The organism is Paraburkholderia edwinii (assembly GCF_019428685.1).
Classification (GTDB): Bacteria; Pseudomonadota; Gammaproteobacteria; order Burkholderiales; family Burkholderiaceae; genus Paraburkholderia; species Paraburkholderia edwinii.
In genome coordinates, this window is sequence record NZ_CP080095.1 from 2,472,428 (window position 1) to 2,530,098 (window position 57,671).

General features: G+C 63.7%; 45 protein-coding genes (2 of these 45 running past the window's edge). 28 read left to right on the forward strand and 17 right to left on the reverse strand.

The features are described 5' to 3' along the window. Nucleotides 1-2,166 carry the end of a trifunctional serine/threonine-protein kinase/ATP-binding protein/sensor histidine kinase gene (locus tag KZJ38_RS10915; protein ID WP_219795930.1) on the forward strand. 3,417 nt of this gene lie to the left of the window's left edge, so only the last 2,166 of its 5,583 coding nucleotides appear in the window; its start codon lies off the left edge, out of view; its stop codon occupies nucleotides 2,164-2,166. Here KZJ38_RS10915 and KZJ38_RS10920 read toward each other — a convergent pair. From KZJ38_RS10920 to KZJ38_RS10930, 3 genes are all read right to left on the reverse strand, one after another. After that, entirely contained in the window at nucleotides 2,148-3,680 is a 1,533-nt protein-coding gene (locus KZJ38_RS10920; protein ID WP_219795931.1) for an ATP-binding protein, read from the reverse strand. The two genes, KZJ38_RS10915 and KZJ38_RS10920, sit on opposite strands and share 19 nt — an antisense overlap. A 272-nt stretch (nucleotides 3,681-3,952) precedes the next feature. Beyond that, nucleotides 3,953-5,686, reverse strand: a complete 1,734-nt coding sequence (poxB, locus tag KZJ38_RS10925; RefSeq protein WP_219795932.1) for a ubiquinone-dependent pyruvate dehydrogenase — start codon at nucleotides 5,684-5,686, stop codon at nucleotides 3,953-3,955. A gap of 357 nt (nucleotides 5,687-6,043) precedes the next feature. Continuing rightward, nucleotides 6,044-8,050, reverse strand: a complete 2,007-nt coding sequence (locus KZJ38_RS10930; protein WP_219795933.1) for a sensor histidine kinase — start codon at nucleotides 8,048-8,050, stop codon at nucleotides 6,044-6,046. A 250-nt stretch (nucleotides 8,051-8,300) separates the two neighbouring features. On the opposite strand from KZJ38_RS10930, the gene KZJ38_RS10935 reads away from it, so the two are divergent. Next, entirely contained in the window at nucleotides 8,301-9,347 is a 1,047-nt protein-coding gene (locus KZJ38_RS10935; protein ID WP_219795934.1) for a substrate-binding domain-containing protein, read from the forward strand. 49 nt (nucleotides 9,348-9,396) lie between these two features. On the opposite strand, the gene KZJ38_RS10940 is transcribed toward KZJ38_RS10935, so the two are convergent. Beyond that, nucleotides 9,397-10,335, reverse strand: a complete 939-nt coding sequence (locus KZJ38_RS10940) for an SMP-30/gluconolactonase/LRE family protein (protein ID WP_219795935.1) — start codon at nucleotides 10,333-10,335, stop codon at nucleotides 9,397-9,399. 274 nt (nucleotides 10,336-10,609) lie between these two features. On the opposite strand from KZJ38_RS10940, the gene KZJ38_RS10945 reads away from it, so the two are divergent. The 4 genes from KZJ38_RS10945 to KZJ38_RS10960 all read left to right on the forward strand — a co-directional run bounded on the left by KZJ38_RS10945 (nucleotide 10,610) and on the right by KZJ38_RS10960 (nucleotide 16,110). Continuing rightward, nucleotides 10,610-12,157, forward strand: a complete 1,548-nt coding sequence (locus KZJ38_RS10945) for a UxaA family hydrolase (protein WP_219795936.1) — start codon at nucleotides 10,610-10,612, stop codon at nucleotides 12,155-12,157. Nucleotides 12,158-12,287: 130 nt separating this feature from the next. After that, nucleotides 12,288-13,598 (forward strand): MFS transporter, encoded by a 1,311-nt coding sequence (locus tag KZJ38_RS10950; RefSeq protein WP_246641425.1) that lies wholly within the window; start codon nucleotides 12,288-12,290, stop codon nucleotides 13,596-13,598. A 16-nt stretch (nucleotides 13,599-13,614) separates the two neighbouring features. Beyond that, nucleotides 13,615-14,895 carry an MFS transporter gene (locus tag KZJ38_RS10955; protein WP_219795937.1) on the forward strand — a complete coding sequence of 427 codons (1,281 nt, stop codon included), beginning with the start codon at nucleotides 13,615-13,617 and terminating at the stop codon, nucleotides 14,893-14,895. Between the two features lie 48 nt (nucleotides 14,896-14,943). After that, on the forward strand, nucleotides 14,944-16,110 hold the full coding sequence (locus tag KZJ38_RS10960) for a mandelate racemase/muconate lactonizing enzyme family protein (protein WP_219795938.1): 1,167 nt from the start codon (nucleotides 14,944-14,946) through the stop codon (nucleotides 16,108-16,110). On the opposite strand, the gene KZJ38_RS10965 is transcribed toward KZJ38_RS10960, so the two are convergent. Beyond that, nucleotides 16,111-17,127, reverse strand: coding sequence for a 2-hydroxyacid dehydrogenase (locus KZJ38_RS10965; RefSeq protein WP_219795939.1), 1,017 nt, complete (start codon nucleotides 17,125-17,127; stop codon nucleotides 16,111-16,113). It lies immediately after the preceding gene. A 189-nt stretch (nucleotides 17,128-17,316) separates the two neighbouring features. Between KZJ38_RS10965 and KZJ38_RS10970 the strand changes: the two genes are divergently transcribed. The 5 genes from KZJ38_RS10970 to KZJ38_RS10990 all read left to right on the forward strand — a co-directional run bounded on the left by KZJ38_RS10970 (nucleotide 17,317) and on the right by KZJ38_RS10990 (nucleotide 23,761). Further along, nucleotides 17,317-19,095, forward strand: coding sequence for an IlvD/Edd family dehydratase (locus tag KZJ38_RS10970; protein WP_219795940.1), 1,779 nt, complete (start codon nucleotides 17,317-17,319; stop codon nucleotides 19,093-19,095). Between the two features lie 152 nt (nucleotides 19,096-19,247). Next, complete coding sequence (locus KZJ38_RS10975) at nucleotides 19,248-20,057, forward strand: NAD-dependent epimerase/dehydratase family protein (protein WP_219795941.1); 810 nt, start codon at nucleotides 19,248-19,250, stop codon at nucleotides 20,055-20,057. Between the two features lie 247 nt (nucleotides 20,058-20,304). Then, nucleotides 20,305-21,297: a LacI family DNA-binding transcriptional regulator gene (locus KZJ38_RS10980; RefSeq protein ID WP_219795942.1), complete on the forward strand. Its 993-nt coding sequence runs from the start codon at nucleotides 20,305-20,307 to the stop codon at nucleotides 21,295-21,297. 170 nt (nucleotides 21,298-21,467) lie between these two features. Further along, complete coding sequence (locus tag KZJ38_RS10985) at nucleotides 21,468-21,917, forward strand: VOC family protein (protein WP_219795943.1); 450 nt, start codon at nucleotides 21,468-21,470, stop codon at nucleotides 21,915-21,917. Between the two features lie 284 nt (nucleotides 21,918-22,201). Further along, nucleotides 22,202-23,761, forward strand: a complete 1,560-nt coding sequence (locus KZJ38_RS10990) for a GMC family oxidoreductase (protein WP_219795944.1) — start codon at nucleotides 22,202-22,204, stop codon at nucleotides 23,759-23,761. A 288-nt stretch (nucleotides 23,762-24,049) separates the two neighbouring features. On the opposite strand, the gene KZJ38_RS10995 is transcribed toward KZJ38_RS10990, so the two are convergent. After that, on the reverse strand, nucleotides 24,050-25,678 hold the full coding sequence (locus KZJ38_RS10995) for a class I adenylate-forming enzyme family protein (RefSeq protein WP_219795945.1): 1,629 nt from the start codon (nucleotides 25,676-25,678) through the stop codon (nucleotides 24,050-24,052). A gap of 345 nt (nucleotides 25,679-26,023) precedes the next feature. On the opposite strand from KZJ38_RS10995, the gene KZJ38_RS11000 reads away from it, so the two are divergent. After that, a complete protein-coding gene (locus KZJ38_RS11000; protein ID WP_219795946.1) occupies nucleotides 26,024-26,440 on the forward strand; it encodes a hypothetical protein in 417 nt (138 codons plus the stop codon). A gap of 109 nt (nucleotides 26,441-26,549) precedes the next feature. Here the strand turns inward: KZJ38_RS11000 and KZJ38_RS11005 are convergent, their stop codons facing one another. Further along, nucleotides 26,550-27,440 carry an alpha/beta fold hydrolase gene (locus KZJ38_RS11005; RefSeq protein ID WP_219795947.1) on the reverse strand — a complete coding sequence of 297 codons (891 nt, stop codon included), beginning with the start codon at nucleotides 27,438-27,440 and terminating at the stop codon, nucleotides 26,550-26,552. A 379-nt stretch (nucleotides 27,441-27,819) separates the two neighbouring features. On the opposite strand from KZJ38_RS11005, the gene KZJ38_RS11010 reads away from it, so the two are divergent. Next, nucleotides 27,820-28,272, forward strand: coding sequence for a DUF2000 domain-containing protein (locus tag KZJ38_RS11010; protein ID WP_246641426.1), 453 nt, complete (start codon nucleotides 27,820-27,822; stop codon nucleotides 28,270-28,272). Between the two features lie 114 nt (nucleotides 28,273-28,386). After that, nucleotides 28,387-29,268 (forward strand): AraC family transcriptional regulator, encoded by an 882-nt coding sequence (locus tag KZJ38_RS11015; protein ID WP_219795949.1) that lies wholly within the window; start codon nucleotides 28,387-28,389, stop codon nucleotides 29,266-29,268. 7 nt (nucleotides 29,269-29,275) lie between these two features. On the opposite strand, the gene KZJ38_RS11020 is transcribed toward KZJ38_RS11015, so the two are convergent. Continuing rightward, nucleotides 29,276-30,169, reverse strand: a complete 894-nt coding sequence (locus KZJ38_RS11020) for an alpha/beta fold hydrolase (RefSeq protein WP_219795950.1) — start codon at nucleotides 30,167-30,169, stop codon at nucleotides 29,276-29,278. After that, on the reverse strand, nucleotides 30,162-31,106 hold the full coding sequence (locus tag KZJ38_RS11025; protein ID WP_219795951.1) for a cytochrome c oxidase assembly protein: 945 nt from the start codon (nucleotides 31,104-31,106) through the stop codon (nucleotides 30,162-30,164). Before KZJ38_RS11025 ends, KZJ38_RS11020 begins: the two co-directional genes overlap by 8 nt. A 298-nt stretch (nucleotides 31,107-31,404) precedes the next feature. Here KZJ38_RS11025 and KZJ38_RS11030 point away from each other — a divergent pair, with 298 nt between their 5' ends. The 8 genes from KZJ38_RS11030 to KZJ38_RS11065 all read left to right on the forward strand — a co-directional run bounded on the left by KZJ38_RS11030 (nucleotide 31,405) and on the right by KZJ38_RS11065 (nucleotide 37,936). After that, a complete protein-coding gene (locus KZJ38_RS11030; RefSeq protein WP_219800245.1) occupies nucleotides 31,405-32,265 on the forward strand; it encodes a DUF3348 family protein in 861 nt (286 codons plus the stop codon). Nucleotides 32,266-32,309: 44 nt separating this feature from the next. After that, nucleotides 32,310-34,769: a DUF802 domain-containing protein gene (locus KZJ38_RS11035; RefSeq protein WP_219795952.1), complete on the forward strand. Its 2,460-nt coding sequence runs from the start codon at nucleotides 32,310-32,312 to the stop codon at nucleotides 34,767-34,769. Next, on the forward strand, nucleotides 34,766-35,410 hold the full coding sequence (locus tag KZJ38_RS11040) for an OmpA family protein (RefSeq protein ID WP_219795953.1): 645 nt from the start codon (nucleotides 34,766-34,768) through the stop codon (nucleotides 35,408-35,410). Before KZJ38_RS11035 ends, KZJ38_RS11040 begins: the two co-directional genes overlap by 4 nt. Nucleotides 35,411-35,477: 67 nt before the next feature. Beyond that, nucleotides 35,478-36,227: a DUF2894 domain-containing protein gene (locus KZJ38_RS11045; RefSeq protein ID WP_219795954.1), complete on the forward strand. Its 750-nt coding sequence runs from the start codon at nucleotides 35,478-35,480 to the stop codon at nucleotides 36,225-36,227. Nucleotides 36,228-36,361: 134 nt separating this feature from the next. Further along, nucleotides 36,362-36,649: a DUF4148 domain-containing protein gene (locus tag KZJ38_RS11050; RefSeq protein ID WP_219795955.1), complete on the forward strand. Its 288-nt coding sequence runs from the start codon at nucleotides 36,362-36,364 to the stop codon at nucleotides 36,647-36,649. A gap of 271 nt (nucleotides 36,650-36,920) precedes the next feature. Further along, entirely contained in the window at nucleotides 36,921-37,190 is a 270-nt protein-coding gene (locus KZJ38_RS11055) for a CsbD family protein (RefSeq protein WP_219795956.1), read from the forward strand. Between the two features lie 78 nt (nucleotides 37,191-37,268). Then, nucleotides 37,269-37,643 (forward strand): phage holin family protein, encoded by a 375-nt coding sequence (locus tag KZJ38_RS11060; RefSeq protein ID WP_219795957.1) that lies wholly within the window; start codon nucleotides 37,269-37,271, stop codon nucleotides 37,641-37,643. Beyond that, entirely contained in the window at nucleotides 37,640-37,936 is a 297-nt protein-coding gene (locus KZJ38_RS11065) for a hypothetical protein (protein ID WP_219795958.1), read from the forward strand. The genes KZJ38_RS11060 and KZJ38_RS11065 overlap by 4 nt, the downstream gene beginning before the upstream one ends. Nucleotides 37,937-38,207: 271 nt before the next feature. Here the strand turns inward: KZJ38_RS11065 and KZJ38_RS11070 are convergent, their stop codons facing one another. Beyond that, nucleotides 38,208-38,804, reverse strand: a complete 597-nt coding sequence (locus KZJ38_RS11070; RefSeq protein WP_219795959.1) for a GNAT family N-acetyltransferase — start codon at nucleotides 38,802-38,804, stop codon at nucleotides 38,208-38,210. Nucleotides 38,805-39,187: 383 nt separating this feature from the next. Here KZJ38_RS11070 and KZJ38_RS11075 point away from each other — a divergent pair, with 383 nt between their 5' ends. Then, nucleotides 39,188-44,734: a trifunctional serine/threonine-protein kinase/ATP-binding protein/sensor histidine kinase gene (locus tag KZJ38_RS11075; RefSeq protein ID WP_246641427.1), complete on the forward strand. Its 5,547-nt coding sequence runs from the start codon at nucleotides 39,188-39,190 to the stop codon at nucleotides 44,732-44,734. On the opposite strand, the gene KZJ38_RS11080 is transcribed toward KZJ38_RS11075, so the two are convergent. From KZJ38_RS11080 to tauA, 4 genes are read right to left on the reverse strand one after another with little or no spacing between them, the layout of a single operon-like run. Beyond that, entirely contained in the window at nucleotides 44,735-45,079 is a 345-nt protein-coding gene (locus KZJ38_RS11080; protein WP_219795960.1) for a GNAT family N-acetyltransferase, read from the reverse strand. It abuts the gene before it with no gap. 23 nt (nucleotides 45,080-45,102) lie between these two features. After that, on the reverse strand, nucleotides 45,103-46,023 hold the full coding sequence (locus KZJ38_RS11085; protein ID WP_219795961.1) for an ABC transporter permease subunit: 921 nt from the start codon (nucleotides 46,021-46,023) through the stop codon (nucleotides 45,103-45,105). Next, entirely contained in the window at nucleotides 46,016-46,831 is an 816-nt protein-coding gene (locus tag KZJ38_RS11090; protein WP_219795962.1) for a taurine ABC transporter ATP-binding protein, read from the reverse strand. Before KZJ38_RS11090 ends, KZJ38_RS11085 begins: the two co-directional genes overlap by 8 nt. Before the next feature lie 46 nt (nucleotides 46,832-46,877). Next, nucleotides 46,878-47,957, reverse strand: coding sequence for a taurine ABC transporter substrate-binding protein (tauA, locus tag KZJ38_RS11095; protein ID WP_219795963.1), 1,080 nt, complete (start codon nucleotides 47,955-47,957; stop codon nucleotides 46,878-46,880). 220 nt (nucleotides 47,958-48,177) lie between these two features. Between tauA and pdxR the strand changes: the two genes are divergently transcribed. From pdxR to KZJ38_RS11110, 3 genes are all read left to right on the forward strand, one after another. Further along, nucleotides 48,178-49,740, forward strand: coding sequence for a MocR-like pyridoxine biosynthesis transcription factor PdxR (gene pdxR, locus KZJ38_RS11100; RefSeq protein WP_219795964.1), 1,563 nt, complete (start codon nucleotides 48,178-48,180; stop codon nucleotides 49,738-49,740). Nucleotides 49,741-49,910: 170 nt separating this feature from the next. Further along, entirely contained in the window at nucleotides 49,911-50,315 is a 405-nt protein-coding gene (locus KZJ38_RS11105) for a nuclear transport factor 2 family protein (protein WP_219795965.1), read from the forward strand. 61 nt (nucleotides 50,316-50,376) lie between these two features. Next, the gene (locus KZJ38_RS11110) at nucleotides 50,377-51,780 is read left to right on the forward strand and encodes an NAD(P)/FAD-dependent oxidoreductase (RefSeq protein WP_219800249.1); all 1,404 of its coding nucleotides are present in this window, start codon (nucleotides 50,377-50,379) and stop codon (nucleotides 51,778-51,780) included. An 83-nt stretch (nucleotides 51,781-51,863) separates the two neighbouring features. Here the strand turns inward: KZJ38_RS11110 and KZJ38_RS11115 are convergent, their stop codons facing one another. From KZJ38_RS11115 to KZJ38_RS11125, 3 genes are all read right to left on the reverse strand, one after another. After that, a complete protein-coding gene (locus KZJ38_RS11115; RefSeq protein ID WP_246641428.1) occupies nucleotides 51,864-54,302 on the reverse strand; it encodes a beta-galactosidase in 2,439 nt (812 codons plus the stop codon). 294 nt (nucleotides 54,303-54,596) lie between these two features. Continuing rightward, nucleotides 54,597-54,947: a c-type cytochrome gene (locus KZJ38_RS11120; protein WP_219795966.1), complete on the reverse strand. Its 351-nt coding sequence runs from the start codon at nucleotides 54,945-54,947 to the stop codon at nucleotides 54,597-54,599. Between the two features lie 171 nt (nucleotides 54,948-55,118). Further along, nucleotides 55,119-56,063, reverse strand: coding sequence for a metallophosphoesterase family protein (locus KZJ38_RS11125; protein WP_219795967.1), 945 nt, complete (start codon nucleotides 56,061-56,063; stop codon nucleotides 55,119-55,121). A gap of 279 nt (nucleotides 56,064-56,342) precedes the next feature. Between KZJ38_RS11125 and KZJ38_RS11130 the strand changes: the two genes are divergently transcribed. Continuing rightward, complete coding sequence (locus KZJ38_RS11130) at nucleotides 56,343-57,251, forward strand: alpha/beta fold hydrolase (protein WP_219795968.1); 909 nt, start codon at nucleotides 56,343-56,345, stop codon at nucleotides 57,249-57,251. 137 nt (nucleotides 57,252-57,388) lie between these two features. Further along, nucleotides 57,389-57,671: the 5' portion of a DUF5990 family protein gene (locus KZJ38_RS11135; RefSeq protein WP_219795969.1), read on the forward strand. Its footprint extends 143 nt past the window's final position; the window shows 283 of its 426 coding nt (coding positions 1-283); the start codon lies at nucleotides 57,389-57,391; its stop codon lies beyond the right edge, outside the window.

The window sequence follows — 57,671 nt, forward strand, 5'->3', positions numbered from 1 at the left end:
ACGGCCGAATATCATTTCTATAGCGCGCTTTCCCGCGCGGCGCTATGCGACGCGGCATCGCCCGACGTGAAGGAGGATCATCTCGCCGCGATTACCGCCCACCACCGGCAGCTCGAAATCTGGGCGGCAAACTGTCCGCAGAATTTCGGCAACCGCGCGGCGCTGGTCGGCGCGGAACTGGCGCGCCTTCGAGGCCAGATGGCGGACGCCGAACAGTTCTATGAAATCGCGATTCGCTCATCGCGCGAGAACGCGTTTATTCATAACGAGGCTGTCGCTTACGAAACGGCGGCGCGTTTTTACGCGGCGCGCGGGCTCGCGGAATTCGCGCATCTGTACCTGAAGAACGCGCGCTACGCCTATCTTCGCTGGGGCGCCAACGGCAAGGTGCGGCAACTCGACGATTTCCATCCTCAGCTCGCCACACCGGATTCGCGCCCGCGCGCCACCGGCACAATCGAGACGCCGGTCGAGCATCTCGATCTCGCCACCGTGATCAAGGTTTCGCAGGCCGTATCGAGTGAGATCGTGCCCGACAATCTGATCCATACGATCATGCGCAGCGCAATCGCGCATGCGGGCGCGGAGCGCGGTCTGCTGATCGTGCCGACCGATAGCGCACCCTGCATCGTGGCGCAGGCGTCGACCAACGGCGACGCGGTGAGCGTCAACCTCGGCAAGACGGCATTGAGGCCGGACCTGCTGCCGGAATCGGTCGTCCACTATGCAATGCGCGCCGGGGAGTGCGTGATACTCGACGACGCCTCGACGCAGCACGACTTTTCCGGCGATCCGTATATCGCGCGCGCAGGGGTGGACACGCCCGCTCGCGCACTCGTCCGCTCGATGGCCTGCATGCCGCTCGTCAATCAGGGCAAGCTGATCGCGGTGCTGTATCTGGAGAACAATCTCGCGCCCGATGTGTTTACGGCGAGCCGCATCGCGGTGCTGAAGCTGCTCGCGTCGCAGGCCGCCATCTCGCTCGAGAACGCGCGGCTCTATCGCGAACTGGCCGAACGCGAAGCGCGCATCCGGCGCCTTGTCGATGCGAATATCGTCGGCGTGTTTATCTGGGATTTCGAAGGGCGCATTCTCGAAGCGAATGATGCGTTCCTGCGTCTCGTCGGCTACGATCGCACGGATCTCGCGCTGGGGCGCCTGCGCTGGACCGAGCTCACGCCCGCGAGCGGCCGCGAGCGCGATGCGCGTGCGCTTGCCGACATCAAGGCGCACGGTTCGGTGCCGCCGTACGAAAAAGAATATCTGCGCGCGGACGGCAGCCGCGTCGCCGTGCTGTTGGGCGCCGCGACGTTTGGCGATGCGCGCGATCAAGGCGTCGCCTTTATCGTCGATCTGACCGATCGCAAGCGCGCCGAATCGGACGCGCGCCAAAACGAACGGCGTTACCGCGAAATGGAAGTCGAGCTGGCGCACGCGAACCGCGTCGCCACGATGGGGCAGCTGACCGCGTCGATCACGCATGAAATCAGGCAACCGATCGCGGCGGCCATGACGAATGCCCATGCGGCGCTGCGCTGGCTCGGCGCGCGCACGCCCGATCTGAACGAGGTTCGCGAGGCGCTCGAGCGGATCGTCAACGACGGCGCGCGCGCCAACGATGTGATCGGCCGCATTCGCGCGCTCGTGAAGAAAGCGCCGGCGCGCACCGAGCGCATCGAGATCAACGAGGCGATTCGCGAAGTGATTGCGCTGACGCGCGGCGAAGCGGTGAAACATCAGGTCACGGTCGAGGCGCTTTTCTCCGATGCATTGCCGTTTATTCATGGCGACCGCGTGCAGTTGCAGCAGGTCATGCTGAACCTGATGATCAACGCGATCGAAGCGATGAGCGGCGCCGGCGACGGTCCGCGCGAGCTGTTGATCGCGACGTCGGCCGATCGCACGCAGGCCACGCGCGTGGCGGTGTCCGATACGGGCCCCGGTGTCGAGGAAGAGGCCATCGAACAGCTGTTCGAACCGTTCTATACGACCAAGGCGGGCGGAATGGGCATGGGGCTGTCGATTTGCCGTTCGATCGTCGAAGCGCATGGCGGGACGCTAAGCGTGCAGGCCAATGCGCCGCGCGGTGCGACGTTCGTGTTCGTGCTGCCCGGCGCCGACGAAAACGCTTTGCCCGAAAACGACAACTATCTGGCCGAGCCGTAAATCTGCGCGACGGGGATTGGCGTGAGCGGTCCGATCGGTGCGATCGGTGCAATCAATGTCATGTCGCTCAGCGCGTGGGCAAACGGCAGCCGGATATGCAGCGTCGCGCCGGTTCCTGCATGATTCGAGGCCCACAGGCGGCCGCCGTGCGCGTCGACAATCGACTGGCAGATCGCGAGGCCAATGCCCATGCCGTCCTGCTTGGTCGTGAAAAACGGCTGGAAAATGCGGTCCGCGTCGTGAAGGCCCGGACCGTGATCGCGCACCTCGATCAGCAGATGGTCGCCGTCGTTTTGTGCGTCGCGCGCTTCGCGTCGGGTGCGGATCGAGAGCCGCCTGCGCTCGGGGGCAACCTGCAGCAGCGCATCGATCGCGTTGTCGACAAGATTGAACAGCGTCTGCTGGATCTGCAGCCGGTCCGCATTGAGCATCGGCAATGTTGCATCGAGATCGAGTTCGAGCGCGACGTCGTGTTGCCGCAATTCGCCTCGCTTCAATTCGATCACTTCGCCGACGGTCGCATTGATATCGAAGGCGGCGATGACAGGTGGTGCTTGCCGGAATAGCGCGCGAATCCGGCGGATCACTTCGGCGGCGGTCGTGCCGTCGCGCACGATCCGCTCGGCGGCGCTCATCGCGTGCTCGAGATTCGGCTCCTTTGCGCGCAGCCAGTTCAGACACGCGTGGCCGTTGGTCACCATCGCGGCGATCGGCTGGTTGACCTCGTGCGCGATCGATGCGGACAGCTCGGCGACGGTGGCCACCTGAGAGGCGCGCGACAACTGCGCCTGCGTGTCGCGCAAGGCATTGGCCGTCGTCATGCTGTCGTGCACGTCGACGTGCACGCCGTACCAGCGCACGATATGGTCGCGGGCGTCGCGCAGCGGCTGCATGCGCGTCTCGATCCAGCGGTATTCGCCGTCGTGCCGGCGCAGCCGGTACGTGGTGGTGAGCGCCACGCCGGCCGCTTCGCAGCGGCGCCGCTCGGCAATCACGCGCGGCGCGTCGTCCGGATGCAGCAACTGCATGCAGCCGCCGTCGGCCAGTTCGCTCGCGGGCTTGCCGACAAAGTTCAGCAATTGCCGGTTCGCGTATTGCATGCAACCCTCTGCATCGCTAACGACGACCATGCATGGAATGCCGTCGATCGCATTGCGCAGCGCCTGCTCGCGCACCGTGGTTTGCGTATGACGTTTGGACGTGATCAGGTCGTTGACGATCAACGATACGATCGCGAAAACAATCAGCCGCGGAATGTCGTGAATCGATAGTCCGTGAGCGGGCGGCGGCCCGATCAGCAGCGTGAACGCAACGAGCGACGAGGCGAGCGTGACGAACCCGGCGGCGCGGCCGCCATAAACCGAGCTCATGATTAGCGCGAGCAGAAAGCACGATACATGCGCTTTCGTGATCCACGCGAGCACCGCCGCGCAGGCGGTCAGAAGCAGCGCGATGGCGTAGCGGCGAAGTCCGGTGATCGCAGTCGAATACGAATACGCGGATTGAGAAACCATGTTTTACCTCGCGAGATCGCACTGCCGACAACGAACCCACATGCAAACTCAAGCAAAGATCCGCGGCCTTGCGTACGCGAGGCGTGCGCAAGGCTTTTGTCGGAATGGCCGCGTTGCGTGCGTTGCCGGACCAGGGGAAGGGGCGCCGCTATTATGCGGCATCTTGTTGTGCGCCGGAGCCGACCGATTTGCATGCACCTGCGGTGGTGGGCCTGCGTTCCACGCGACGTCACGCGCGTCGAGCCACTTGTCCACCCGAGGAAACGTTTGCGCTATCTCCAGAGGTTGGTTTGCGCGAGATCGATCACCTCGTCGGTCTTGCCGTTCAGAATGGCCCGCAGCATATAAAGCGAGAACCCCTTCGCCATTTCGAGGTTGATCGCGGGCGGAATCGCCAGCTCCTGGCGATTCACCACGGCATCGATCAGCACCGGGCCATTGTGCTTGAGCGCCGCTGCGATGCCCGCTTCGACCTCGGACGGCTTCTCGAGCCGGACCCCCTTGATACCGATCGATTCGGCCATCGCGGCAAAGTTCGGATTCTTGAGGCCGGTGCCGTACGGAATAAACGAGGTGGACTTCTGCTCGAGTTCGATAAAGCCGAGTGCGCTGTTGTTGAACACGCAGACCTTCACCGGCAGGCCCAGTTGCGCGAGGCTCAGGAAGTCGCCCATCAGCATCGCGAAGCCGCCGTCGCCCGACATCGAGATCACCTGGCGGCCCGGATAGGCGTGTTGCGCGCCGATCGCCTGCGCCATCGCATTGGCCATCGAGCCGTGCCAGAACGAGCCGAGCAGGCGCCGCTTGCCCGTCATCGCGATATAGCGCGCGCCCCAGACGGTCGGCAGGCCGACATCGCAGGTAAAGATCGCGTCGTCGCTCGCCTGGTCGCTCAAGGCTTTCGCGATCTGCTGCGGGTGAATCAGCGATGCGCGTGTGCTTTCCTGCGCGAGCGCGTCGAGTTCGGCGCGTGCCTTTTTGTAGTGCTGCTGCGCTTTCTCGAGATGCGCGGTCTTCGTTTTCTTCGTGAGCTTCGGCGTGAGGGCGGTGAGCGTCGCTTTCACGTCGCCGACAATGCCGAGATCGAGCGTCGCGCGGCGCCCGAGATTGCCGGGCTCGTGATCGATCTGCACGATCTTCGCCTCGTATTTCGACGGGTAGAACTGCATATACGGGAAGTCGGTGCCGACCATCAGCAGCAGGTCGCAATCGCGCATCGCGTAGTAGCCCGACGAAAAGCCGATCAGCCCGGTCATGCCGACGTCGAACGGGTTGTCCGCCTCGACATGCTCCTTGCCGCGCAGCGAATGGACGATCGGCGACTTTAGCGCGTCGGCGAGTGCGATTACTTCGTCGTGCGCGCCCGCGCAGCCCGAACCGCACAGCATCGTGACACGCTCGTTCGCATTGAGCAGATCGGCCAGCGCATCGATATCGTCCTGCGCGGGCGTCAGCACCGCGCGCGGCGGGATCAGCCCGGCCGACGATACCGCCGGCGCCTCGACCGCTTCCTGCAGCGCGACGTCGCCCGGAATCACGATCACCGAGACGCCGCGCTTGCCGAGCGCTTCACGAACCGCGATCTCGACCGTGCGCGGCATCTGGCTCGGCACCGAGACGAGCTCGCAATAGTGGCTGCATTCCTTGAATAGCGTCTGCGGATGGGTTTCCTGAAAGTAGCCGCTGCCGATTTCGCGCGACGGAATATGCGCCGCGATCGCGAGCACCGGTACACGATTGCGATGGCAATCGAAGAGCCCATTGATCAGATGCAGGTTGCCCGGCCCGCAGCTGCCCGCGCAGACCGCGAGGCTGCCGGTCAGATGCGCTTCCGCACCGGCCGCGAAAGCGGCGACTTCCTCGTGGCGCACGTGAATCCATTCGATGCCTTCGGTCTTGCGGATCACGTCGGTCAGCCCGTTCAGGCTGTCGCCGACGATGCCATAGACACGCTTCACGCCTGCGGCCAGTAACACATCGACGAATTGATCGGCTACGATCGTCATTCTTTTCTCCGGTTGAACTAATCAGATTTCACAGATGGGCTTGCGTAACAGGCGATGCAGGCGTTCTTTAAGCACTGAGCAAGGTACATGAGCAAAAAGCGAAAGCCCCGCCGCAATGGTGCGAAAGCAGTGGTGCAAAGAATCGCGTACATCGTCGCGTTGTAGACGATGGCCGATGCGTTTGCAAGGCGAGCGGCGCTTCGGAAGATAGCGCGAGGCGGTGCCGCTCCGATGCTGCCTCGTGCGGAATTATCGAAATCGCATGCCCGTCTATCGCGTTCAATCCTGAAAGAGAATTGAGGTTGACGGCAGGCGTACGCGAATCTTTCTGACGCGTTGCGCGCATAGGCCAACTGACTACTCGCCGGCCGGCAGCGCAAACGTAAAGCGCGCACCGCCGAGCGTCGATTCGTTGTCGGCCTCGATACGCCCGCCGTGCGCTTCGATAATCGTCCTGCAGATCGCGAGGCCGAGTCCCATGCCGCCCTCGCTGGTGGTGAAAAAGCGGTTGAAAAGCAGCGTGAGATTGTCCTCGCGGATACCCGGCCCGTTGTCTTCGATGGTGCAGCTGACCTGACCCGCCGCGGTCACCGCGATCGTCAGCACGACCTTGCCGTGGCGCACGCCGTGCGACGCCAGCGCCTGCATCGCGTTGACCGTCAGGTTCACGACAACCTGCTGTAATTGCGTGCGGTCCGCCATGATGCGCGGCGCGAAGATCGCGGGGCGATGCCACACTTCTACCCCTCGAGCCTGGATTTCGTGGCTTAAGAGCAGCAGCGCTTCGTCGACCACTTCATCGAGGCGAATCAGCTCGCGCCGCGGCTTGCTCTTTGCGGCCATCGCGCGCGTGCGCACGATGATGTCGCTCGCGCGGCGCGCCGAGGCGAGCGTGAGCGCCGTCAGCTCGCGCACTTCGTCGAGCGGCGGCTCGGGCCGGTTCAGCCAGTTCTGCATGGCCTGCGCGCTGGCCGCGACCGCGCCGAGCGGCTGGTTGATCTCGTGCGCGATCGACGCCATCAGTTCGCCGAGCAGGGAAATGCGCCCGGCGTGCGCGAGGTCGGTTTCGAGCTGCTGCAGCTTGTCGCGCACACGCACGCGGTCGGTGATGTCGATCATGCCGAGCAGCGTCGGCGTATGGCTGCCGATCGGCTGCGGCCGCGACAGCGTGCACAGCACGTCGATCACGCGGCCGTCGAGCGCGACCACCTTCATCTCTTCGTCGAAACGCGCTTCGCCGTGATAGCGGCTTTCGAACGCGCGGCGCAGTGTGCCGGGGCTTTCGGTCCATAGGCGTCCGGCGGGGCCGACCAGTTGCGCGGCGTCGCGCGCGCGGAACAGTTCGACCGAGCGCGCGTTGACTTCATCGACGGTAATCGCGCTCATCAGCCGCCGCAGCACGTCCGGATGCGCGTCGAAATACGCGTTCAGATCGGTGACGCCCGCTTTGTGCAAAGCCGGAAAAATATCGAAGTTGCCGCGCATCAGCATCAGCGCCATCGGCATGTTGTGAAACAGCTCGCGATAGCGCTGTTCGGCTTCGCGCAGCGCGTCTTCATTGCGGATGCGCATCGCGACGTCCAGCTTTAACGCTTCGTTGGCCGTTTGCTGGTTGTGATACGCGACCCGCAGATTCGTACACAGGTCGTTGAACGACATCACCACCTGATCGAGTTCGTCGGGCGTCGCGGGCGGACGGCGCTTCAATGCGAGCGCGCCGGCCGGGTGATGGAAATCGTAGCGGCGCATGAATTGCGCGATCGTCGCGAGATGGCGCGTGACGAGCCGCGAAAAGATCAGCAGGATAAAGAGCGAGACGAGAAAAGTCTTCGCGCCCTGGCTTACCAGAATGACGAGCGCTTCGCCCATCAGCCGCCGGTACACATCGGTTAGCGCCGCTTCGATATAAAGCGTGCCGATCTGCTTGAGCTTGCCTTCCACCACGCGGTTGATCGGCAGCTCGCGCGTGATGACGGGCGTGCTTTGCCGGCGCCGCGCCATGATCTGCAGGGGGTGGCCGGTGCCGGTTTCACGCACCGTCACGGCTTGCACGTCGGGCAGCTTGAGAATGCTCTCCACGACGATGCGCAGCTGTTCGCGGTCCAGATGCCAGAGGCTTTCGCCGATGATGTCGGGATAGCCCTCGCCGATCTCGTCGAGGCGCCGCTCGATCTGATCGAGGTCGTAGCGGTAGTCCATATACAGCTGGACGGCGGTCATGATCAGTGTGATCACGGAGCTGAAGATCAGGACGCCGATCAGAAGGCGCACGCCGATACCGCGCCGCAGGCCCGCCACGGTGCGCCACGATGCGGCGCTGCCGGCGTCGTCGCCGGCGCTGGCGTCGGTATTACGCCGGGCCATGCGCAATCGGCCCGTGTGCTCCGTGCTTGCGGGGGACGCGCTTTCGGGTTCCGTCGCGTCGGGCCGAAGCGTTGCTTTCGCTCGCCGTGGCAAGTCAGCCCCCCGTTCGGATTTGGCTTACTAGTATAGTAAGTACGGCTCTCGGCAACAGTTCGCGCTTGCACGGAATCCTCTGATGCAAGCGGGTTTGCGCTGCGGGTTTGCCCGCGAATTTGCCTTGATGCGATAGCCGCACGCGGGAGGTGACGCGATGAGCTCCGGACGGGTGCTGCACAGGTGGCTTCGGGTGGCGGGCTTTCTGATTGGCGCGCCTGTGCTGTCGGGCATGTCGGGCATGGTGGGCGTGTTAGGCATGGCCGGCATGGTCGGCATGGTCGGCATGGCCGGCATGGTCGGCGCGATCAGCACCACCGGCATCGCGCGCGCGGCCGACTACGGCGCGGTGCTCGCGGGCGCACAAAGCGAATTCTGGAAGGCGATGGAAGAGGGCATTCATCAGGCCGCCGAGGAACGCCGCGTCAAAGTGATTGTGCGCAGTCCTGTCGACGACGACCCGCAAACCACCGCGCAGAATCTGCAGCTCAAAATAGTGCAATGGATGATCGACTCGGGCGTGAAGTCGATTATTCTCGCGCCGATTCCCGTCAAGGATGTCAAAACGCCGGTGCAACTGCCGGTGCCCGTCGTGTTCGTCGACCGGCCGAGCAAGGACTTCCGCGCGCTCTCGACCGTCTCCACAGACAATTACGCCGCCGGCCGCGTCGCCGCGCGCACGCTCGAACGTGTGCTGCCGCGCGGCGCGAAAGTGGCCGTGCTGCGGCTCGCGCCCGACGTCGTATCGACGAGCGCGCGCGAGCAGGGCTTTATCGACGCGGCGAAGGCACTGGGCTACGAGATCGTGGTCGACGCGTATATCGGACACGGCATCCACGAACCGGAACTGGCCGCCGTCGATGCAATCAAGTCGTACGGTCGTCCGCTCGACGCGATCTTCGCGCCGACCGACTTTACGACGCTCGCCGCGGTGCGCGCGCTCGAACAGCTGGCGCCGAAGCAGCGGCCGAAGATCGTCGGCTTCGACTATCGTCCGGCCTTCCGGCAGTATCTGCAGACAGGCGTGCTCTATGCAGTGATCGCGCAGGACGCGTATCAGATGGGCTATATCGCGATGCAGACGCTGCTCAAGGCCGAAGCCGGCGAAGTGGTGCCGCTGCAGATCAGCATCGACGTGCTCGCGCTGACCGCGGCGAATATTACCGACCCGGCGATTGGGATCAAGCTGCGGCAGTATCAGTAGGGCGTTTGCTTTGCGACTTCACCGGGCCCGTTTGCAGGATCAACCCGGATCAACCGCCCAGCGCGCCCTGCGTGTTGACGAACACCGAATAGATCGATTGCGACGCGGCCATAAAAAGCCGGTTGCGCGCGGGGCCGCCGAAGCACAGATTCGCGCAGCGCTCCGGTAGCGCGATGCGGCCGATGATCTTGCCGGCCGGGGAAATCACCATCACGCCGTCGAGTTCGTCGCTGCCCATTCCCCAGCCGCACCACAGATTGCCGTCGATGTCCGCGCGCATGCCGTCGATCGTCGCGGTCCCGGCATCGAAAAACACGCGTCCCTTACCAATCGCGCGGCCGTCAGCCGACATGTCGTAAACATGGATCAGCTTGCTCGGCATGCCGCGCGATTCGATCACGTAGAGCAGCTTCTCGTCCGGTGAAAAGCACAGGCCGTTCGGCCCCTTCAGTTCGCGCGTGACGACCGAGGCCTCGCCGGTCGCGCCATCGATCCGGTACACCGAGTGCGGCAGTTCCTGCTCGGCCTTGTGCCCCTCGTAATGCCCCGCGATGCCCATCGGCGGATCGGTGAACCAGATCGAGCCGTCCGATTTGACGACGAGGTCGTTCGGCGAATTGAGGCGCTTGCCTTCGAACGCATCCATCAGCACGGTGATGCTGCCGTCGTACTCAGTGCGCGTGACGCGCCGGCCATGCTCGCAGGTGACGAGACGTCCCTGGCGGTCGCGCGTATTGCCGTTCGCGAAGTTCGACGGTTTGCGAAACACGCTGACGGCGCCGGTTTGCTCGTCCCAGCGCAGCATCTGGTTGTTCGGAATATCGCTCCATAGCAGATAGCGGCCGTCGCCGAACCAGACCGGTCCTTCGGTCCAGCGATAGCCGGTCGCGAGCCGTTCGACGGCGGAAAAGTTGACGCGGTATGCGTCGAAGGACGGATCGATCGATATCACGCGCGGGTCGGGATAGCGCTCTGCCTGTTGCCACATGGGTTTGCTCCTTGTGCGGGGCTCGAAAAAGGTCGCTCGGCGGACAGTATAAGCCGATCGAAGTGAATTCAAGTAAGCGCTTTCTCTTGAAATGCACACGGGAATCTTCTACAGTGGCCGAAATGTCGGCTTTGCCGGTGTTCCGCAAGCCGGGAAACCGAAAAAGTCAGGCTATTTGAGCAAGCGATTACTTCTGACGGTGGAGCATGCAACGATCACGGCGTGCACCGGCTTCCGGGTTTTCGTCCCTTCACCCCTGCAAGGCCGCGAGTCCATGATCGAGCTGTCCGGCAAGACCATCAACGGGCCGGTGATCCGGCTGCATCCCGCCGACAACGTGGTGATCGCGCGTACCGATGTCGCGATCGGCACGCCGGTGCCGTCGGAAGACTTTGTGAGCAGGAGCCAGGTCGCGGCCGGCTACAAGATCGCGGCGCGGCGGATCCGGCAGGGCGAGGCCGTGCGCAAGTACAACAACGTGATCGGCTTCGCGGCGACCGAGATTGCGCCCGGCACGCTGGTGCATGGCCACAACCTCGAGTTCCGCGAGTTCGACCGCGACTACGCGTACTGCGCGGACTACCGGCCCGTCGATCTGCTGCCCGCTGAACAACGCGCGAGCTTTGACGGCATCGTGCGCGCCAACGGCGAAGTCGCGACGCGCAACTACATCGGCGTGCTGTCGACGGTCAATTGTTCGGCCACGGTTGTGCACAAGATCGCGGCGTGGTTCACGCCGGAGCGCCTCGCCGATTATCCGAACGTCGACGGCGTGGTCGCGTTCAGTCATTCGATCGGCTGCGGTATGGAGATGAGCGGCGAGCCGATGGCGCTATTGCGCCGTACAACGGCCGGTTACGCGCGTCATCCGAATCTCGCGGCGGCGCTGATCGTCGGACTCGGTTGCGAGCGCAACCAGTTGCAGGGCATTCTCGATCAGGAGGGGCTCGAACGAAACGCGCGGCTCCATACGTTCACGATGCAGGAAACGGGTGGCACGCGTAAAACGATCGAAGCCGGCATCGAAGCGGTCAAGGCGCTGCTGCCGGAAGCCAACCGCATCAAGCGCACGCGCGTCGACGCGAGCCAGCTGAAAGTGGGCCTGCAATGCGGCGGCTCCGACGGCTTCTCGTCGATCACCGCAAACCCGGCGCTCGGCGCCGCGGTAGACCTGCTCGTGCAGCACGGCGGCACCGCGATTCTCTCCGAAACTCCTGAAATTTATGGCGTCGAACATACGCTGACGCGCCGCGCGGCAAGCCGCGCAGTCGGCGAAAAGCTGATCGAGCGCGTGCGCTGGTGGAAGGACGTGTACTCCGTCGGCCGCGACGTGCAGATCAATGGCCAGGTGAGCCCCGGCAATCAGGTGGGCGGTCTGGCGAACATCTTCGAGAAATCGCTCGGTTCGTCGATGAAGGGCGGTACGGGCCCGTTGATGGCGGTCTACCGCTATGCCGAGCCTGTCAGTGAGCGCGGCCTCGTGTTTATGGATACGCCGGGCTTCGATCCGGTGTCGGCGACAGGCCAGATTGCGGGCGGCGCCAATCTGATTGCCTTTACGACGGGCCGCGGTTCGATGTTCGGCGCCAAGCCCGTGCCGTCGCTGAAGCTTGCAACCAATACGCCGATGTACCGGCGCCTGACCGAAGACATGGATCTGAACTGCGGCGAGATTCTCGATGGCACCGCGTCGATCGAAGGCACGGGCCGCGCGATTTTCGAGGCCATGCTCAAAGCCGCGTCGGGCGAGCGCACGAAGAGCGAGCTGCTCGGTCTCGGCGATCACGAATTCGTTCCGTGGCAGATCGGCATCATGAGCTGACGACGCCCGCCGCATGATTTGCCGCTGAACGGACGCTGCAAACGCAAACTTACGCTGCATAGGGTCGCCCACCAAGAGGCGCGCAGCGTGTCCCGCTCAAAGGACCACCTGAACAACACGGAGACAAAGCTTGAGCACGAACGGCATCGCGGTTACGTCGCCCGGCAGCGCGGCGTCAGGCAATTCGATCTACGCAAAGGTCACGTGGCGTTTGATGCCTTTGCTCTTTATCGGTTACGTGGTTGCGTATCTCGACCGCGTCAACGTCGGCTTCGCGAAGCTGCAGATGCTGAACGATCTGCACTTCAGCGAAGCGATGTACGGCTTCGGCGCCGGCATTTTCTTCGTCGGCTACTTCTTCTTCGAGGTGCCGAGCAATCTGTTGATGCACCGCGTGGGCGCACGCCGCTGGATCGCGCGGATCATGGTCACGTGGGCCGTGATTTCGGCGGCGACCGCATGGGTCACGTCGCCGACCATGTTCTACGTATTGCGGTTCGTGCTCGGCATCGCGGAAGCGGGCTTTTTTCCGGGGCTCGTGCTGTATCTGACGTACTGGTTCCCGGCGCAGCGGCGCGGCAAGATGGTCGCGTTTCTGATGGCGGGCAATCCGGTCTCGGGGATCGTCGGCGGGCCGGTGTCGGGCTTGATTTTGCAGCGGCTCGCGGGCCATGGCGGTATGGCCGGCTGGCAGTGGCTGTTTATTATCGAGGCGCTGCCCGCGCTCGTGCTCGGCGTCGTCATCTATTTCTTTCTCGACGATCGTGTCAAGGATGCAAAGTGGCTCGCGGAACACGAGCGCGAGCATATCCAACGCGAAATCGACGCCGAAGCGCGCACCAAGAGCCATTCGTCGGTCGGGCAGACATTTTCGTCGGCAAAAGTCTGGCTCTGCTGCGCGATCCTGTTCGGCATCGTAATGGGCTCGTACGCGGTCGGCTTCTGGCAACCGACCATCATCCGCACGTCGGGCATCAAGGATCCGTTCACGATCGGTCTGCTGACCATCGTGCCTTATCTGTACGCGCTAATCTCGATGATTCTGGTCGGCCGCCACGCGGACCGCACACGCGAGCGCCGCTGGCATGTGGTGATTCCCCAGCTCGTCGCGGCAAGCGGCTTCGTCGTGTGCGCCTTCGCCGGCACGAACCCGTGGATCGCGCTGCTTGGCCTCACGATGGCGGCCACCGGCGTGGTCACCGCGCTGCCGATGTTCTGGGCGCTGCCGACCTCGTTTCTCGGCGGCGCCGGCGCCGCGGCCGGCATTGCGTTGATCAATTCGACCGGCAATCTGGCCGGCTTCGTGAGCCCTGCCGTGGTCGGCTGGCTCAAGACGATGACCCATTCGCTGAACTCGAGCCTGTTCCTGATCGCAGGATGCCTGTGTCTGTCCGCGCTGCTGATTCTTACGCGTATGCCGGCCCGACTCGTCAACCGCTAAACATGCACAAAACCCCATGAAAACCGGCAAATATCGATACGTGGTCGCGGGCCTGCTGTTTGCGGCCGGCGCGATCAACTATATGGACCGCGCGGCGCTCGGTATCGTCGCGCCGATCGTCGGCAAGACGCTCGAACTGTCGCCATCGCAACTGGGCGTGATTTTCAGCAGCTTTTTCGTCGGCTACGCGATCTTCTCGTTTCTCGGCGGCTACTTTGCCGACAAGTGGGGCACGCGGCGCGTCTTCACGTGGGCGATGGGCATCTGGTCGCTGTTCTGCGGGCTGACCGCGGCTGCGACCGGTTTCGTCTCGCTGCTGCTCACGCGTGTGTTCTTCGGCATCGGTGAAGGGCCGATGAGCTCAAATACGAACCGCACGATTTCGAACTGGTTTCCGCGCCATGAAACGGCGACGATGATCGGTTTCACGTTCTCGGGGCAAACGCTCGGCAATGCGATCGCGGGGCCCGTGGTCGGGCTTATTGCCGTGGCGTTTGGCTGGCGCACGTCGTTTGTCGTGATCGCGGTGCTCGGGTTTATATGGCTGGTCTGCTGGCGCATTTTCGTTACCGACAAGCCCGCGCAAAGCCGCCGTGTCGGCGCGGCGGAAACGCAGCTGATCGACGCCAGCCGCGCCGCTGCCGAAGCCGTGAATGTGGAAGACGACGGCATGACGCTGGGCGCCTATCTGCGCCGGCCGAGCACGCTTGCGCTCGGCGCGGGGCTCTTTGCGGTGAACTACACGCAATACGTGTTTATCTCGTGGCTGCCCAGCTATCTGACCAACGTGATGCATCTGGACCTCAAGCAGATGAGCATCATCACGTCGATTCCGTGGATTTGCGGGGCGATCGGCTATTTCGGCGGCGGCCTGGTCGGCGACTACGTCTACAAGCGCATGAACGATCCGATCAAGGCGCGCAAGCTCGTTGCGACGATCCCGCTCGCGCTATCGGGCGTGGCGGTGCTCAGTATCACGTCGGCGACGTCGCTGGCCGCGGCGGTCAGTCTGATCGCGGCCGCGCTGCTGTTTCTGACGGGCTCGTGCCAGTCGATCTGGGCCGTGCAGCACGAGATTCTGCCCTTGCACCGGCAGGGTGGAGTAGGCGGCTTTATCCACTTTCTGTCGAATCTGTCGGGAATCATCGGGCCCGCGCTGACCGGTGTGCTGATCCAGTACTTCGGCGGCTATCACAGTGCGTTTCTGTTCGGCGCACTGATCGATTTCGCCGGTGTGCTCGCGATGCTGCTGTTCGTGAACAGCAAGCATCGCGTTACGGAGCGTGTGGCGGCGTAGCGTTTGAACCGAATGCGGAATTTGTCGAGTCGTATTGAGGAAAGGACCATGAAACAAGGTGTCGTTGAGCAATCGCAGGCCGCCTGGCAACAGGCCGCGAAAATCGTTTCTGTTGAAGCGCGCACGGTGCGCGTACCGCTCGATCGTGTCACGTCGTTCGCCACGCGCGTGGTGGCCGCGCGCGACTACACGCTGGTGCGCATCAAAACCGCCGATGGCCAGCAGGGCATTGGTTTCTGCTACGGCGGCCACCGCGCGGGCTCGCTTGTCACGCATGCGGTGCGCGAGCTGTTTGGGCCGCTTCTGATCGATCGCTGCGCCGTCGATGTCGAAGGGCTGTGGCGCGAGCTCTACCAGGAATCGTTGCTGCAGGGGCGCGCGGGCAGCGTGATGCGCGCGCTGTCGATTATCGATGTCGCGCTATGGGATCGCAACGCGCGCGCGGCGGGTTTGCCGCTTGCGCGTTATCTCGGCGGCATGACCGCCGAGCGTGTGCCGGCTTATGCGAGCGGCGGCTATTACATCGACGGCAAGACGCCGCAGCATCTTGGCGAAGAGCTTGCGGGCTATGTCGAAATGGGCTTTCGCGCGGTGAAGATGAAGGTCGGCCGGCTTAGTCCGCGCGAGGAAGAAGAGCGTATCGCTGCGGCGCGCTCAGCGGTTGGCGACAGTGTGCTGCTGATGCTCGACGCGAACAACGCATGGTCCGACGTGCCGACCGCGCTCGAATATATGCGCCGCTACGAGCGATACGATCCGTACTGGATCGAAGAGCCGTTCAGTCCCGACGATATCGAGGGCCATGCGCAGCTTGCGAAGCGTACGCCGGTTACGGTGGCGACGGGCGAAATCGAAGCGGGGCGCTGGCGGCATCAGGAACTGCTCGACAAGCGCGCGGCGATGATTCTGCAATCGGATGCGGCCGTATGCGGCGGCATCAGCGAATGGCGGCGCATCGCGGCGGCCGCCGCGGGCATTGGCGCAACGATGTGCCCGCACTGGTTCCACGATCTGCATGTGCATCTGGTCGCGTCGACCGAGAACGCGCGATTTGTCGAATACTTTCCGGATGACCAGGTGCTGAACTTCCGGCGGCTCGTCGATACGCAGCTCGAGTTTGCCGACGGCATGCTGAAGGTGCCGACTACGCCGGGGCTTGGGTTTGATTTTGATGCGGCCGCGCTCGAGCGTTATGCGCTCGATGCGTGGGCGTGATTACGCGTTCGACTTCGCTGGAGCCGCGTGCCGCTTTGGAAACGACGCGCGGTGCTCGAGCGCTTCCGGGTTCACACAATTCGAAGTCCGCTGCCCGTCGAGCGCATCGAGCACGTTCTGCGCGGCACGCACCGCCATCGCTTCGCGCGTCTCCTGCGTCGCCGTTCCGATATGCGGCGCCAGCACGACATTGGGCAGCGTGAAAAGCGGCGATGCGCCGAGCGGTTCGCTTTCGTAGACGTCGAGCCCCGCGCCGAGAATGCGGCGCTCGTGCAGCGCTTCGATCAGCGCGGCTTCATCGACGACCGGCCCGCGCCCGCAGTTGATCAGGATCGCGGTTCGCTTCATCCGGCGCAGTTCGGCGGCGCCGATCAGCTTGTGCGTGGCATCCGAGAGCGGCGTGAGCACGCAGACGAAGTCCGCTTCGGCAAGCAGATCGGGTAGCGCGCGTGCCTGTGCACCGTAAGCGCTTTCAGCTTCGGCGTTGCGTGTGCGGTTCGTGTACAGCACCTTCATGCCGAAGCCCAGCGCCGCGCGCCGCGCGACCGCGGCGCCGATCCGGCCGAGTCCGACAATGCCGAGCGTCTTGTGATGCACGTCGACGCCGAACTGCGCCGGCCCCGACGACGCGCGCCACTGGCCGCGGCGCGTCCATGCATCGAGTTCGGCAAGGCGGCGCGCGGTGGCGAGCATCAGGCCGAACACGAGGTCGGCCGTCGTCTCCGTCACTTCGGCTGGCGTGTTCGTCAGCACGACGCCGCGCCGCGTCAGTTCGGGCACGTCGAAGTCGTCGTAGCCGGCCGAGATCGTCGCGGCCGTTTCGAGCAACGGCGCCGCATCGAGCAGTGCGGGCGTGATCCTGAGCTTGTTGCCGATCATGCCGTGCGCGTTCGCGAGCGCATCGAGAAAGGCCGCGCGCTCGCTGTCCGCGTCGGCGATACGCAGGTCGCAGCGCGCTTCGAGCAGTTCGACGGCCGCGGCCGGCAGGCGCCGGTAGGCGACGACACGTTTCTTCATCGGGGAATCCGGAGGCAGGAAAATGCGGTGAACGCGGAATAAATCAGGCAGTGAATCAGGCAATGAATCAGGTAACGAATCAGGTAAGATTCGAGAAAGCGCTTACTTGAAGTTGACTATAAGCCCCGATAGAATCGACGTCAATCATTCGATAATCCGCTCAGCAGCATCCGATCGAGGACATTCCCCATGGCTGAAGAATCTGGCAACAGCGCAGATGGCAACGCACACAACAACGCAAAAACAGGCCTGCGCAAAGGCCTGACCAACTACGGTGACGAAGGCTTTTCGCTATTCTTGCGGCGCGCTTTCATCAAGGGCGCCGGTTATACGGACGACGCGCTGTCGCGTCCGATCGTCGCGATTGCGAATACGGGCAGCGCCTACAACCCGTGCCACGGCAACGCGCCGCAGCTCATTGAAGCGATCAAGCGCGGCGTGCAGCTCGCGGGCGGCCTGCCGGTCGAATTCCCGACCATCTCGATTGCCGAGAGCTTTTCGCATCCGACCAGCATGTACCTGCGCAATCTGATGTCGATGGACACCGAAGAGATGATCCGCGCGCAGCCGATGGATGCGGTCGTGCTGATCGGCGGCTGCGATAAGACCGTGCCCGCGCAGCTGATGGGCGCGGCCGCGGCCGGCGTGCCGGCGATTCAGCTCGTCACGGGCGCGATGCTGACAGGCTCGCATCGCGGCGAGCGCGTCGGCGCCTGCACCGACTGCCGGCGCTTCTGGGCGAGCTTTCGCGGCGACCAGATCGACGAAGCGGAAATCGACGCGGTCAACACGCAGCTCGTCGCGACCGTCGGCACCTGTTCGGTAATGGGCACCGCGAGCACGATGGCCTGCATCGCCGAGGCGATGGGCATCATGCTGCCGGGCGGCGCGTCGCCGCCGGCCGTTAGCGCCGACCGCATCCGCATCGCCGAGCGCACGGGCACGCAGGCGGTCGCGATGATCAAGGCGGGCCTCACGCCCGCGAAGATCCTCACGCCGAAGGCGATCGAAAACGCGCTGCGCGTGCTGCTCGCGATCGGCGGGTCGACCAACGGCATCATCCATCTGACGGCGATCGCGGGCCGCCTCGGCATTCGCATCGACCTCGATTCGCTCGATCGCATGGCGCGCGAAACACCGGTGCTCGTCGACCTGAAGCCGTCGGGCCAGCATTACATGGAAGACCTGCATCGCGCGGGCGGGCTCGTTACCGTGATGCGCGAGATGAAACATCTGCTGCATCTCGATGCGCTGACCGTCACGGGCCGTACGCTCGGCGAGGAACTCGACGCGGCGCCGGCGCCGTTCAAACAGGATGTCGTGAGGCCGCTCGCGCAACCGATCTATCCGCAAGGCGGCATCGCGGTGCTGCGCGGCAATCTCGCGCCCGGCGGCGCAATCATTAAACAGTCGGCGGCGAATCCGCAGTTGATGGAGCACGAAGCGCGCGCGGTCGTGTTCGAAGACGCCGAGGATCTGGCCAACCGCATCGACGACCCGGCGCTCGACGTGACCGCGCAGGACGTGCTCGTGCTCAAGCGCATTGGGCCGGTCGGCGCGCCGGGCATGCCCGAGGCCGGCTATATCCCGATTCCGCGCAAGCTCGCGCGCGAAGGCGTGAAGGACATGGTGCGCATCTCGGACGGCCGCATGAGCGGCACGGCGGCCGGCACGATCGTGCTGCACGTGACGCCCGAAGCGGCGATCGGCGGGCCGCTGGCGATCGTGCAAAGCGGCGACCGCATTCGTCTGTCGGTGCAGAAGCGCTCGATCGAACTGCTGGTCTCCGACGAAGTCATTGCAGCGCGGCTCGCCGCGTTGCCGCCGCGCGAAGCGGATCCTGAAGCGCGCGGCTATCGCAAGCTGTTCCTCGAAACGATCATGCAGGCCGACGACGGCTGCGATTTCGACTTCTTGCGCGCACCGAAGGTGGTCGCAACGGTGCCAGGCGGCGGCAACAAGGCTTGATGCGGTGGTGGACGCAAGTTTTGGCCGCGCTGCGCCGTGCCGCAATGAATAGCCGCGGGGCGCGCGGCGCGACAGCAACAGCGCATCAGAGCAGGCAAATGAGCAGGCAAATGAGCAGACAAGCGAGCAGGCAAGCGAAAGGAGACAGGCAAATGACACGGGTTCTGATCACCGGCGCGGCCGGCCATATCGGCCGCGCACTGCGCGCCGGGTTGCGCGGCCAGTACGAGCTGCGTCTGGCGGACATCGCGCCGCAGGCGCCGGCCGGCGACGGCGAGGAAATCGTCAGCACCGACATCACGCGCCTCGCGGACCTGCTGCCCGCGATGCAGGGCGTCGACGTCGTCGTGCATCTGGCCGGCATTCCCGACGAAGATAGTTGGGAGAAGATTCGCGATATCAATATCGACGGCTGCTACAACGTATTCGAAGCGGCACGGCAAGCGGGCGTGAAGCGCGTGATTTTTGCGAGCTCGAATCACGCGGTCGGTTTTCACAGGCGCGACCGCATGATCGACGATACCGTCGCGCTGCGCCCCGATAGCCGCTATGGCGTATCGAAGGTATTCGGCGAGGCGCTCGGCAGGCTGTATGCGGACAAGCATGGGATGTCCGTGGCGTGCCTGCGCATCGGCTCGTTTCGCGCCGACGACACGCCGACCATGCCACGCCATCTGTTCACATGGATCAGCCACCGCGATATGGTGCAGCTGACGAAGCGCTGCATCGATTACCCGGACTATCACTTTGTGATTGCGTACGGCGTATCGAACAATGCGCGCAACCGCTGGAGCAATGCAAACGCGCGTTTTCTCGGCTATGAACCCGAAGACGACGCGCAAGCGAGCGCGGCCGCCCGCATTGCCGCTTCCGGCGCGCGCGAAGATGAGCGCGAGGCGCTGTTTCATGGCGGCTTTGGCTGCATCGTGGAATTCGACGGCGACGTGAAGCGCATCGACTGAATTTGGGCTGAATTTCGACTGATTGTCGGCTGAGTTTCGACCGATTTTCGACTGAGCTTCGACTGAAGCGCATCGCAGCGTACCCGCCGCATTTCGATGCGTGTGCTACCGCTTCGTGAAATTCGCGCTATAAAATGCGGCTCGTAGGGGCGCGGTGCGCGCCTCGCAGGACAAGACCGGGCTGGGTGCAACGTTGAGTGCAGACATAAAAAAGAGGGCGCCGCGCCGTAAATCGAATGCGATCTCCGTGCTGGATGTCGCCCGTGCGGCGGGCGTGTCCACGGCGACCGTATCGCGCGTGCTGAACGGCAACGCGACGGTCGCGGCCGACTTGCGGCAGCGCGTGCGCGATATCGCCGACCAGCTCGGCTATACGCCGCATGCGGCCGCGCGCGCGCTTGCGTCGCAGCGCTCGAAGACGATCGGCGCGGTGATTCCTTCGCTCGAAAACCAGAACTTCGCGCTCGGCGTATTCGCGCTGCAGAAAAGGATCGGCGAGGCCGGCTATACGCTGCTGCTCGGCTGCTCGTACTACGACCCGCTCGATGAGCTGAAGCAGGTGCGCGCGCTGATCGCGGACGGCATTGCGGGGCTTATGCTGGTCGGCCGCAGCCATTCGCCCGCGCTGTATGAACTGCTCGAGAAGGAACAGATTCCGCTCGTCAACGGCTGGACCGTCGATCACGACCACCCGTATGTCGGCTTCGACAATGTCTCGGTGGGCCGGCGTCTCGCCGAATATCTGCTCGACCTCGGCCACACGCGCTTCGGCATGATCACGCAGATGACGCAGCACAGCGACCGCGCGGCCGACCGCATTATGGGCGTGCGCGCGGCGTTGCAAGCGCGCGGACTGCAGTTGCGGCACGAGCATCTGATCGAAATGCCGCACAAGATTATCGAAGGGCAGATGGCGATGAAAGCGCTGATGCAGGGCCCCGAGCGGCCCACCGCGGTGATCTGCGGCACCGATCTGCTCGCGATCGGCGCACTGGCGGAAGCGCGCGAGGCGGGCATCGACGTACCGGGCGAACTGTCGATTGCGGGCATCAACGATATCGAGGTATCGAGCTTCACGACGCCGCCGCTGACTACGATGCGCCTTGCCGCCGACGAAATCGGCACGCGCAGCGCCGACTATCTGCTGGCGCGCATCGAAGGGCGGCCGGTCAGCTCGCAGAACATCGTGCCGACCGATCTGATCGTGCGCGGCACGACCGGGCCGCTTCGCAAAGGGTAGTCACAAAGGTAAGCCCGGTGTATCGAAAACTTTGAGGCTCAGCGCGAAATCATTGTGCTTTCAAGCGTTTGTGTTTATCAGTAGACTACGTTGCAACACATGGCTTGATCGGCTGGTCTTGCCGGATCAGCCGCTCCAGCGAAACATCCCCACCAGGTTCAGAGATTCCAATGACCGATACAGCACAAGGTGCAACGCAAGGCGCGATGCCCCCTTTCCATCTCGCGTTTCCCGTCCATAGCCTTGCAGCCGCGCGCGAGTTTTACGGCGATTTGCTGGGCTGCCCGGAAGGCCGCAGCTCGCCCGAATGGGTCGACTTCAATTTCTACGGTCACCAGATCGTCGCGCATCTGTCGCCTGACGAAGCGGGTCACCGCGCGACCAACGCCGTCGACGGCGATGCGGTGCCGGTGCGCCATTTCGGCGCCGTGCTGTCGATGCAGCAGTGGCAATCGCTGGCCGACAAGCTGAAAGCAGCGGGCACGAAGTTCATCATCGAGCCGCATATCCGCTTCAAGGGCGAAGTCGGCGAGCAGGCCACGATGTTCTTTCTCGATCCGTCGGGCAATGCGGTCGAGATCAAGTCGTTCGCCAATATGGCGTCGCTGTTCGCGAAGTAAAGTAAAAGGCAAACCCCGACGGGGCCGGGCAGACCGGCCACGTCAGAGTCCGCCGGACTCCTGTCGAATCTGCTTTAGCCATTCCAGTCACGCACCGCCGCACCGCTTTGCATTCGTGAAGCGGTGCGGGGCTTCGCAATCCGCATCATCGCGTTTCGCCGCGCGCGTACGCTCGTCATCGCATGCCGGTTCCATGCGAGATATCCGTGACGAGCGCCTCTACCGATTCCACACAATCCGCTTTCGCTGCTTCCAGCCCTTCGTTGTCCGCGCGCGCTGAGCCCATGCACGGCACGGACGGCGAGTTCGACTTTATCGTCTGCGGCTCGGGCAGTTCGGGCTCCGTCGTTGCGCGGCGCCTCGCCGAATATCCGGAATTGCGCGTGTTGCTGCTCGAAGCGGGCGGCACCGACGACATCCCCGCGATTATCGACAGCACGGCGTGGCCCAACCTCAGACGCAGTGAGCAGAACTGGCTATTTCGCGCGACGCCGAACGCGAACCTGAACGGCCGCATGATTCCGATGGCGATGGGCAAGGTGCTCGGCGGCGGCGCAAGCATCAACGTGATGGCGTGGGCGCACGGGCACCAGGCGGACTGGGATGATCTCGCCAGAGCGACCGAAGACGACGGATGGAGCTACGAATCGGTGCTCGCGATCTATCGCCGCATCGAAGACTGGCATGGCGAGCCGGACCCACGGCGGCGCGGGCAGGGCGGCCCGCTGTTCGTGCAGCCGGCGCCCGATCCGCATCCGATCGCCGCGGCGGGACTCGAAGCGTTTGCGCGCGCCGGCGTACCGACGGTGGCCGACCACAACGGCGCGATGATGGAAGGCGACGGCGGCGCCGGATTCACGAATGTGTGCATTCGCGACGGGCAGCGGCAGTCGGTGTATCGCGCGTATGTGCAGCCGTTTCTGCAGCGCCCGGGCGAACCGTCGAATCTCGTCGTGTTGCCGCAGGCGCTCGTTACGCGGCTCACGTTCGACGGCGCCGCGGTGACCGGCGTCGAGTATCTGCAGCACGGCGAACTGAAGCGCGTGCGCGCGACGCGCGAAGTCGTGCTGTCGCTCGGCGCGATCCAGACGCCCAAGCTCCTGATGCAATCGGGCATCGGCGACGAAGCAGAACTGCGCCGCTATGGCATCGCACTCAAGCAGGCTTTGCCCGGCGTCGGCCGAAATTTTCAGGACCACTTCATGGCGCCGTGCGTGTGGGAGGCGGCCGGACCGATCGTCGGGCGCAACAACCTCGGTGAAATGACGGCGCTCTGGAAAAGCGATAGCGGGCGCGACCGGCCCGACTGCCAGACCTTCCTGACTGAGCTGCCGTATGCAAGCCCTGAGGCGGCCGGGCGCGATCTGCCCGCGCACGGCTGGTCGCTGACGACGGCCGTGCTGCGCACCGAGAGCCGCGGCCGCGTGCGTCTGACAGGCCCGCATCCGCTCGATCCGGTTGCGATCGACGCGAACTTTCTTGGCGATCCCGCCGATATGCGCACGCTTAAGCGCTGCATCGAGTTTTGCCGCGACGTCGGCAATTCGGCGCCGCTGCGGCCGTTTACGCGGCGCGAGGTTCTGCCGGGGCCGGTCGGCGACGCGGCGCTCGAGCAGTTCATGCGCAACGGCACGGTTAGCCACTCGCATCAGAGCTGCACGGCGAAGATGGGCCACGACGCGATGTCGGTGGTCGATACGAGCCTGCGCGTCTATGGCATCGACCGGTTGCGCATCGCCGATGCGTCGATTCTGCCGCGCGTGACGACCGGCAATACGATGGCGCCGTGTGTCGTGATCGGCGAGCGGGCCGCGCAGATGCTTGCGGCCGATCACGGGTTTTGAAGCACCGCTGCGTTGAAGCAGCGACGCGTTGATGCACTGATGTGTTGAAGCAGCCGGGGCGTTGAAGCAGCCGAGCGTGGAAGCAGCCGAGGGTTGAAGCAGCCGAGCGTTGAAGCAGCCGAGCGTTGAAGCAGCCAGGCGTTGAAGCAGCCAGGCGTTGAAGTAGCCAGGCGTTGAAGTAGCCAGGCGTTGAAGTAGCCAAGCGTTGAAGTAGCCAGGCGTTGTGCAGCGGCGCGCGGCGCACAGTTGCGCTCTTTGGCGCTTACAGGTGCGTTCATTTGCCCACTGTCAGGCTTCGCGCTCGCGCAACAAGGCCAGTTCGCCGCGCGCGAGTTCGCGCAACGCGCGCCGGTCGGCCTTACCGAACGGCGTGCGCGGAATGCGCTCAACACGCAGCACGGCCTCGGGCAATTTGTGATCGGCCAGCCGCGTCGCCATCCACGCGAGAATCTCTTGCATCGTGGTGTCGGCCGCGTGCTCCGCGAGTTTGACGAAGCCGACGATGCGTTCGCCGAGCACGTCGTCGGGCACGCCGACCACGGCCGCATCCGCGGCGGCGGGATGCGACAGCAAAGCCTGCTCGATCTCCGCGGGCGCGATGTTCTCTCCGTCGCGCACGATGATGTCCTTGATCCGCGCCACGTAGCTCAACTCGCCATGCTCGTCCTCGCGCATCAGGTCGCCCGTGTGATACCAGCCGTCATCGTCGACCCCGCGCTCGAGGGCGCCCGGCGAGATCCAGTACCCATCGAATAACGTCGGAACGTTCAGAATCAGTTCGCCGGGCATGCCGGCCGGCACATTGTTGCCGTTGCGATCGACGATACGCGTGGTGCCCGGCCGCGCGCGCACCGTGCGCGGCGTGCTGCCGATCACGACGCACAGCGGCGCTTCGGTCATGCCATAGACGACCGGCAGCGCGACGCCGAAGGTCGCTTCGAAACGCTGCTGCAGCTCGATCGAACAGGCATCGCCCGTCACCACGCAGCCGCGCAACGACCCGGTTGCGCGACGGCGGTCCGCTTGCGCGCGGATCAGTTCGGCGGCGCCGAACGGGCTCAATGCAAGCGTCGTGCACTGGTACCGTTCGATCGCGTCGAGATAGGCCGCGCCGTCGAAATCGAGGCACTGCGGCAGCACCAGACACTGACCGAACGTCAGACTCACGTGCAGACGGAACATGCCCGGCAAATGAAACAGCGGCGTCGCCGCGAGCGGCACCGCCGCGCTGCCGCCAAAACCGGCCTTCCTCAGATAGTCGACGCAATGCGCGAACGAGCGCTGCGTATGCGCGACGAGCTTGGGCTCGCCTGTCGTGCCCGATGTGCAGAGCAGTATCGCGATCGCGTCGCGATCGGGCTGCGGCAAGGGGCGCGTGTCGAGCTGTGTCTTGTGTGCGCTTGCCATGAGAGCATCCCAACTGCTGCCCGCGAGATCGTGGCCGCCGGTAGAGGGTGCGCGCGGCATATCGACGTAAGCACGGTCGACGTAAAAGCGCCGGTCGAACGGCAACAGATCCGGCGGTACGTCATTCATCGTGTCGCGCCGCGCGAGATGACCGATATAGACGGCCGGCTGCAGCCTGAGCATCAGCCTTGCGAGTTCGGGCGCCTTCAAATGGACGTTCAGCGGCGCCGCAATCGCGCCGAGCATGATCGCGGCATAACAGGCGATGCTCGCCTGATAACAATGGCCGAGATGCAGGACGATACGGTCGCCCGGACGCACGCCGAGATCGGCGAAACGCGTGGCCAGTCTGTGGGCGTCTTCGACGAACTGCCCGAATTCGATCGTCAGATCGCCATCGATAATGGCCGGCGCGTGCGGATGCTTCGCCGCGTTTTCGAGCAGCGAAGCGATCAGTGTGGGGACCTCGGCTGCGTCGCTTCGGACGGCGGGTCGCGATACTACGTTCATATACGAATCCTTTCAATCCTGGTATGCGTTTGGTTCCGGCCGTAATCGATCGGAAGCCTTGCTATATGAACGCTTGGGGCCGCTAAGATATTCGGATAAGGCATATGAAATATGCGCGTGCGGCAGCTAACTGGGCGCATGAGCCGTTACGGGTTACGCGCCACGTCTGCGCAAGGCTTAAGCAATCGGTAAAAATATGGCCAGTTCTGTCGCTTTCTCGACGCTTTCGCGTGGGGCCGCCGGCCGTATGCTTGACGCTGATGGAGCGTGCTCTAACGACGTGCTCCCGTTTGCCTGTCTACCTGAATATCTACGCGAGCAGCTGCTCGAAGGAGAGTCACCGTCATGCAGATTAGCGACAACGCCGCCTTGTCCCTGAACAACACCCAAGCGTCGGCGGGCGCGACGGGCCGCAACGAAGGGTCGTCGTTTCAGGACCTGCTATCGCAACTGAGCGCCTACGCGGGCAGCAACCCGGGTCAGGGGATGTTCAATTCGATCCTGGCGCAACTGGGCGTCACGCCGCAGCAGCTTGCGCAAATGACGCCGGCAGAGCGCGAGAAGATCATCGAGAAAGTCAAAGAACTGATGAAGAAGGAAATGCAGGCGGCGCAGCAGGTTCAGAAGCAGGATCCATCGATGCAATTGATGCAGATGCAGCAGCAGGGGCTGCAGGCGGGCATGCAGTCGGGTACACATTCGGGCACGCAGTCCGATACGTCGTCGTCGCACAAGCACGGCGCGCTCGGCGTCGCGCTCTGATTGACGCGCGAATAACGGTTATGGCGTGGCCGCACGGGCCGGCGCCAGGCGGGTCTGGGGGCGGCCCGCGTGAAATAGCTTAGGTGGGGCGGCGCGTGCGGCGGCTTTGTCACGAAGCCTTGTGTGCCGTCACCTTTTGCACGAATTGATCGATCAGTTGAGCGCATTGCCCGGCCTTTTCGTCGAGCGCGAAATGCCCCGCATCGAGCACGTGAATCTCGGCGTTCGGCAGATCGCGGCGGTACGCGTCGGCTTCGGCGACCTGAAACGACGGGTCGTATTTACCCCACAGCACGAGCGTGCGCGGCTGCGTTTTCTTCATCCATGCCTGCCACTTCGGATACGACGCGACATTGGTCCGGTAGTCGTAGAACAGATCGCTTTGAATGTCGACTTCACCGGGTCGGCTTAGAAACGCGAACTCGTCCATCCATAGGTCAGGGTCGTAAAGATCGATGTTCGGGCTCGAGCCGAGGTGGCGCTGCCGCGTCGCGTTGAACGAGATCAGGTTTTCGCGCAGCGCGGCTTCGTTGGGCGCACGGTTCGCCCAGAATTCGCGCCGCTTGTTCCAGAGCGGCCCCAGGCCGTCTTCGTGCGAGACCGCGTTCTGGATGATCAGCGCGTCGACGCGCTCCGGATGCGCGAGCGCGAGACGGAAGCCGACCGGACCGCCGTAGTCCTGCATATACATGATGTAGTGCGTGAGGCCCATTTTTACCGTGAACGCATCGACAATCTGCGCGATGTGATCGAACGTGTAGGCGAACTGCGACGGCGGCGGCGCGGCGCTATTGCCGAAGCCCGGGTAGTCGGGTGCGATCAGATGGTAGCGGGTCGCGAGCCGCTCGAAGAGCGGATTGAACATGCGCGACGACGATGGAAAACCGTGTAGCAGCAACAAGACCGGTGCGTTCTTCGGGCCCGCCTCGCGGTAGAACACCGACACGCCATTGATATCGACGCTGCGGTAGTGAACCTGTGCATCGCTCGTGGAAGTCATGGCCTCTCCTTGGGCGGAAGCGAAGGGTGCGTAGCTGAGCGCGACGATGGCGGCCGTCGCCGCGACAAGTGTTTTCCACATCGGCATGTTTTTCTCTTGACATGGGTGATAAAGAATCCGGGCCAGCTCGCGCTTTGCGCGCCGGCCTGAGTACAAATCAACGCGACGCGATGCGATGGATTGCGCAACGCCGATCATAGGCGTCCTTGCGTTTGCGCGTGCGCCAGCGCGCAAAGGCCGCGTGGGGGCTAGGTTGGCAAAGGCGGCCGGGCAATCGCCGTGAGGCGCCGCAGGTTGCTGCAAAATCCTTCAATACAGGCACGCAATGCATTTGTATCATCCGTTGTGCAGATATTCCTGCGCAAACCCGGAGCATCGATTGACACTGCAAGCGGATCATTCACACCCAACGGCTGTTCAGAAAATCGCGGCGCCGCGCTGCGTGATCGTCATCGACGATGCGTTGCCGGCCGGTAAAGCATGCAACGCCGCCGCCGTAATCGCGCTGACGATCGGCGAGCGGCATCCCTACCTGGTCGGCGCGCCGTTGATCGACGCGCAGGACGTGCATCATCCGGGGCTGATTCCGGTGGGTATTTCGGTGCTGAAAGCTTCGGTTGGGCAATTGTCGAAGCTCAGGGCGGACGCGCTCGAGAAGGAATTCGACATCGTCGGCTTCCCCGTGCAGGGCCAGCAAACGAAGGATTACACCGCGTTCAGGGATGCGGTCAGAGCGGTCGATACGCATGAGCTTGCGTATGTCGGCGTCGGCATCGTCGGCGAGAATAAAGCGGTCCGAAAGCTCGTCAGCGACTTCGAACTGATGCAATAGCCGTGCTTCGACCTGTTCAACCGCGTAGCAGCGCGGTAAGAAGCGCGGCGCTAACGTCGAAGCGCGCTTTTGCTTATCATTGATCGACAGTCACGCTCTGAAACCAGGCGTTCGATGTCCGATTCCCGAACCGCAGTACCCACGCGATCGAAGCGGCCTGCAGCCGCAAGCAGCGCCACGACCGCGACGAAGGTGTGGCACGCGCCCGACGTGCTCGACGCGATGATGCTCAAAGGCGAATTCGTCGGGCACCGCTATCCGCCGCACGCGCACGATACGCACTGTCTCGTGTTGATCACGAGCGGCAGTGTCGTCGTGAATATTGCCGGGCACGTCGACACGCTGCGCCGCGGCGACATCGTGCCGCTCGACGCGGACACAATGCATGCGGCCCACGCGGGTGAATCGGGCCGCTGGAAGATGCGCGTGGCGTACTTCCTGCCCGACGATCTCGCGGATTACACCGGATCGATCGGTCTGCCCGTGCGTTCGAGGCTCGATGTGCCGGCGAGGATCGTTCGCGATGTGCCGCTCGCGCAATCGGTCTACGGCGTGAGCTGGTGCTCCGAAGTGAACGACGACGCATTCAAGCGCAGTGAGACGCTTGCGTTCGCGATCGGTCACATGCTGTCGGTGCATGCGGCGCAGCGCGCGACGCTGCCGTCGCCGCGCGTCGAATCGCGCATCATCCGTTCGGTGAAGGAGCAATTGCAGTCCGATCTCGCCGGCAAATTCACACTCGCTTCACTCGCCGCCGAGCATGCCTTGACGCCGTTCGTACTATTGCGTGCGTTTACTCGCAGCGCGGGCGTGAGCCCGCATGCGTATCAGCAGCAGGCGCGCATCCGCTATGCGCAGAAAAGATTGAAGCAGGGCGCGGCGCTCGCTCTCGTCGCACGCGAGGCCGGTTATGCCGATCAGGCGCATTTCACGCGCGTATTCAAGCAATACACGGGCGTCACGCCTAAATCGTTTCAGATCGCGCTGGTGGGCTGAGCGCGCTTCAACCCGCCCAGGCGTTGACGTCCAGCACCGCGGCCGCGAACGCCTCGGGCGCTTCCTGCGGCAGGTTATGACCGACGCCGGGCACGATACGGTTTTCATGGCGCCCCGTGAACCGTTTCAGGCCGGCTTCCCTGCCGCCTAACGGCCTGACGCCATCGGCGTCGCCGTCGAGCGTGACCGACGGCACCGTAATCGCCGGCGAGGCCGCGAGGCCGCGCTCGATCTCCGCGAACAGCGGGTCGCCGTCGACGAGACCGTAACGATGCCGGTACGAATGGATGACGACCTCGACAAAATCCGGATTGTCGAACGCTGCCGCGGTGCGCGCGTAGGTGGCGTCGTCGAAGCGCCAGGTCGGCGACCACAGCGACCATAAAAGCCGGCAGAAATCGGCGCGGTGTTGCGCGAGGCCGGCGCGGCCGCGCTCGCTGTGGAAGTAGTACTGGTACCACAGCCGGTGTTCCTTATCGGGCGTATCGGGCTCCATCGCGGTGGCGATGTTCTGGATGTTGTAGCCGTTGACCGATACCAGCCCGCGCACCCGGGACGGGTAGAGCGCCGCCACCACGCACGCCGCGCGGCCGCCCCAGTCGTATCCGCCGAGCACGGCCTTGTCGATCCTGAGCGCGTTGAGCAGCGCCAGCAGGTCGGCGCCGAGCGCGGCCTGCTCGCCCGAACGCACGGTGGCGGGCGAAAGAAAACGCGTCGGCCCGTAGCCGCGCAGATACGGCGCGATCACGCGCGCGCCCTGCGCGACGAGGCGCGGTGTCACTTCATCGTAAGCGTGGATGTCGTACGGAAAACCATGCAGCAGGATGGCCGGCCATCCATCGGCGTCACCCTGTTCGTCATAGGCGATGTCGAGCAGGTTCGTGGCGATGTGCTTAAGCATGATGCTGTCCTGAGGAGGAAGCGGGTGGGTGGGCCGCCGCGGCTGGCCGGGCGGGGATCGCCGCGGTCGCGGCGGGTTGCGCGGGCGGCCGGCCATGGGCAGCCTGGCCTGCGCGCGGCCTGGCCTTTGCGGCCCGTGGCGAGGCGGACAGGCGCATCAGATTGCGCAGCGCCATCATCGCGCCGATCGCTTCGAGCACGCCGGCGGGCACCCACATGATGAGACCGCCGAGGCTCTGGTCGAGCGAAGCGGGCAGCGACGTGAAGGCGCGGCCGCACAAGGTGAAGATCGGATAGAGATCCTGCGATGAAAACGTAATGATCGCGCCGACGAGAATTTGCGGCGTCATCGTGATGGCGGGCGACAGCACGCGCAGGCCCGGACGCGCGCGGCTCGGCGGAGAGGGCCGATGATCGAGCAGCATCCACCAGTACAGCAGGCCACTTATCGCCACGGACCAGTTCATCAACCGGTACAGGCGCCAGTCGAGCATGGCCACGAACTGGACCGACGGAATCAGCCAGAAGACCACCGACACGACGAAGGCGATCGAAATAAAGGCCGGATTCAACAGCACGGCCGCGGCGAGGCGCGCGGGCCGCGTGCGCTGCCAGCGGCGCAGCGCGGAGCGCCAGCGTAGCGGCAGCCCGGCGCGCAGCACGCCGCACGGGTAAGCAGCCATCATGATCAGCGGGGCGAGGTGGTGCAGCACGAGATGCTGCAGCCGATGCACGAAGAACTGATGCTCGGCGTAGTAGTCGAGCCGCGTGTGCAGTGCGACATAGAACAGCGCGAGACCCAGCCAGAACGCAGCCTGGCGCACGACGCTGACGCGAATGCGCCGCGCGCCGCGCGCGAACAGGATCGCAGCCGCGACGATCACGACGACAAGGCTAAGCGAAGGCTCCCAGGGGTCGAACAGGCTCAGCAAGGTCATGGCGAAAGGCAAGAAAGGAAAGAAAGGAGCGCGCGGCGGGTGAACGGAAAACCCGGAGAAACCCCCGGGAAACTCGCGGCATGGGTTTGATGGTAGCAGGAGGCAAAGAAGCGCGAATGCGAAGTCCCTTCGCGTTTTGGCGCTTTTTGTCCGCTGTTTGCCTGGTGTTTGCTCGCCGTTTGTTCCGTGTTTGCCTCGTGTTGGTCTATTGTTCGCCCGGAATCGACCGGTTCGCGCCCGCCGCCGTGTAAACTATGCGGTTTTTTGCGCGAGGAAATCCGTGCAGCTTCCGCAGCGCATGCCCTACAGCGGCGCGCCGCTGGTCCGCGTGCTGACGCGCATCATGCGGACCGGCGTCCCCGCTTCCGATGTCTCCCTGCTGGACCGGCTCAGCCAATGGCTCGGCTGGACCGACGCCATTGCGCTGTCGAGCGCGCTCGACGCTGCGGCGCCGGCGTCCGCGACGGCCGCACCCGCGTCCGTTACGGCTGCGCCGGGCACGGGCGGCGAAGCGACGATCGCCACGCTCGAGGCGGCGCTGTGCGTGCGTACGCGCGCCACCCTGACTGACGCGATCGGCGCCCTCTACGCGGTCGACGGCGGGCGGCGCGGCGCGAATGCGCGGCGCGGCGATACGACGCACCCGCGGGGGCAGTCGCAGGCACTGCCGCATGTTCAGTCGCACGCTCATTTGCACGTTCAGGCAAACGTTGAAACGCGCGGCAACGCCGACGCCGAACCCGTCGACTTCGCGCTGTTCCGTCAGGACTATCACACGCAGCAGCAATCGATGGAACACGCGATCGGCGAACTGCGGGTCCGTTTGCGCGCGACGCTGGCGACGCGTAGCGAGCGCCATGCGCGTCTCGCGCTCGTCGACGCGACGATGGAGCGCGCGCTCGATGCGCGTGAGCGCAGCGTGCTCGGAGCTTTGCCGGCGCTGCTCGAGGCGCATTTCAAGCGGCTGAGGGATGTGGCGCGGGCGCAGGCGGAAGCGAATGCGCCGACGCCATCGGAAGCCGCCCAAGCCGTCGCCGCACCGCGAGCCAACGCCTGGCTCGACCTGTTCCGCGAAGACATGCGCGCCGTCCTGCTCGCGGAACTCGACGTTCGTTTCCAACCGGTCGAAGGGCTGCTCGCCGCTCTTCGCGCCAGCTAACTGATACCTTCGACAGGCACCTTCGACGGGACACTTTCGGAACCATGTTCAGATACCGAATCCATCTTGCCGTTTTCGTGGTCGGCCTTGCCGCCGTGCTGTGGGTCGCCATCGGCTATGCGGCGACGAACCCGCTCGCCCTCGTGGTCGCGCTGCTGATCGGCGCATGCTACGTGACCGGCGCGCTCGAGCTCTACCGCTACCAGCAGGCTACCGACACGCTGGTCGCCGCGGTCGGCCAGCTCGATACGACGCCATCGCAACTAGGCGCGTGGCTCGAGCGCCTGCATCCGAGCCTGCGCGGCGCGGTGCGGCTGCGCGTCGAGGGCGAACGCGCGGGGCTGCCGGGTCCGGCGCTCACGCCGTATCTCGTCGGTCTGCTCGTGCTGCTCGGCATGCTTGGCACGCTGCTCGGGATGGCCGCGACCTTGCGCGGCACCGGCGCGGCGCTCGACTCGGCCACCGATCTGCAAGCCGTGCGCGCGTCGCTCGCCGCGCCGGTGCGCGGTCTCGGTTTCGCATTCGGCACGTCGATCGCGGGCGTGGCGACTTCGGCGATGCTCGGTCTGCTGTCGGCGTTATGCCGCCGCGAGCGCATCAAGGTCGCGCAGCAGCTCGACGCGAAGATCGCGACCGTGCTGCGCGTGTTTTCGCCCGCGCATCAGCGCGAGGAAACGTTCAGGCTCATGCAGCGCCAGGCCGAGGCGATGCCCGCGCTGATCAACGGCCTGCATACGCTGATGGGCACGCTCGAACAGCACAGCGCCGCCGCAAGCGAGCGGCAACTGGCAAGCCAGCAGCAGTTTCACGCGAAGACCGAACTCGCCTATGCGCGGCTGACGAATTCGGTCGAGCAGTCGCTGCGGCAGAGCGTCGGCGAACATGCGCGCGCAGTCGGCGCGGCGATTCAGCCGGCGATCGAATCGACGCTTGCGAGTCTTGCGCGCGATACCACCGCGCTGCACGAGCGCGCGGCGCAAGCGACGCAGCAGCACATGGAGGGCCTGTCGCGCGGCTTTGCCTCGACCGCCGAACAGGTCGCCAGCACATGGACCGGCGCGCTCGACGCGCAGCGCGTCTCGAACGAGGCGCTTGCCGAGCGCATGAGCGCGACGCTCGAGCGCTTCGCCGCAAACGCCGATACGCGCGCCTCGAAACTGCTCGACGAGGTGGGCGCGCAACTCGCGGCATCGGCGGCAAAGCTTTCAGGAACGTGGAGCGACGCGCTCGCGCAGCACGTGCAAACGCACGATGCGCTGGCGACGCGTCACGAAGCAGCGATGACGTCTGCGTCGCAGGCATGGACCGATGCGCTTGCACAGCACGTACAAAAGCACGATGCGCTTGCGACGCGTCACGAAGCGGCGATGACGTCCGCATCGCAGGCGTGGACCGATGCGCTCGCACAGCACGTGCAAACGCACGATGCGCTCGCGACGCGTCACGAAGCGGCGATGACGTCCGCGTCGCAGGCATGGACGGACGCACTCGCGCAGCACGTGCAGACGCACGACGCGCTCGCGACACGCCACGAAGCCGCGATGACGTCGGCCTTGCAGGCATGGACCGATGCGCTCGCACAGCACGCACAAACGCATGACGCGCTCGCCACGCGCCACGAAGCAGCCATCAATGCGGCCAGCGCGAACTTCGAGGCGGCGACCACTGCCGCCGCGGCAAGCATCGACTTGCATGCGGCATCGCTTGTCGAACGCGTCGACGCTTCGCATACCGCGCTGCAGACGGGTCTCGCCGCCGCCGACGACAAACGCCTCGCCGCCTGGGCGGCCGCGCTCGAACAGACGGCGTCCGCACTGTCGCGCGAATGGGCCGAGTCCGGCGCGCAGCACGCGGCGCGCCAGCAGCAGATCTGCGACACGCTCGCCGCGACCGCGCGCGAGATCGCCGAGCGCGCGCAGGCCGAAGCGCGCGGCACGATCGACGAGATCGGGCGGCTGGTGAGCGCGGCGTCGGAAGCGCCGAAGGCCGCGGCCGACGTGATCGGCGAGTTGCGCAAAAGCCTGTCGGAAAGCATGGTCCGCGATACGGCGATGCTCGAGGAACGCACGCGTCTGCTGCAAACGCTCGAAACGCTGCTCGACGCGGTCAATCACGCGTCGACCGAACAGCGCGCGGCGATCGACGGGCTTGTGTCGACCTCGGCGAATCTGCTCGAGCGCGTCGGCGACCAGTTCTCGGACAAGGTCGAAACCGAGTCGCACAAGCTCGATATCGCCGCCGCGCAGGTCGCGACCAGCGCGATTGACATGGCGAGCATGGGCGACGCGTTCGGCGCGGCCGTCGCGTCGTTTGGCGAGTCGAACGGCAAGCTGATGACGCACCTCGAGCGCATCGAGCGCGCGCTCGACCAGTCGCTCGCACGCAGCGACGAACAGCTCGCGTACTACGTCGCGCAGGCGCGCGAGGTGATCGACCTGAGCGTGATGTCGCAGAAGCAGATCATGGAAGACCTGCAGCATCTGGCCGGAGCGCGCGCGTCATGAGCGATGAGATCGATGTCGGCGTCGAGCCGGGCGCGCCGATCTGGGCTGCGTTCGGCGATCTGATGTCGGTGCTGGTCGGCGCGTTCGTGCTGATTCTCGTCAGCGTGATCGGCGTGCAGTTCGAGCTGTCGAGCCGGCTCGAGAAGGAAGTGCAGCAACACAAAGCCGACGCGGCGCGCCGTGCGGCGCTCGAAAAGGCGCTTGCGGCGCCGCTCGCGGCCGGGCGCGTGACGCTCGTCAACGGGCGCATCGGCATCAGCGGCAATGTGCTGTTCGCGCTCAATTCGGACCAGTTGCAGCCGCAGGGGCGCGAGTTGCTGAAGTCGCTGGCCGCACCGCTTGCCGCGTATCTGAACGTGAACGACGAGATCCTGATGGTGAGCGGCTTTGCCGACGATCAGCAGGTGCGCGCGGGCAACCGCCGGTTCTCCGATAACTGGGAATTGTCGGCGCAGCGTGCGCTGACGGTGACGCGCGCACTGATCGACGACGGCGTGCCCGCGAAGTCGGTATTCGCGGCGGCGTTCGGCTCTGAGCAGCCGGTTGGTTCGAACGCGGACGCCGAAGGGCGCGCGAAGAACCGCCGCGTCGAGATCGCGCCGGTGCCGCGCCAGGCGGCGGGCAACGACGGCAAATCGTAGTGAAAACTCAGGCAGTGAAGTTCTCGCAGTTAAGTCAGATGAGTGATGGGCAGACGGGCAATGGGCAATGAGTGACGTTCGCGAAACACCGCAGAGTCCCCGTGCTGCATCGGATGATGCAGCAGGCGGCGACGCGCGCGCGACGCTCGACGCGTGGCGCGAAGCGGGCGCCGATCGCCTCGATCCGTTGCGTTTTGCGGCGCTCGATGCGCTTGCGCGGCGCATCGCGAAGCTGTCGTCGCCGGCCGAAGGCGAACTCCAGCGCCTGCTCGACGCGCGGCTTGCGGGGCTGATGACCTCATATGCGGAAGACATCGAACGTAAGCGCGATGAAGTCGAATCGCAAGGGGCGCAAACTGCGCAAGCCGCTCAAACGAACAACGCAAACGCACGGCCCGGCACATCGCTCGCAGCTTTGAGCGCTTCATTGAATGGGCGCGCCGACCGCGGCGATACGCTCGCCGACACACTGCAGTATTTCCATGCAACGTGGTCGAAGCTCAGCGCGGGCCGGCAGTTGCGTCAGTCGCTCGAACAGGTGCCGGGCAATGCGGGTCCGCTTAACTCGAACCGGCTCGTGCATCGCGCGCTGTCGTTGATGAACGAGTTGTCGCCCGGATATCTGCAGCAATTCCTGTCGTATGTGGAAACGCTGTCGGCGCTCGGCGACCTCGTCGGCGGTGGTAGCGGTGGTGGAAGTAGTGGTAGTGGCAGCGGCAGCGCAAGCGCCGACGCACCGGGCGCCGATGGCGCGTCGCGCGGGAAGAGTGCGAAAGGTGCAAAACCCGTCATCAGGCGCAAGCCGAAGGCGAACTGAAGGGACGGCGGCGAGCAGGCGTGCGCGCTCGACATGTCCAGCCGGTAAGGCCGAGCGCGGAGCATTTGCACAAGAAGCGAATTTACGCGATCTTCTAAAGATTGAATCCGATGTGAATTCGCGGGAGGTGTGCGATGAAATCTTCGATCGTTTTACCGGGCTTCGTTGCCCTGTCGCTTGCGTGTCCCCTGGCTGCGCTCGCGCAATCCGGAAATGGCCTGACGCGGGCCGAAGTCGTGCAGGAACTGATTCGGGTTGAGCAGGCCGGCTATCGCCCGGGCTGGGGCGACGCCACGAACTATCCGGACAATATCCAGGCCGCGCTCGCCCGCATTGCGGCGCAGCAGGGCGCGTTGGCGGCGCGCGCCGATGGCGCTCCGTCGGCAGGCGGCGTCGCGCCGGCCGCTCCCGATCGTCAGTGAGCGTTGCGCTGCATTGCGTTAAGCAGGTACGGTAATCAGCAAGCGCGGTGCCTCGCGTTGCCGCGCACGACCCTCGACGTTCACCTCTCATCGGTTGCTTGTGCATACAGCACACGTAAGCCTTACAAATATCGCGCGTCCCATCGATGCAAGCGCGCATTTCACGCAATGGCGCAGAACTTGCACAGCACGCTTGCCGGTGAAGCAATCGCATTTTCGCGCGCTATTTCGCGCGATCGAATACCGGTCACCCACGACGAGGAGAGCACAGATGGAAACGACGAAGGCTGAAGGCGTCGTCCGCGAAGCGGTCGGCACGGTGCAGGAGACGGTCGGCAGTGTGATCGGCGACGCGAGCGAGCAACTGTCGGGCAGGGCCAAGGCGCTATGCGGCAAGACACAACAACTGTATGCGGATGCTGTGGAAGTCGCGCGCGATTCGATCGTCGAGAAACCGATGGCGACGCTCGCCATCGCGGCCGCGGCTGGTTTCGCATTGGGCGTGTTGTGGGCGTGGAATCGCGGCGACACGGATCGCTGAGCGCCGCGCGGCGCTGACAGCATTCGCGTCGGCGCCCCATTCGCGCGGCAGCAGTTCACGCAGTGACGGAGCACGGCCATGTCGATCCATTCCAAAGTGACGCAGTGGGGCAATGTGAGCCGCTTTTGCGTCGAGCGCCTCGGCGACTACAGCGAGCTGCTGTCGATCGAGGCGTCGCGGATGCGCACGCGGCTTATGCGCGAAATCATCGCGCTCGTCGCGCTTGCGGTGGCCGGGCTCTTTACGCTGTCGTTCGTCTGCATCGCGATTATCGCGACCTTCTGGGCGACGCCTTATTTCATTCATGTCGTGTGGGCGGTCGCCGGCGCGTGGCTCGTGCTGTCGATCGTCGCGCTCGTCATATTCCAGATGCAGCGGCCCGTCTGGTCGCTCGACGCGCTGCAGGAAGAAATCCGCAACGATCTGAACACCGTCAAAGAGGCACTCAAATGACCACCGTCTATGACGATGCGTCGCGCGCCGCATTGCGCGCGCGGATGGCCGCCTCGCGCGCCGAGCTGCTCGCCGCGCGCGAGGCGGCGAAGCTCGCCGATGCGCGCCGCAAGCCGGTTTTTACGGTGTCGACCGTGCGCGAGCTCGCCGTTAGCGCGCCACACGTGACGCTCGCCGCCGCAATTCTCGCGGGTGCGCTCGTGCTCGGGCCGCGGCGCATCGCGACGGTGGTCGTGCGCAACGGGCTCACCGGATGGATCGCGAAAATGGTGCGGCGAATGGCAGGGCGGTAAGGAGCAACGGGGTGGTCGATAAGACTGATAAGGCGGATTTGAGCAAAGGCCGCTAACAAAAATTCACCGTGCGGCAGCACTCAATGCAGCGCTAAAAATCATGGCGAGCGCCGATTAGGTTAGCTTCGGCAAACGCTGGGCGCAATGCAAACGCTAGCTTTACCGTGGGCGCCGACAAGCCGGTGGTGGTCGCCATGCGTGCGCCGTAAAACCGGCGCCGCGCGCGCGTGGCGGGTCGCTGCTGCGCGCGGGGTTGCGCGCGGAAGCGGCGTCAGGACGGCGCCGCTAGCAGTGGGTCTCGCCACATCGTCCAGACACGGGGGCCGTCGCGCAGGCTGAGTTCGGACCGGACCCTGAAGCCGTGCCGTTCGTAAAACGGCACATGGGCTTCCGATGTGGCTTCGAGATAGGCGCCTGCCCCGGCCTTGTCGCAGATCGCCAGTCCCCGCTCAAGCAGCTTCGTTCCAATGCCTCGCCCCTGTTGCGGCGGAACGACGCCTAACACGCCGAGATACCAGTAGTGTCCGCGCGGCGGGCAGGCGCCTTCGAGCACGGACATCGCGGTCAGCGCCCGCGCCGACTGCCGGCCGAAGGTGAACAGGATGGCGGGCAGCAGACGCAGATTCTGCGCGACCGTCAACGGGTAGCGCTGCGGCGGCAGCCATAGCGCCGCGGCGTCAAGCGCGTCGGTCGCAACGACGAAGCCCAGCCTCGTGAATACGCTCAGATAGATTCCATACACGCGTTCGAGGCGCTTCAGGCGCGTGCGCTCGTCGGGCAACACGTAGGTCACGGTCGGATCGTGCTCGAACGCTTGCGCGAGGGTTCGTCTCAAGGTCTGGTCGACTTCGGTCGCTGGGAAGCGCATCGCTTTTTTCCGTTGTATCGGCGTCTTTTTGCCAGTCAAAGCAGCATGCTACGGCCTGATATATGACGAGCGTCCTCAAAAAGGGAAGCTGGCTTTCCGAAAACGAAATCGCGGGCGCGTTGCGACCGTAATGATCTGAAGGTTTATCGTGGGCCGTCGCAGGTTTATCGCGGGAACCCGCAGGTTTGTCGCTGGCGATTCGCAGATTCAAAAGCGGGAAGCGTCGCGCCTGCTCTGGAAAGTCAGCATGTCATATGGCATGGAGCTGTGGCAGACTAGATTTCACCGCGGTCCCCGACGATCGCGGCCCGCCGATTCAACACGTGCGCTACATGCACATCGGCCCCGACAAAGGCAATCCGATCTGATAGCGAACAGCTCAGATGTCCTTCCGGTTCGGCATGCTCGAAGATGGCGACTCCCAGCTGTTGTGGGGGGACGGCGAATTGGCGTTGTGCCGCATGTGGTGCCGGCAGCACGGCGGCGCGCGCGTCGCCCTGCTGGCGGTCAGGCCCACGGCCGAGCACCCGACGCCGGCAAGCCTCGACCGGCTCGCACACGAGCACAGCCTCAAGGACGAACTCGATTGCGCCTGGGCGGCACGGCCGCTCGAGCTGGTGCGGGAACGCGGCAAGACGCTCCTGCTGCTCGAAGATACGGGCGGCGAGCCGCTCGTGCGCCTGCTGGTTACGCCGCTTCCCACTGAACGGTTTTTGCGTCTGGCGATCGCGATCGTCGCGGCGCTCGGCAAGGTGCATCAGCAAGGTCTCGTGCATAAGGACCTGAAGCCTTCCAATGTGCTCGTTACCGCAAATGGCGAAGCGCGGCTCACCGGCTTCGGCATCGCGTCGCGTCTGCCGCGCGAGCGCCAGGCGCCCGAGCCGCCTGAAACGATCGCCGGCACGCTTGCCTATATGGCCCCGGAACAGACGGGCCGCATGAACCGCTCGATCGACGCGCGCAGCGACCTCTATGCGCTCGGCGTGATGTTCTATCAGATGCTTACCGCGTCGTTGCCGTTCGCGGCAGCCGATCCGATCGAGTGGGTGCACTGCCATATCGCGCGCAAGCCGGTGCCGCCGCACGAAAAAATCGCGAGCATGCCGCGCGCGATCTCGGCAATCGTGATGAAGCTGCTCGCGAAGACCGTCGAGGAACGCTACCAGACGGCAGGCGGCGTCGAGCGCGACTTGCAGCGCTGTCTCGCGCAATGGGAGGCGCGGCATGCCATCGAAAACTTCGCGCCAGGCGAGTTCGATACGCCGGACCGGCTCGTGATTCCCGAAAAGCTTTATGGCCGCGCGCATGAAATCGACGTGCTGCTCGATGCGTTTCACCGCATCGTCGCTGGCGGCGCGCCGGAACTCGTGCTCGTGGCCGGGTATGCCGGTATCGGCAAGTCTTCGGTCGTCAACGAGCTGCACAAGGTGCTGGTGCCGCCGCGCGGTCTGTTCGCTTCAGGCAAATTCGACCAGTACCGGCGCGACATCCCGTATTCGACGCTCGCGCAGGCGTTTCAGAGCCTCGTGCGGCCGCTGCTCGTGAAGTGCGATGCGGAACTGGCCGATTGGCGCAAAACGCTGTGCGACGCACTGGGGCCGAACGCGCAGCTGATGATCGACGTCGTGCCCGAACTCCAGCTCATTATCGGCGAGCAGCCGCCGGTGCCCGAGATCGCGCCGCAAGATGCGCAGCGGCGCTTTCAGCTCGTGTTCCGGCGCTTCGTCGGCGTGTTTGCACGGCCCGACCATCCGCTCGCGCTGTTTCTCGACGACCTGCAATGGCTCGATGCGGCCACGCTCGACTGGCTCGACGATCTGCTCACACGCTCGGACCTGCGCCACCTGCTGCTGATCGGCGCGTACCGCGACAACGAGGTCGATGCGAATCACCCGCTGCGCAGAAAGCTCGATGCGATGCGGCACGCGGGCGCGAAGATCGAGGAACTGACGCTGGCGCCGCTCGCGCGCGATCACCTGTCGCAGCTGATTGCCGATGCGCTTCGTTGTGAGCCGCCGCACGCAGCCACCCTGGCGCAGCTAGTGCACACGAAGACGGCCGGCAATCCGTTTTTCGCGCGGCAGTTCCTTGCCGAGCTCGCCGACGAAGGCCTGCTTCGCTTTGCACACGATATGTCGCGCTGGTGCTGGGATCTCGATTCGATCGATGCGAAGGGGTACACGGATAACGTCGTCGATCTGATGGTCGGCAAGCTCGCGCGGCTGCCGGCGCGAACCCGCAGCGCGATGCAACAGCTTGCCTGTATCGGCAATGCCGCCGATATCCGGCTGCTTGCCGTCGCGCTGGGCAGCCCCGAGGAACGCGTGCATGCCGATCTGTCGGACGCGCTGCGTCTCGAACTCGTCGAGCGGCTATCGGGCGCCTACCGCTTCGCGCACGACCGCGTGCAGGAAGCCGCGTATCTGCTGATTCCCGAAGCATCGCGCCCCGCGGCGCATCTGCAGATCGGCAGAATGCTTGCGGCCCATACGCCGCCCGCACGGCTTGACGACGCGATCTTCGAGATCGTCAACCAGTTGAATCTGGGTGCGCCGCTGATCACGTCCGGCGAAGAACGCGAGCACGTGGCCGGCCTCAATCTGAGGGCGGGCAAGCGGGCGAAGGCGTCGTCGGCTTATGTGTCGGCGATCAGCTATTTCGCGGCCGGCCGCGCGCTACTGCCCGCGCAAAGCTGGGAGACGCGCTACGCGCTCGTGTTCGCGCTCGACCTCCAGCGCGCCGAATGCGAACTGCTGACGGGCGACCCCGCGGCGGAAGCGCGCTTGCTGATGCTTGCCGGCCGCGCGAACAATCTCACGGATCTCGCCGCCGTCGCGAGCCTGCGCGAAATTCTCCATACGATGCGCAACCAGTTCGACGAGAGCGTCCAGGTGGCCGCGGACTACATGCGCAGCGTCGGCGCGCAGTGGCCGTCGCAGGTGACGTGGAACGACGTGCTCGCGGAATACGACACGATGCGCAAGCGCCTCGACCGGCAGCCGTTCGACGGGCAGCCGTTCGACCAGCTGGCCGCGCTGCCGCCGATGTCCGATCCCGCCGCGAAGGCGATGGTCGAGGTGCTGACCGAGATCGTGCCCGCCGCGTACTTCACGGATATGAACCTGTGCTGTCTCGTCGTGTGCCGCATCGCGAACATCAGCTTCGAGCACGGCAACAGCAACGGCTCGGTCTACGCGTACTCGCTGCTCGGCTTCTTTCTGCGCACGTTCTTCGACGATCACGAGGCTGCGTTCGGCTTCGGCAAGCTTGCGCTGGAACTTTCCGCAAGGCCGGGCCTGAGCCGCTTCAAGGCGCGCTGCTACAACAATTTCGCCTACAGCATCAATCCGTGGACGAACCCCATTCGCAGCGGTCGCGAGCTATTGCAGCAGGCGCTCAACGCAGCCGAGGAAGTCGGTGACCCCAGTTTCGCGGCTTATATCCACTTTTCGTTGATGACCGATATGATCGCGTCCGGCGATCCGCTCGATCAGGTGCACGAAGAGGGCAAGCGCGGCTTCGATTTCGCATCGAAGGCGCGCTTTGGCCTGATTGTCGATGTCATGACCGGGCATCTGCTGTTTATCCGCGCAATGCGCGGACTGACGCCGCGATTCGGCTCGTTCGACGATGCGCAATTCGACGAAGCGCGGTTCGAGCAGCATCTGGAGGCGGACCCGGGACTGGCGAACCCGAGTTGCATCTACTGGATTCGCAAACTGCAGGCCCGCTATCTCGCCGGCGATTTTGCTGCGGCTGTCGTGGCTGCGTCGAAGGCGGCGCCGCTGCTATGGACGTCGCCGGCTTCTTTCGAGCAAGCCGAATATCACTTCTATGCCGCGCTCGCGCATGCCGCGCTGTGCGATTTCGCCAGCGCGCACGAACGGCGCGGCGAAATGGAGGTGATCGCTAGCCACAGTCGTCAGATCGCGCTCTGGGCGCAGAAATGCCCGGCCAATTTCGAGAATCGCACGGCCTTGCTTGCAGCGGAAATGGCGCGGATAGAGGGCCGCGAAAGCGATGCGATGCACGGGTACGAACGCGCGATCCGCTCGTCGCGCGAGCATGGCTTTGTGCAAAACGAAGCGCTCGCGAATGAACTCGCCGCGCGCTTTTATCTCGCGCGCGGTTTCGACCGAACGGGCCGTATGTATCTGCGCGATGCGCGATATCGCTATATAAGCTGGGGCGCCAGCGGCAAGGTCCGGCAACTCGACGAGTTGTACCCGGCGCTGACCAGCGGCCCTGCGGAGGGCGTCATGGCCTCAGGCACGATCGGCACGCCCGTCGACTATCTGGATCTCGCGACCGTGATCAGGGTTTCGCAGGCGGTATCGGGCGAAATCGTGCTCGAAAAGATGCTCGATGTGCTGATGCGCTCGGCGATCGAGCAGGCCGGCGCCGAGCGCGGGCTGCTCGTGGTTTTGCGCGGCGCCGAGGCGCGCATTGCCGCGGAAGCGTCGACCGGCGAGCATGCGGTGGTGGTCGAGATCCGCGATCGCCTCGCGGATGCGGCCGCCTTGCCGCAATCGGTGCTGCACTATGCGCTGCATTCGCGCGAATGCGTGATGCTCGACGATGCATCCGACGGGAACTTCTTTTCGACCGACCCGTATATTCGCGATCGGCAGTCGCGTTCGATTCTGTGCCTGCCGTTGCTCGCGCGTGCGAAGCTGATCGGCGTGCTGTATCTCGAGAATCATCTCGCGCCGCGCGTGTTCGCGCCGGCGCGCGTCGCGGTGTTGAAGCTGCTTGCGTCGCAGTCCGCGATCGCGCTTGAAAACGCGCGGCTTTACGCCGATCTGGCCGAGCGCGAAGGCAAGATCCGGCGTCTTGTCGACGCGAATATTGTCGGTATCTTTATTTTCGCGCTCGAAGGCAAGATTCTCGAGGCGAACGATGCGTTTCTGCGCATCGTTCGCTATGACCGCGAAGATCTCGTGGCGGGGCGGCTGAGCTGGATGGATCTGACGCCGCCCGACTGGCTCGAGCGCGATAACCGCCTGTGGGTGCCCATGCTGCGCGCAACGGGCATGCTGCAGCCGATCGAAAAGGAGTACCTGCGCAAGGACGGCAGCCGCGTGCCCGTGATGCTCGGCGTCGCGATGTTCGAAGAAGACGGCAGCCGTGGCGTTGCGTTCGTGCTCGACCTGAGCGATCGCCGGCGCGCCGAGGAAAATGCGCGCGAAATGCAGCGCGAACTCGCGCATGCGAACCGCGTGACGACAATGGGTCAGCTGGCCGCGTCGATCAGTCACGAAATCAAGCAGCCGATTGCATCGGCGGCCACGAATGCATCGGCCGGCCTGCGCTGGCTCGATCGGGTGCCACCCGAGCTCGGCGAGGTGCGCCAGGTGCTCGAGCGCATCATTGCCGACGCAATGCGCGCGAGCGACGTGATGAACCGCATTCACGGCCTCGTCAAGAACGCGCCGACTTATAAGGAAACGCTGCGGATCAACGACACGATTCGCGAAGTCGTCGCGCTGACGCGCGGCGAGGCCGAGAAGGACGGCGTGTGCATCGAGATGCGGCTGGCCGACGATTTGCCGCTCGTGGTCGGCGATCGCGTGCAACTGCAGCAGGTGATGATGAATCTGATCGTCAACGCGATCGAGGCGATGAGCGCCGTCGACGACGGACAGCGCGAACTGACGATCAGTACGCGCAACGGCGCGCCGGGTACGGTGCTCGTCGCGGTCAGCGATTCGGGGCCGGGCGTGCCGTCCACGAACAGGAACCGGCTGTTTGCGCCGTTCTATACGACCAAGGCAAGCGGGCTCGGGATGGGACTGTCGATTTGCCGATCGATTATCGAAGCGCACGGCGGCGCGCTGGGGGTGAGCGCGAACCTGCCGCGCGGCGCCGTGTTCGAGTTTTCCGTTCGAGCGGGCGAAGAGGCGAAGGAGGAGGGTGATCTGACTAACTAGCTAGCGCGACGGTGAAACGATCAGCCCTTCGCACATGAGGTTTCTGCACAAGGAGCTGAATTCAGCACCTGGTGCGCCGCTCGACGCATCGACCTCGATCGGCCCATTCAGTTCTTCGTAGAGACGCGCGAGCAACGTATGCGCGATGCCCGAGCGCCTGAAGGCCGGGTCGACAAACAGATCGACAAGCGTGGCTCGCGCGCCGGCCAGCGCGCTCGCGACCGGTTCGAAACGGATCCAGCCGACGGGCTGATCGCGGTGCCACGCCACAGCGCGGCCGTTGTGCCCGTCGAACTCGATCGTGATGGCGCGAGCGCTGCGGTCCTTGAACAGATAGGCGTGCATCGGTCTCGGGAATCAGGATGGATTCAAACTTTTCCTTTCCACGGCACGAGCACTTTCTCGACGTAGCGCATCAGCAGGTCGAAGCACAGTGCAAAGAAGCCGATCACGATAATGCCCATGATCACTACGTCGCTCGACAGAAACTCCGCGGCATTGAGCACCATAAAGCCGAGACCGCTTGTCGACGCGACCATTTCGGCGGCGACCAGGGTCGTCCATCCCACGCCGATACCGATGCGCATGCCCGTGAAGATCTCGGGCAGCGCGGCCTTGAGGATCACATGGAACACCACCTGGGTGCGCGAAGCGCCCATCGAATACGCCGCATGAATCTGCTCGATCGACACCGAGCGCACGCCTGCACGCGCGGCGATCGCGAGCGGTGCGAAGATCGCGAGATAGATCAGCAGGATCTTCGAAAACTCGCCGATGCCGAACCAGATGATGATGAGCGGCAAATACGCGAGCGGCGGCAATGGCCGGTAAAACTCGATCGGCGGATCGAACACGCCGCGCGCAAGACGCGTCACGCCCATCAGGATGCCGACCGGAATCGCCGTCACGCACGCGAGCAGAAAGGCGCCGAATACACGTAACAGGCTGACGCCCGTATGCTGCGCGAGCGTCGAGTTCGCAAAGCCTTCGGTCGCGACATACAGGAACTTCTGGTACACGGCCTGCGGCGACGGCAGGAAGAGCGGCTTGATCCAGTGCAGATTGGTTGCGATAAACCACAGCCCGACGAACGCAATGACGGTGACGAGGCTGATCGCCAGGCTGCTGCCTTGTCCGGGCACGCCGAACGTATCGCCGGGCTTGACCGGTTTTTTCGCGAGCACGCGCGAGCGGCGCACCGGTTTGCGCGGCGGCGGGGCCGCGGTGTCGCCGCCGATCGGCGCGGCGTGATCGTGCGTCAGCGTATGTCCCAACTTCGAACTAAACATGCGTCACCTCGTCTTCGGCCTGATGCGTTTTCTCATCGCCGTAGATGATGCTGAGCACGCGCTCGCGCATCGCGATGAAGTCGGGACTCGATTTGATCGACCGCGCGTCGCGCGTTTCGAGAAAGCGTCGATTGAAGTCGAGGTCGTACGTGTGCGTGATGCGGCCGGGCCGCGGCGACATCACGACCAGGCGGCTCGCGAGAAAGAGCGCTTCTTCCACGCTGTGCGTGATAAAGAAGAACATCTTGCTGGTCTGCCGCCAGACATCGAGCAGCAGCTCCTGGATCGTCTCGCGCGTGAGCGCGTCGAGCGCAGCCATCGGCTCGTCCATCAGCAGCATCGCGGGGTCGCAGGTCAGTGCTCGCGCGATGCCCACGCGCTGCTGCATGCCGCCCGAGAGCTGATAGATCATGTGCTTGTGAAAGTCCTGCAGGCCAACGAGTGCAAGATTGCGCACCGCGATTTCATGGCGTGTGGCTTTTGGCACGCCTTGCAGCTTGAGGCCGAACTCGGCGTTGTCGATCACGTTGAGCCATGGCAGCAGCGCATGCTTCTGGAACACCACGCCGCGATCGGCGCCGGGACCGCAGATCTTTTCGCCGCCGAGCAGCAATTCGCCCTGGCTCGGCGAGATAAAGCCCGCCATCAGCGAGAGAAGGGTCGTCTTGCCGCAGCCCGATGCGCCGAGTGCGACGACGAAGTCTCCCGAATTGATCGTCAGGTTGATGTCGTCGAGCGCCTGCACGGTCTGCCCGGCTGTGCGGCCCGGGAAGACCACGCTCACGTTCCTGACTCTCATGCTTTCCATATCGCCTCCTGATGTGCGGCTGCGGTTAGTTCGTCATCCGCAGCGTTCATTTGAGCTTCATCGCGGCCTCGGCATAGGCCGGGGTCACGAATTTTGCGTAGTCGGGCTGCACGGTGCTGATCTGATGCTGTTCCTTCAGAAAGGCCGACGTGTCTTTCAATGCGAAAGCCGCGCGGCTCGCGTTGCCGCCGCCGAGCCATTGCGGCGAAGCCTGTTCGGCGAGCGTCGGGTACGCGTAGAGCGCAAGCGCTGCCGGCACGTCGGCCGGCGATCCGCCGATGGTCTTCGCGATTGCCGCGGCCTGCGGCGATTGCGCGTTCCAGGCGGAAGGGTTCTTGCGATACTGGTCGTCCGCGTCCGCGATCGCCTTCACGAATTTCGCCATGAAGTCCTTATGATCCTCGCCCCATTTGCGATCCACCGCAATCCCGTCGAACGTGGGTTTGCCGAGCTTCGTCAGCTCGCCCGACGTAATCAGCACCTTGCCGCTCTTCTTCAGTTCCGCCAGTGCGGGATTCCACACATAGGCGGCATCGATATCGCCGCGTTCCCAAGCCGCGACAATCTGGTTCGGCTGCATGTTGAGGATCTTCAGGCTGGACGGGTCGATGCCGAAGTGCTTCAGGGCAAACATCATGTGATAGTGCGTGGTCGAGACGAACGGCACGCCGACCGTCTTGCCTTTCAGATCCGCGGGCTTGGTGATGTTCGCGCCGTTGCGCACGACGAGCGCTTCAGCTTCGTTGATGCCGTCGAGAATCCAGAAGAGCTGCAGATCGACGCCCTGGCTCACGGCCGCGGCGAGCGGGCTCGAGCCGATCACGCCGACCTTGACGTCACCCGAAGCCATCGCGGTGGCCACCTTCGCGCCCGATTCGAACTGCCGCCAGTTGATCTTGTAGCCCGTCGCTTTCTCGATCGAGCCGTTGGCAATCGCGACGACCCACGGGTCCACGATCTGCTGGTAGGCGATCGTCACTTCCTTGTCTTCGGCGTACGACGCGTGCGCGGTCAACGCGGCGAGCGTCGCGACGATGATGCAGCGCACGACCTGAAACAGGCGCGTTTGGTTAGGACGCGGTCGTTTGAATCCACTGCGGGAAAGCCGGGCGAGTAGGGCGTTCATGGGCAGGTCTCCTGATGGTAGGTTCGCGCGATACCGGTTTTTGGCCCGCGTCGACCGGGGTTGCCCCAATCGTTCGAAACGGATTGTTTCGAGTATCGTCATTAGTGATCGGCTCAAGTTAGTGCCAGACGCCGACGATCGTTGAGTCCACATTCGGCCTGCCGTATGCCGCACGGGCGGGTTTTCCCGCACTGCGAAGCGCGCGCCTTCAGGAGAAAACATGCCTAGCCGGGCCTCGTCGGTTCTTTGGACCCAGCGGTTCGAGCGCTCGCCCGAACCGAACCTGAGCCTGCAGGCGCAAATCCGGCAAATGCTGGTCGCTTCCATCCTCGACGGTCAGCTGATGCCCGGTCACGCCTTGCCGTCGAGCCGCGAACTGGCCGACCAGCTCGGCGTGGCGCGCAATACCGTGGTGCTCGCGTATCAGCAGCTTGTCGAAGAAGGCTATCTGATCTCGCGTGAGCGCAGTGGCCATTTTGTGAATCCGTCGATGCTCGAAGGGCAGCACGATTTTGCGCGCTGGCGCGAAGCCGGGGCCGACGCCGATGCGACGGGCGCACACGCACCGGAAAATGCTGCCGACGCCGATGCGCGCCCCGACTGGAACCGGCGTATTCCGCGGCCGCCTTCGATGCAGCGCAACATCGTCAAGCCGCGCAACTGGCAGAACTACGAGTATCCGTTTATCTACGGTCAGTTCGACCAGACGCTGTTTCCGACCAATGACTGGCGCGAGTGCTGTATCAAGGCGCTGTCGGTCATGGAGATCCGCAACTGGGCGCCCGATCTGATCGAGCGCGACGACGAAGGGCTGATCCAGCAGATCTGTACGCGCGTATTGCCGCGGCGCGGCGTGTTCGCGAAGCCCGACGAGATCGTCGTGACGATCGGCGCGCAGCAGGCGCTCTACCTCGTGGCCGACCTGCTCGCGAACGAGAGCACGACGGTCGGCTTCGAAAACCCGGGTTATCCCGATGCGCGCAATATTTTTCTGACGCGCAATGCGCGGTTGCTGCCGCTCGCGGTGGACGGCGGCGGCGTGCGGACCGACGAAGACCGCGACGTACTCGCGCAATGCGACTACGTGTACGTCACGCCGAGCCACCAGTGCCCGACCTCGGTGACGATGCCGATCGAGCGGCGCCGCGCGCTGCTGAAGCTCGCGCAGCGCCATGATTTCGTCGTGATCGAGGACGACTACGAAAGCGAGAACAACTTCACCGGCGCGCCGCATCCGGCGTTAAAGAGCCTCGATACGGCCGATCGCGTGATTTACATCGGCAGTTTGTCGAAGACCTTTGCGCCGGGGCTGCGGCTTGGCTATGTGGTGGGCCCGCGCGATCTGATCCACGAGCTGCGCGCGCTGCGGCGGTTGATGGTGCGTCATCCGGCGGCGCTGATCCAGCGCGCGTTTGCCAATTTTCTGGCGCTCGGGCATCACGACACCTTGCTGCGCAAGCTCGCGCATGCGTACCGCGAACGCGCGCAACTGCTGATGGCGGCGCTCGATGCGCATATGCCCGACGCACGCTACGTGCCGGTCACGGGCGGCGCGTCGTGCTGGGTCGAGGGGCCGCCCGGGCTCGACGCCGCGCGTCTTGCCGCCGACGCGCAAGCGCGCAGCGTGCTGATCGAACTCGGCAATGTGTTCTTTATGGCGGGGCTCGAGCAGCAACGCTGCTTTCGTATGGGCTTTTCGGCGATCAAGCCGGAAAAGATCGATGCGGGCGTGCAGGTGCTGGCCGAGGTGATGCGCGAGACCTGCGCATCGCAGGCGCACTGAACCCGACGCACTGAACCTGACGCACTGAACCCAATTTTCCCGCTGGCCCAGGCGAATCCGTCCAACTGGAACTACCGCCGCGCGCGCGGCTTACCTAACGTGTCGACAGTGCCATCGCACGCATTGCGCAACGCTATGCGGCGATCTGGCGATTCCACTGGAGACACGGTATGCCTGACACGCTCAACCCGGCGCCGGCCGTCACGGCCGACACACTCGCCGCTTTTTCCGATGCCTTCAACCGCCACGACGCGCACGCGCTGATGGAATTCATGACCGACGACTGCGTCTTCGATGCAGCGGGCGGCAACGAGGTCTACGGCACGCGTTATGTCGGCAAGGATGCCGTGCGCGCAGCCTTCGAAGCGGTCTTTAAGGCGTTTCCCGATGCGCGGTGGGGACACGGCAGGCATTTCGTGACCGGCGATCGCGGCGTGTCCGAATGGGTGTTCAGCGGCACGCACACACAGGGCTTTCGCATCGAGGCGGAAGGCTGCGATCTGTTCGAGTTCCGCGACGGTTTGATCGCGGTGAAACGGGCCTTCCGCAAGGACCGTCCGCAACAGCCTGCCTGATGCGCAAGGGGAGATTCGCATGAAACACGGTGTGATTCATCTCGGCGAACCGGATTCGCCCATGGTTCGCGACGGCGGCGTTAGTGGCGATGGCAGCGCAGACCACTACGCGCAATACGACCCGACCTATGACCCGCTCGTCTCGCCCGGGCCTGGGCAGGGCAAGCAATACGCGCCGACCTACTGGGCCGCGACGGCCGGCACGGCGCCGCCCGACGACGGCCCCGTCACGCGCGATATGGATGTGGACGTGGCGATTATCGGCGGCGGTTATACGGGCCTGTGCACGGCGCTTTTTCTGGCGCGCGAGCACGGCATCCGCGCGGTCGTGCTCGAGGCGAACCGTATCAGCTGGGGCTGCAGCAGCCGCAATGGCGGGCAAGGACAGAATGCGTCGGGGCGCTTGTCGCGTTCGCAATGGATCGAGCGCTGGGGCAAGGATGTCGCGCTCAAGATGCACGACGAGATTCGCGAGGGCTTCGAGACTTTCAAGTCGCTCGTGGCGTCGATCGATTGCGATCCGCAGCCAGGCGGCCACTTTCTGATCGCGCACCGGCCGCGCATCATGGAAAAGCTCGCGGCCGAGGCGAAGGTCTGGAAGGACGTATTCGGCTACCCGTCCGAGCTGCTCGGCGCCGAGGCGTTTCGCCGCGACTATGTGAACGATGCCGAGGCGGCGGGCGCGCTGCACGAGCCGGAAGGCATCGGCATTCATCCGCTCAAGCTCGCCTATGGTTATTTGCGGCTCGCGCGCGAAGCGGGCGCGAAGGTGCATACGGCGAGTCCCGTTATCGGTTGGGAAACGGTCGGCAATGTGCATCATTTGCGCACGCCGGGCGGCATCGTACGCGCGCGAGCGGTCGGCATTGCGACGGGTGCCTATACGGCGCCGGGTCTGCATCCTTCGTTGCACAACAAGGTCATGCCGATTCTGTCGAACTCGATGGTCACGCGGCCGCTTACGGCATCCGAACTGGACGCGTGCAATTTTCGCACGACCCAGGTGCTGACCGATACGCGCACGCTGCGCTTCTATTACCGCAAGCTGCCCGACAACCGCGTGCAGATCGGCAGCCGCAGTGCGATTACGGGCCGCGACGCACCGCATCCGCGCCATTTCGACCTGCTGATGCATGGTTTGCAGCGCAAGTTTCCGGCGCTGCAGGGCATTGATATCGATTATTCATGGTGGGGCTGGGTCGATGTGAGCCACGACATGATGCCGCGCGTGTTTCAGCCTGATGCGCGACAGCCGGTTTATTACGCGCTCGGTTACGGCGGTAACGGCGTGTCGTATTCGTCGCAGGCGGGGCGGCGTTTAGCCGAGCGGATAGCAGGCAAGGGCGCGCAGCAGACCTTGCCGATTTTCACTTCGCCGTTGCCGCCGCATATGTTCGCGCCGTTCAGGCGTGTCGGGCAGCGCATGTTGTACCACTGGTATTTTGTGCGCGACGAGAAGCGGTAGAGAAATGGCGGGCGCGAATGACGCGCGCCCGCTTCGGAAAGTTAGTCAGCCTGAAGAACGCGTGATGTGCCGTCTCGCTTACTTCACAGACCGGAGATGGACAGTTCGAACTCCGGAATCACGCGCACGCTTTTTAGCTCTGCTGTCTGACCGCCCGTGCTGTCCTGAGGCCGATACTTGCCGTCGATATAGATCTTCGCGTCATCGCGCAGTGGAAGGACCGTCAGCGTGAGCGGAGCAGATAAACTCGCGCGGAGCTCCTTCAACCCGACATTCCAGTCCAGACCGTTATAGAAGCTGTCGTCGATGAGTGCCGTACCGGCAAAAAGCCGGCCGATGTCGCCCACGTAAGAGATCGACAAATACGCGTTGCTCACGCCCTTGAGCGGCTCGGAAGGCAGGTCGATTTTCCAGGCCGCGGCTTTCCCGAAGGTTTCCGGATAAGGCTCGATCGCTGCGTTGGCTACGCCGCCTGTCGCGATCGGCGGAACGGAGCCGGCTGGCCGGATCACCGATGTTGTGACCTGCAGATCCTTGCCTGGAACGGTCGCGTCATACCACTGGAACGCGACGTTATCGTCGGGTCCTGCTGCGGTTCGCGTCACGTCGAAATTCCCGCTCGGCGCCGTAACCGGTGGCGGGAACAGTCCGAAATGAAAGCCGTGTGAATCTGTCGTGCGCAGCACCAGATCGCGATCTCGCACGAAGGGCTGCCCATCGCTCAGGACCAGTTCGCGATGCCCGTTCACGTCGAGCACAGACAGCTTCCCGGCCTGTTTCGCGGAGAGCAGCAGGATGCGCGCATGGGCTCCCTGAGCGGACTGCAACTGCACGATCTGGCCGCTATGGATGACGACACGCGCCGGATCGCCGAGGTCGGCCTGTGCAGTATTCGCCGGTTCGACCACGGACACGCGCGTACCGGCCGCAAACGAAAATTCGGCAGGAATGCCGTCTATTTCGTGAAAGACGTAGAGCGGTCCTTCTGCCGTGTCCAGCCGCGTAACGGGCTGAGCGGTCGCGTAGCGAAGCTGGACGCCGTGCATATCGAGCGCGACGGGCCAGATGAAATAAACACCCGAAGGAATGGTGATCGGCGAGGACGGCACCAGCACGGTTTCGTGAGCCAGCTTCACTGCAAAGCGAACGTCATGCTGTGGCGTCATGCTGTACTGACGCACGTAGTTGCTCATGAACAGAAAGGCGCTTGATCCGTTCGAGCGCAACGCGAATCGCGGCGTAGTCAGGTCAGCGGTGGAACTGGGGAGAACATCCGGACGAGACACCGTCATCGGTGCAAGGTCGGAACCCCACTCCTGCAGAAAGGCATGCACGGGACGAATTTTCCCGAGCACGTCATGCGGCTCTCCGTTCGCGCCGAAAGGGGCCTGGAAATCGTAGTTGACGATCGGCAGATCGTTATAGCCGCCCGATGCCGTCGACTCTTGCAGGTTCAACTCGCCGGGCGGATTGCGACCTCCGTGGAACATGTAGTAACCATAGAGATTCACGCCTGAGCCGAGCTGAACCGGAAGCATGGCGCCGATGTCGTCCGGAGCGACGACCGGCCGGCGCCGGTACATTACCGGCAGGCCGCCCGCGAATTCGGCGCCGAGAAATGGCGTATGCACAGTCACCTTGTCGGCGTCGCCGGTCGAGACATTCGTCGTTTGCGCACCGAGGTTGCCTCCCACCCGGCTCGTAAATCGAAACATATACGGCTCGGTGGGCGGCTTCTGCTTGTCATCGAGACCCCAAGGTTCGTCGGGATATCCGCCGAATACTGGCGTGACTTCCTGATGCGGGAAGACCGTGTTATCCCAGCCGGTCACCGTATAGAGCGGCACATCGAGGCCCGCGTCACGCGCCATTTTCTTCAGCGTTGCAATGTGATCCGCGCCGCGCAAAGGTCCCGTCAGGTTGTATTCGTTTTCGATCTGAACGCCGATAACCGGGCCGCCGTCTTTCCACAGTTCGCCTTTGAGCTGCGTTCCAATCTGCTGGTAAAACCGCTCGACGTAACCGAGATAAACCGCGTCGTTCGAGCGTGTCGGCATCTGATTGACGATCCACTCAGGCACGCCGCCATAGCGAACTTCTGCGTGAGCCCAAGGCCCGATTCGCACGAACGCCTGTAGTCCGTTCTTTGCGCACAATTCGACAAAGCGCCTCAAGTCCCTGTTGCCGGACCAATCGAATTGGCCATCTTTGGGCTCATGGTGACTCCAGATGATATAGGTCGCGACGACATTGACGCCCGCGGCTTTCATCTTTGCCAACTCGGTGTCCCACTCGTCAGCGGGAAAGCGGGAATAGTGAAATTCCCCCATCACCGGTAACCAGGGTTTGCCGTTTTTCTCGAGATAGCGATTGTTGACCGTGATGCTTTGCCCATTCACGGAAGTCGACGTGCCCATCTTGAGCCAGCCCGTTTCCGGTGTTGGCGGAACCACGGAGCCGTCGACCTTAAGATCCGTTGCGGCCGCGGGTGCCGACACGCCGATCGCAAAGGACCCGAGCAACGCATAGATCCCGCAACACGTGGCGCGTTTTGCGAAACTGCTCGGGTTTTTTGAAGCCAGTTTGTCGCCGCGTTCCTGGGCGCGGGAAATCTCATCCGTGGTTGAGCAAGTTCGTACCGGCACGACGTGTCTCCAATCGATGGTTTCGTCTGATCAATACTTTGCTGCGCTAGACTAGACCAACGATTTCGGCATCGTCAAGGATGGTTCATGCGTTCCAATATGTGCAGTGGGGAGGAGCTCGTCTTTTCGCGTCCTCGCGTTGGGACTATCGTGCTGCCGGATAGCGCATCGTCACTTCTGCGTGGCGAGGTAAGCGATGATGTCTGCGCGAGTCTTGGGGTCTCCCACCGAGAAAAACATCTTCGTTCCCGGAACCAGCTTCTGTGGGCCTTGCAGCCAACGATCAATCATCTCGGGTGTCCAGACGATGCCCGAGTTTTTGAGCGCGATGGAGTACGAGTATCCCGGTACCGATCCCGCCTTGCGTCCTACGACGCCGTGGTGCGCAGGTCCGATGTCGTTGTCTCCAATCGAATGGCACGACATGCACGCGCCATAGGCGATTTTTCCTGCAGCCGGATCGCCTGCCGATGCTGCATGCGCGGCGACGCTGAGTGTCGCCGAAGCGAACACGATCGTCATTGCGGTACTCAAAATAGACTTGCTCATATCCGTCTTTCTCCAGGCGTGAAATGGCCGAACACAGCGATCAGCCGATATCGACACATCACCTATAGCAGTGAGGCATGCTTAAGAAACCAGGGTTAGCTTTCCGGTTGCAGCCTACGGGTTTTTGAAGGTGCGCCGCCGCGGTCAGGCGAGGGTTGTATCGGTTAGCGTCGCGCCAGGAGACGTCAGCGCAATCTTCACGTCCGTCACGCCGAGCATTTTCGGAAGCTCGGCTGCGGGGACGGTCAGCGGCATGGGGCCGGGGCCGTTGCCTGCGGTCGGTTGAGGGTAGGCTGTCGAGCGCGCGGTGTGGAAGGTAATGTTGCCTTCCACTTTCGAAACGATTTGATGGATATGGCCGTTCAGGACAGTGACGGAGCCAAAGCGCTTCAGATAGCTCATTGCCTCGTCCGCGTCCCCGGTACCCCAGCCCCATGGCTGGTAAATCGTCCACAAGGGCATATGGGCGAACACGACGATCGGCGTACTCGATGAGCGTTTGGCAAGATCCGCCTTCAGCCAGGCGAGTTGATCGTCACCGAGCGCGCCGAGGCCTTCCGGTTTGAAATTCATGACGTTGTTCAGCGCGATGAAGTGGACGCCCTGATGATCGAAGCTGTAATAGCCTTTATTGGCGGACGCCCGGCCAAAGCGATTGAAATATTCCATGCCGGTTCCGTCCGTGACATCGTGCTCGCCTGGAACGGTATGCAACTCGGTGATTTTCAGTCGCGACAATAACTGCGAGGCATCGTCGAATTGTTGCGGCTTGGACAGGTGGGTGATGTCTCCCGTATGAAGGGTGAGTGCCGGCTTGATGGGCATGGCGTTGACGTAGTCGACCGTCTGCGCGAGCGTGCCGGCCACGTCTGGATTGGCCTCTTTGTTGAAACCGATATGGGTGTCGCTGATCTGCAGGAATAGAGGCATTCCTGCAGCGGCCGCACGATGTTTTTGATCGGCAGCCGAGGCGATGTCGACCGGCGCGAGTACGCCGCCGGCCAGCACGAACAGAGTCCCCGCACCACCGAAGGCGAGGCATTTCAAGGCACGCCGACGTGCCGGATCAGTTGGGAGCGTGAATGACATATCGTCCTCGTAAAACGGGTACAGGCGCTGATCCGCGGGAATATCCGACGGTCTCCTGTACGGTTCACGGTGCATAACTTCAAAAGCTGACGATATATTCCCGATTGTTGTAATTTGATTTGGCGGGCTTGTGTGCGTTGAAGCTTTCCTCGCATTCGCGCAGTTGAACCTATCGCACACTTCGATGCATATAGCCAAACGGGCCGCGCGCGCGATGCTAAGGTTAATTCGCGCTGTCCAACTACGCGGGAGGCTCCCGCTCGCCTATGGAGTTGTGCAATGGAACAACAGGTTACGAGTAGTCGCGACCGGGCAAACGACACTATCCCGGTCGTCCATCATCGATTCGCTAAAGTGGGTGGAGTGAAGGTGTTCTACCGCGAAGCCGGTCCCCATGATGGTCCGGTCGTATTGTTATTGCACGGTTTTCCCACGTCTTCGCATATGTTCAGGAATCTCATTCCTGCTCTGGCAGACGAGTACCGTGTCATTGCGCCAGACTATCCGGGCTACGGCCAAAGCGATTCGCCGGACCGTAGTGAATTCGCCTACACGTTCGACAGCTATGCCGAGATCGTCGACGAGTTACTGGCCCAACTTGGTGCGGCCCGGTATTTCATGTATGTGATGGACTACGGCGCACCGGTCGGATGGCGCATTGCGTTGAAGCACCCGGAACGCATCGCCGGCTTTATCGTGCAAAACGGCAATGCGTACGACGAAGGACTGAAGGAGTTCTGGGACCCCATCAAGACCTACTGGAACGACGGCGCCACCAGTAGTCGTCAGGCGCTTGCTCCATTGCTTACGCTCAAGACAACTATCTTCCAGTACACCGATGGCGTCTCCGACACGACTCGTATATCGCCGGACAACTGGGTTCAGGACCAGGCACTTCTGGATAGACCAGGGAACAACGACATCCAGCTCGATCTGTTCTACGACTATCGAAGCAATCTACCGCTGTACCCCAAGGTCCAATCGTATTTCCGCGAACACAAGCCGCCCATGCTTATCGTGTGGGGCAAGAACGACTTCATCTTTCCAGCCGACGGCGCGCATCCCTATAAGCGAGACTTACCTGAAGTCGAGTTTCATTTGATCGACACCGGACACTTCGCCCTCGAAGACAAGCTCGACGAGATGGTGCCGCTGATACGTGGTTTTCTGAAACGTACCCGTGGCTAGCCAGAACGGGCGCGTCAAACGATGCACCGGGTTGACTCGCGCAACGCATCCTGCGTCCGCTTGCCTCCCGGTGCGCAACGCCCGATTGTCCAGCCGGGCCATCGCTTTGTTCAACCAAACCATCTTGTCTAGCCAGCATGAAACAGGAATTGCGACTTCGAATTGTTGTGACCGAGCCCCTGTCAGATGTTTGGTTCGCCCTGCAACGCGGGAAATCAGAACTGGTTGCGCCAACGTCATCGGGTGAAGAACTGACATTCGATTTTTCAGTCCTCGCCGACCTTGCCTCAGATCCTCCCAGGCTAACGGGAGAGTTCACTCAGGGCCCTCCGGCGACGAGATTTGTCTATATCAACTCGGGCACGTATGCAGGCCAGGCAGGAACGGATTGGTCCCGTCGCGCCAAGGTCCCCCTCACAG

Excerpts from the sequence above, each read along its gene's own strand:
- KZJ38_RS10970 (WP_219795940.1), top strand. The coding sequence starts at position 17,317 with ATGGCTGAAGAATCTGGCAACAGCGCAGATGGCAACGCACACAACAAC.
- KZJ38_RS11000 (WP_219795946.1), top strand. The coding sequence starts at position 26,024 with ATGCAGATTAGCGACAACGCCGCCTTGTCCCTGAACAACACCCAAGCG.
- KZJ38_RS10960 (WP_219795938.1), top strand. The coding sequence starts at position 14,944 with ATGAAACAAGGTGTCGTTGAGCAATCGCAGGCCGCCTGGCAACAGGCC.
- KZJ38_RS10940 (WP_219795935.1), bottom strand. The coding sequence starts at position 10,335 with ATGTGGCAACAGGCAGAGCGCTATCCCGACCCGCGCGTGATATCGATC.
- KZJ38_RS11055 (WP_219795956.1), top strand. The coding sequence starts at position 36,921 with ATGGAAACGACGAAGGCTGAAGGCGTCGTCCGCGAAGCGGTCGGCACG.
- KZJ38_RS11015 (WP_219795949.1), top strand. The coding sequence starts at position 28,387 with ATGTCCGATTCCCGAACCGCAGTACCCACGCGATCGAAGCGGCCTGCA.
- KZJ38_RS11050 (WP_219795955.1), top strand. The coding sequence starts at position 36,362 with ATGAAATCTTCGATCGTTTTACCGGGCTTCGTTGCCCTGTCGCTTGCG.
- KZJ38_RS10945 (WP_219795936.1), top strand. The coding sequence starts at position 10,610 with ATGATCGAGCTGTCCGGCAAGACCATCAACGGGCCGGTGATCCGGCTG.
- KZJ38_RS11080 (WP_219795960.1), bottom strand. The coding sequence starts at position 45,079 with ATGCACGCCTATCTGTTCAAGGACCGCAGCGCTCGCGCCATCACGATC.
- KZJ38_RS11085 (WP_219795961.1), bottom strand. The coding sequence starts at position 46,023 with ATGTTTAGTTCGAAGTTGGGACATACGCTGACGCACGATCACGCCGCG.
- poxB (WP_219795932.1), bottom strand. The coding sequence starts at position 5,686 with ATGACGATCGTAGCCGATCAATTCGTCGATGTGTTACTGGCCGCAGGC.
- KZJ38_RS11060 (WP_219795957.1), top strand. The coding sequence starts at position 37,269 with ATGTCGATCCATTCCAAAGTGACGCAGTGGGGCAATGTGAGCCGCTTT.
- tauA (WP_219795963.1), bottom strand. The coding sequence starts at position 47,957 with ATGAACGCCCTACTCGCCCGGCTTTCCCGCAGTGGATTCAAACGACCG.
- KZJ38_RS10935 (WP_219795934.1), top strand. The coding sequence starts at position 8,301 with ATGAGCTCCGGACGGGTGCTGCACAGGTGGCTTCGGGTGGCGGGCTTT.
- KZJ38_RS11005 (WP_219795947.1), bottom strand. The coding sequence starts at position 27,440 with ATGACTTCCACGAGCGATGCACAGGTTCACTACCGCAGCGTCGATATC.
- KZJ38_RS10995 (WP_219795945.1), bottom strand. The coding sequence starts at position 25,678 with ATGAACGTAGTATCGCGACCCGCCGTCCGAAGCGACGCAGCCGAGGTC.
- KZJ38_RS11105 (WP_219795965.1), top strand. The coding sequence starts at position 49,911 with ATGCCTGACACGCTCAACCCGGCGCCGGCCGTCACGGCCGACACACTC.
- KZJ38_RS11045 (WP_219795954.1), top strand. The coding sequence starts at position 35,478 with ATGAGTGACGTTCGCGAAACACCGCAGAGTCCCCGTGCTGCATCGGAT.
- KZJ38_RS10920 (WP_219795931.1), bottom strand. The coding sequence starts at position 3,680 with ATGGTTTCTCAATCCGCGTATTCGTATTCGACTGCGATCACCGGACTT.
- KZJ38_RS11065 (WP_219795958.1), top strand. The coding sequence starts at position 37,640 with ATGACCACCGTCTATGACGATGCGTCGCGCGCCGCATTGCGCGCGCGG.
- KZJ38_RS11120 (WP_219795966.1), bottom strand. The coding sequence starts at position 54,947 with ATGACGATCGTGTTCGCTTCGGCGACACTCAGCGTCGCCGCGCATGCA.
- KZJ38_RS10975 (WP_219795941.1), top strand. The coding sequence starts at position 19,248 with ATGACACGGGTTCTGATCACCGGCGCGGCCGGCCATATCGGCCGCGCA.
- KZJ38_RS10955 (WP_219795937.1), top strand. The coding sequence starts at position 13,615 with ATGAAAACCGGCAAATATCGATACGTGGTCGCGGGCCTGCTGTTTGCG.
- KZJ38_RS11025 (WP_219795951.1), bottom strand. The coding sequence starts at position 31,106 with ATGACCTTGCTGAGCCTGTTCGACCCCTGGGAGCCTTCGCTTAGCCTT.
- KZJ38_RS11090 (WP_219795962.1), bottom strand. The coding sequence starts at position 46,831 with ATGGAAAGCATGAGAGTCAGGAACGTGAGCGTGGTCTTCCCGGGCCGC.
- KZJ38_RS11040 (WP_219795953.1), top strand. The coding sequence starts at position 34,766 with ATGAGCGATGAGATCGATGTCGGCGTCGAGCCGGGCGCGCCGATCTGG.
- KZJ38_RS11130 (WP_219795968.1), top strand. The coding sequence starts at position 56,343 with ATGGAACAACAGGTTACGAGTAGTCGCGACCGGGCAAACGACACTATC.
- KZJ38_RS11030 (WP_219800245.1), top strand. The coding sequence starts at position 31,405 with ATGCCCTACAGCGGCGCGCCGCTGGTCCGCGTGCTGACGCGCATCATG.
- KZJ38_RS10985 (WP_219795943.1), top strand. The coding sequence starts at position 21,468 with ATGACCGATACAGCACAAGGTGCAACGCAAGGCGCGATGCCCCCTTTC.
- KZJ38_RS11020 (WP_219795950.1), bottom strand. The coding sequence starts at position 30,169 with ATGCTTAAGCACATCGCCACGAACCTGCTCGACATCGCCTATGACGAA.
- KZJ38_RS11110 (WP_219800249.1), top strand. The coding sequence starts at position 50,377 with ATGGTTCGCGACGGCGGCGTTAGTGGCGATGGCAGCGCAGACCACTAC.
- KZJ38_RS11035 (WP_219795952.1), top strand. The coding sequence starts at position 32,310 with ATGTTCAGATACCGAATCCATCTTGCCGTTTTCGTGGTCGGCCTTGCC.
- KZJ38_RS11075 (WP_246641427.1), top strand. The coding sequence starts at position 39,188 with ATGTCCTTCCGGTTCGGCATGCTCGAAGATGGCGACTCCCAGCTGTTG.
- KZJ38_RS11070 (WP_219795959.1), bottom strand. The coding sequence starts at position 38,804 with ATGCGCTTCCCAGCGACCGAAGTCGACCAGACCTTGAGACGAACCCTC.
- KZJ38_RS10965 (WP_219795939.1), bottom strand. The coding sequence starts at position 17,127 with ATGAAGAAACGTGTCGTCGCCTACCGGCGCCTGCCGGCCGCGGCCGTC.
- KZJ38_RS10930 (WP_219795933.1), bottom strand. The coding sequence starts at position 8,050 with ATGGCCCGGCGTAATACCGACGCCAGCGCCGGCGACGACGCCGGCAGC.
- pdxR (WP_219795964.1), top strand. The coding sequence starts at position 48,178 with ATGCCTAGCCGGGCCTCGTCGGTTCTTTGGACCCAGCGGTTCGAGCGC.
- KZJ38_RS11125 (WP_219795967.1), bottom strand. The coding sequence starts at position 56,063 with ATGTCATTCACGCTCCCAACTGATCCGGCACGTCGGCGTGCCTTGAAA.
- KZJ38_RS10990 (WP_219795944.1), top strand. The coding sequence starts at position 22,202 with ATGCACGGCACGGACGGCGAGTTCGACTTTATCGTCTGCGGCTCGGGC.